Raw genomic sequence first — 57,671 nt, forward strand, 5'->3', positions numbered from 1 at the left:
AAAACAGATACAGGCTGTTTATAATTACGAAAAAGCAATTCTGAATGCTTACTTAGAAGTCTCTACTCAACTTTCAAATATTGAAAACCTTGGTCGCAGCTACGATTTCAAAACAAAACAGGTTGAGGTCCTTAATAATTCCGTCACCGTGTCCAACGATCTCTTTAAATCAGCGAGGGCAGACTACATGGAGGTTTTGATGACACAACGCGATGTGCTGGATTCGAAACTTGAATTGATAGAAACGAAGAAGCAGCAGCTCAATGCTGTTGTCAATATCTATAAAGATCTGGGAGGAGGCTGGAAATAAGTTGTTTGTTTGAATGGACCCCGCTAGGCGGGGTTCTTTTTTATAAGCCTATGCAAAATTCTTTCTTGTGGGAATAGAATTAATGCTTATTTTTAATCCTTATTTAATCAATCGTATTTGTTTTATGGAATCACAAGAGTACATTCTTATCAATGATGATGCTGAAAGGGGAGTGTTTTATAAAAAAACTTATCTTCATGTTGCGTTTTCGATCTTAGCATTTATCGTTTTGGAAACTTTGCTGATCAAATTGATCCCTTATGATTTTATCGTTTGGATGGTTAGCGGAAAATTTATTTGGTTGTTTTTATTGGGATGTTTTTGGTTAGGGTCCACACTTTCATCAAGATGGACACTTTCGCAAAGCCGTCAAACCCAATATCTAGGACTAGCTTTCTATATTGTACTGGAAGCAATCATCTTTCTGCCAATGATTTTTATGGCGGTGTTTATGACGGAAGGTATTAGTGTCATTTATCAAGCAAGTATAATGACTTTGGCATTGTTTACCGGGCTTACTGTTGTAGCATTTGTATCCAATAAAGATTTTTCATTCCTGAGGAATATTCTGGTAATTGGAGGCTTCTTATCCTTGGGGGTAATTGTCGCTGGTGCTATTTTTGGTTTTGAACTTGGATTATGGTTCTCGGTTGCAATGATTGCACTTGCTTCCGGAAGCATACTCTATCAAACTCAAAATCTGAAGTATAGTTACGGCAACGAACAATACGTTGGAGCGGCGCTACAGCTATTTTCATCAATAATGTTGCTGTTTTGGTATATTCTACGAATTTTAATGCGCAGAAGATAAATTTTGTTCATTTTAAAAATAAGAAACGGTGGTTAGAGTAAAGTTTATTTTAACCACCGTTTTTTACTTTTGTATAGTCTCTATTTTAGTCTATTTTTTAGATTCTTCAGCCCTTGATCGAAATCTTTGTTCATATTCATGAATAAATTCATAAAGTTCCATGGATAGGGCGATTTTCCTGAAATACCCCAAGTCACTGAGGTTTGATTAGGCGAGATCTCTTTTAGGATAAAATAACCTTTGGCTGGTTCACCTATGCTGAAATCGAGGGATGTTTCGATTGTTTCGCCATCGACTACAATCCTGCACGCGATTGACAAACAAATAGATCTGACTAAGCTGATACAATCAGGTAATAGTTGTCGGGGTCACGTAGGATAAATTGATCTTTCAAAGAATTCTCGTTGTAATGTATATCCTTCTCTATGACTGCATTTAGCAAAGTGGCGTTTTCGAAAATTTGCTGTAAATTGTCTACTCTAAAGAATAATATGAGTCCATTCCCTGCCTGTATTTGATCCCGCATAGTAGGATGATCATGTTCCCCCCATTTGTGTAAACAGAGAATAACAGTTCCGTTATCTGTGAGAATTTCAAATGTTTCTCCTCCATGTTGACCGGTACAGCCTAAAAGCTTTTGATAGAATTGTGAGCTTTTGGGAACGTTATCCACTGCGATGATTGGTTCTGTCCGTATCATGTTATCGTTGACTTGAATTTACTAAGGTTAATAAAAGAGGCTTAGTGATTTCTCTCTCACCAAATCTAATATCATGCGATAAGCGGCCACCGAGTTACCGTGTTGATCCAAGGCTGGACTATAGGCCCCTATACCCATTTTATTCGGTACACTTACAGCGATTCCGCCACCAACACCCGATTTACTTGGAAGTCCCACAGTTCTGGCATATTCGCCGCTAAATTCGTACATCCCTGCAATGAGCATTTGCGATTGAACTAGCTGAGATAGACTTGGATTATTGTATTGCTTATTTCCATCATAACGCACACAGTGATTGGCAAAAAAGAAACCTATTTTAGCCAGATCCTCTGCGGTTATCTCAATTGAGCACTGTTTAAAATAATTATTTAGTTTATCTTCACCTTCACCATCAATGAGTCCATTGTTGCGCATCAGGTAGAACATACCTCTGTTTCGATTTCCAGTCTCCCGTTCCGAATTATATACGGATTTACTATAATCAATCTTTTCATTATTTGTTATAAAACGAATCATATTGCGTATTTTAAGAAAAGGTTCCTCACCTGTTCCTTTAATAAGCGAAGTCGTTAAAATGGCGCCAGCGTTCATCATTGGATTGAGTGGTTTACCCGATGTTTCCAAATTCGCAAAATGATTGAAAGGTTTGTCCGTGCCATAGTATCCCATATTATTGAAAACAACTTGCTCGCCATTTTCCAGTACGGCAATCATCAGGGAAACAATTTTTGAAATACTCTGAATTGTAAATCTTTGCTGTACGTCGCCAATACTAACGATTGTTCCATCACTATTTACGACCGAAAGAGCAATGGACGATGCGTTGGCTTTACCCAATTCCGGAATATAATCGGCCACCTTACCTTCATTGAATGACTGTCTATTTTTATCCAATATTTTATCCAATAATGCTTTATCAACAATCGCAGTTTTAGTACCCTGCTGGTTTTGAATGCTATTTTGAGCAAAGGCTACAGGAATTGATCCGCAAGATATCAAGCCAATAATACAGGCTACCAACCTAATATTTTTTCTCATTTTTTAATTATTTATTCGTTCCAAAGATAGGGAACAGTGTATTAAAAATAAAAGAGGCGCTAAATAGATAACGTTTTAGCACCTCTTCCTAGTAGCTCATACCTTAGGCTGCATTTGGAGCTGGGTCCACATTCCAACCGGAAAGTATACCGCCATAGAAAAAGAAGGTGACGTAAAAATTCTTTTTGCTCACCTTATCAGTAACGAGGTATTTTTGAGTGACATCATATGCATCTATTTTTTTATATCTAGATAATGCTATCGGGCTGGCAGCCGGGTTTTCTGAACGGACCAAATCTTGTATCTTTTGGTTGATTAATTTCATAATTCCTTCTTTTTTGAAGGGATTATTTTCGATTTTCACATGTGCCAAACCTGTTAAAGTTCCATTATTTTGAGCTTTCTTCGCTTTCGCAGCAGCTGTATAGGCTCTGAATTTTTCCTTGATCTGAGGGTCTTTTAAGCTATGGATGGTAAAAATAGAAATTCCCTGCGCACCATTATTTAGCGCTTCATCCATATCGGTAAATATTTCCTCATTATTTTTAGCCATCAACCCACAGTATAGGGACGTATTTGCACCTTTGTCGCGCACATTTTCTAAAGTACAATCGCTAATAAAGCTTGGATCTTCTGTATAGAAATTGCTGTAAACCATTGGAAAAACAACATCTAAATTCCACTTACCCCAATCCTGACGTACCATACGCGAAGCCATTTTGGGGGTCGGAAATGGGGATGCTGCCATTGTTTTGCCATGAGAATGAACAATTTCTGCAATCATATTGGCGATATCTGTTATCTGATCGCAACGAAATTGGCGCCATTTGAGATCTTTCGATGGATCTTTTTGTGCACGAGGGTCATAGCCATATTGTTTTTTAAATTTTTCTATAGCAATGGGATGATAGCCGTAATCCCAAGCGGGATATTCGCGATCTTGGACAATATTATATTTAGGCCAAAGGGTTGTGGGGAGGACAACATCCACATAACGATTGTAGTCAATAGAGATACCTTCCAATCCCTCAACTTCACAATAGGATTCAATTTTCTTTTTGATATATTCTTTTACTCCTGGTACTACGGGCGATAAAAATTTATAATAACCAACGTATGCAGTAGTATCTGCGAGACTTTTTCCACTGCGATTGACACTGAACCAATCTGGATGCTCTTTAAGTATTTTATCTCTGTCGTGTTCCAAATTCATCGTCCAAAGCCAGGCTATAACCTGGATGCCGTATTTTTTTGCAATAGGAATCGCTACACGATACTCATCTGGGCTAGCAGCATTTAACATCACGCCATCGATCCCTAGATAGTTCATCTCACGGCAAATAGAATCAAAGTTTGTTTTGGCGTTGTAATCTAGCCAGGTCCAAAACATAGCGGTTTTTTCTTTGTCTGTGGCGTGAACGCTTGATACTGAAAAGCTTTGAATCAAAAGGAGCGCAAGGCCAATAAAGCATCTTCTGATTAGTGTTTCTTTCATAATATATTTATCGATTCTAAAATGTATTCCATATTTACATGATGAAGTTTTCTCATAAACTGCAAAACTCATGAAAAGATCAATCTATAGGTTTTAAATTTAGATTGTATTGAAATTCGCCTGTGAAATTACATAAAAACGTGGAATTTATACCTGATCTTTTTTTAATCCGTTTGATTTTCTTACAGTTATTAAATTTTATTAGAATAACAAAACATTTTTTAAAGCTATGTGTTGTACCTACAACATTAGATTTAGGACAATAAGATTATTAACAATGAGAAGTAAGCTGGGCTACTGGCTAAGAAAAAAAATGTTTTAGTATGAAGAAACGCTACATTCCAATTTCTATTGCATGTTTATTGAGCCATACCTTGGTCAAAGGGCAAGAACCAGGTACTGTACAAGAGCATAAAGTTGATTCTGTGCAACAAAAAAAAGATGACACGACATATCCCAAGCTTCAGGTGAAAGGTTTGTTTCAGGCCCGTTATCTTGTTAGTGCTACAAAAGATGTCGATGTCAACGGGCTACATCACAGTGATGGTTCAGGTACGGATAACAATTTTATGGTAAAATATATGCGGGTACAGATGCGCGCTCAGATTAGCAAGCGTACTGAAGTTGCCGTATTAGCTAACCTCGCAGATTTCAAAAGTGATCCCAAAACAAAAGTGCTCGAAAATGCCTACTTGAAATATACATTTAGTCCCAAATTGGCAATCACAGTGGGCCAATTTCGTCCTTGGTTTGGCATCGAGGAAACTTATCCTATTGACATCATCAAATCTTTAGACTGGTCAAATCAGTATCTAGAATTCGGCAAACTGGGCTGGGCCAGTTTTCAAATAGGTGTCGCTGCAACGGGGGAGACCAATCTCGGTGAGGTTCCTTTTAGTTATTCTTTGTCTGTCGTGAATGGAAATGGAAAGAATCAGGTGGTTGATATGGATAATGGTAAGCAATATGCCACCCGTTTGGTCTTTGGGCTTTCAAAGAAGTACGGAATTAATTTAGGACTTAATGGAGGCGTTGGCGATGTGATGAAAAAACAGGTACATGCATTGGGTGTTGATCTAACTGGGAATGTCAGTTTTGGTAAACGATGGAATCTTGATATGCAATTGGAAGCAAAACAGGCGATCAATCATAACCTGTATTATTCTTTGGAAGAAAGTGCGCGAACATCCAAGTTGAGTGACTATTTGGTCCGCGGTATCTATTTTCTACCCAACTTAAGATATGAAGTAAATTATTTCAATCTAAGCGCTTTCGAGCTATCATGTCGGTATGAGTATATTGACCCTAATTACAAACTCAATGCAAATGCGCGTCAAACATATACGCCAATGTTTGGCTTGGAATTTTTAAAAAATTATGGTGCAAGGATACAGTTGGGACTTCAGTTGGACCGATATAAAAAGCAGACCGAGAATACCAGCGAATTCAATAAAAATTTATTTATTGTTCAAGTACAAAGTCGATTCTAACCTATTAAACTACGTTTATCATGAAAGAAATCAGTATTAAAAATGTTGCCATTACTTTTCTAATAGCACTCATTTTATGGTTTATCCCAATACCGAAAGGCGTCAGTCCGGAAGCCTGGCATTTATTTGCAATTTTCGCTGCAACCATTCTTGGGATTATTTTAAAAGCAGCTCCTATGGGTACCATGTGTATGATGGCCATTGCCTTTACGGCCCTTACACAAGTATTGGCACCTGGAGATGCGGGTAAGTCCATTACTAAAGCTTTGACTGGATTTGGCGACAAAGTTATCTGGCTGATAGGAATCTCTTTTTTTATCGCCCGTGGCTTTATCAAAACTGGTTTGGGCAATAGGATTGCTTTTCTTTTCATTCGTGTTTTTGGAAAGAGTTCGCTGGGACTGGCTTATGGATTGGGTTTAGCAGATGTCTGTCTGGCTCCGGCTATCCCGAGCAATACTGCTCGTGGTGGAGGAATTATCTATCCAATTATGAAATCTATGGCGATTAGTTTTGATTCAGTTCCTGACAAGCCAGAGACACATCGAAAATTAGGATCTTATTTAACTTTAAACAGTTATTACATGAATCTGATCGCATCTTCCATGTTTTTGACAGGCACTGCGAGTAATCCAATGTGTCAAAAATTTGCTGCAAATCTCGGAATTGATATTACCTGGATGTCCTGGGCGATTGCTGGATTTATACCCGGTATTGTCGCATTTTTTGTCGTTCCGCTTGTTCTTTATAAGTTATATCCACCTGAATTGAAAAAAACAGGAGATGCACCTAAGATGGCGGCGCAGAAATTAAAAGAGATGGGACCAATTTCCAGAAATGAATGGTTGATGCTTTTGGCGTTCTTTATCTTATTGGCATTATGGATTTTTGGTGGTTCTTTTTCAATTGATGCTACAACCACAGCCTTCATCGGTTTGACACTACTTTTACTGACCTCTGTATTGACCTGGGAGGATGTTAAAGCCGAAAAAGGAGCATGGGATACGATTGTTTGGTTTGCTGTTTTAGTTATGATGGCCAGTTCCTTAAATGAGCTCGGCTTTATCGGCTGGTTTAGCGACCTGATCAAAGTACAGATTGGTGATTTAAGTTGGCAAATAGCCTTTCCGGTCATCATTCTTGTTTATTTCTTTAGTCACTACATTTTTGCGAGTGCTACCGCCCATGTAGCGGCGATGTATGCTGCTTTGCTGGGCGTTGGCATTTCATTAGGTATTCCACCGATGTTACTGGCAATGATGCTCGGATTTCTGGGTTCTATCTATGGTGTCTTAACGCATTACGGACATGGCCCCGCACCTGTATTCTTTGGAAGTGGTTATGTAGATTTAAAATCCTGGTGGCTGCGGGGAATTGAAATAGGCATTGTATTGTTGGTGATTTATATGGGGGTAGGTGGACTTTGGATGAAAGTTATAGGTTATTATTAAAATTAAGATCTTATTATGTTATCTACTTTAGCTAAAAAGATGCTCATGTGTCTGACGGGATTGTTTTTAGTATTCTTTTTACTGATTCACTTTTTGGGAAACTTGCAGCTCTTCTTGCCTCAGGAACAAGCGCATTTGCAGTTTAATGCTTACTCGCATTTTCTTTCAGGCAATATCTTGATTAAATTGATTTCTTACGTACTTTATCTAAGCATTATTTTACATGCTTTGGACGGATTAATGATCACATTACATAATAAAAGGGCTGGAGCAAATTATGTGTCCGATCGCCGTGGGCGGGCGAGCAAGTGGTATTCGCGCAATATGGGAATTCTCGGAACCCTTATACTGATCTTTTTGGTTATTCATTTTCAAAATTTTTGGTATGTGTACAAATTTGGTGCTCCACCACTTGATGATCGGGGCAATAAAGATTTGTACATGCTTGTCGTAGAGGTGTTTAAGCAATGGTGGTATGTGGTTATTTACGTATTCTCCATGGCTGCTCTCTGCTATCATCTTATTCATGGGATTCATAGTGCGATTCGAACCTTAGGCGTATTCCACCCCAAATTTGTTAAATGGTTTAAGATCATCGGTATCAGCTATTCTGTCATCATCAGCATTGGTTTTGCATTGATGCCTATTTATATATTTTTTACAGTAAAATAAGGAAGGGAATTCATGGCATTAAATTCAAAAATTCCGGGTGGACCATTGGATCAGAAATGGACGCTCTATAAAAAAACTGCCAAGCTTGTTAATCCTGCGAATCGTAAAAAGCTGGATGTTATCGTTGTGGGTACTGGACTTGCGGGCAGTTCGATAGCTGCTTCGCTTGGCGAAATGGGTTATCAAGTAAAATCTTTTTGCTTTCAGGATAGTCCAAGGAGGGCGCATTCCGTGGCTGCTCAAGGTGGCGTAAATGCGGCGAAGAATTACAAAAATGATGGGGACAGTGTCTATCGCATGTTTGTTGATACGCTCAAGGGGGGAGATTTTCGGGCCCGTGAGGCCAATGTTTATCGTATGGCCGAGTGTTCGCTCAATTTGATAGACCAGGCGGTAGCCCAGGGCGTTCCCTTTGGCCGTGAATACGGAGGTTATCTGAATAATCGATCTTTTGGAGGTGTTCAGGTGAGCCGTACATTCTATGCAAGAGGTCAAACTGGGCAACAACTTCTTTTGGGCGCTTATCAGGCGCTTATGCGTCAAGTGGGTAAAGGTACCGTACAGCTTTTCTCTAGGCACGAAATGCTCGATATTGTTGTTATTGATGGGAAGGCCCGCGGTATTATTGTTAGAAATCTTGACACCGGAGAAATACAACGACATGCTGCACACACCGTTATATTGGCCACTGGAGGCTACGGGAAGATTTATTATCTATCTACATTGGCAATGGGCTGTAACGGCTCTGCAATCTGGCGAGCGCATAAAAAAGGAGCGTTAATGGCCTCGCCGAGCTGGATTCAGATTCATCCCACATCGTTGCCACAGTCTGGCGATTATCAATCTAAATTGACATTAATGTCTGAGTCTTTGCGTAACGATGGAAGGATTTGGGTTCCACTACATAGGGGTGAGACACGGGACGCGAACGCTATCCCCGAAGAAGAAAGGGATTACTATTTGGAACGGCGCTATCCTGCATTTGGCAATCTCGCGCCAAGGGATATTTCATCGCGGGCAGCGAAGGAACGCATCGATGCCGGCTTTGGCATTGGTCCACTTAAAAATGCCGTTTATCTTGATTTTGCGAAAGCTATTCGAGAACAAGGAAAACAGAAAATACAAGAGAAGTATGGTAATCTATTTGATATGTATGAAAAGATAACCGGATATGATGCTTATAAAGAACCGATGATGATTTCACCTTCCGCACATTTTTCCATGGGCGGATTATGGGTGGATTATGAACTGATGACAAGTTTACCAGGGTTATTTGCCTTAGGTGAAGCTAATTTTGCAGACCATGGCGCCAATAGACTTGGCGCTAATTCTTTACTTCAAGCTTCTGTGGACGGCTATTTCATTGCACCCTATACGATTGCAAATTATTTGGCAAACGATATTCATACGGGTAAAATTTCTACAGATCATATTGAATTTGTACGTGCAGAGGAACAGGTAAGGAAGCAAATTGATAGATTTTTGAAAATCAAAGGTAGGAAAACTGTTGATTATTTTCATAAAACACTTGGTAAAATACTTTATGATTACTGTGGGCTGTCACGAAATGAAAAGGGCCTTCGCTATGCTATTGGGGAGATTCAAAAGCTTAAACAGGAATTTTATAATGAGGTCATTGTTAGCGGTGTGGCTAGTACATTAAATACTGAATTGGAGAAAGCTGGACGCGTAGCGGATTATTTTGAAATCGGCGAACTGATGTGTTATGATGCGTTGACAAGGAACGAATCCTGTGGGGCACATTTTAGGGAAGAATACCAAACAGCAGATGGTGAAGCATTACGCAATGACGCGGATTACCAATTTATTTCAGCATGGTCTTGGAAGGGAGAAAGTGAACAACCAGAGTTAATCAAAGAGCCCTTGACTTTTGAAGAAATACAGCCGACAGTAAAAAGCTACAAATAAAACGAACAATTATGGATTTACATCTTAAAATATGGCGACAGAAGGATCGCAATGCCACAGGAAAGTTAGTGACCTACACGTTAAATAACCTAAATCCGCATATGTCATTTTTGGAGATGATGGATACCTTAAATGAGCAGCTGATCACGCAAGGCGATGACCCTATAGAGTTCGATCATGACTGTCGCGAGGGCATCTGTGGTCAGTGTGGATTGATGATCAATGGAATTGCTCATGGACCACTTAAACATACCACCACCTGCCAGCTACATTTACGTTCATTTAACGATAACGATACGATAACTATAGAACCCTTCCGTTCGGCTGCATTTCAGGTAAAAAAAGATCTAAAAGTGGATCGATCAGCATTTGACCGAATTATTTCTTCGGGCGGATTTGTATCCATTAATACTGGGCAAGCTCCAGATGCGACCGTTATTCCTATTGCTCACGAATTAGCGGAATCTGCATTTGACTCTGCTGCCTGTATAGGTTGTGGTGCTTGTGTAGCGACCTGTAAAAATGGTAGTGCTGCTCTTTTTACTGCTGCGAAGATTACGCATATGGCTTTGCTTCCACAGGGTAAAGAAGAGCGTAGCTTGCGGGTTTTAAATATGGTAACTCAAATGGATATGGAGTCTTTCGGTCACTGCTCAAATATGGAAGCCTGTGAGGTAGAGTGTCCTCAAGGTATATCCGTATTGAATATTGCACGTATGAATTTTGAATATAACAAAGCTTTGATTTTTAAGAAGCGGCAATGATCTTCATGAATGGTATTCTATAAAACTGGCACGATTGTTTCTTCAATCGGACTTTAAGTATAGAATTGACTTCATAAAAAAAAGATGCATAGTTCATTGAATTGTATTATCGACATAGCGAAAAAGAATTTAAAATATTTTATGGACGAAAGAAGGGTTTTTATACTAATTTTGGAAAAAGAAAGTCATTAAAGTTATAGCGATTGATATGAAGTGTAGCAGGTTGTTTGCCTTAATTTTCACATGTAGCGTGATGTTAAGTATTACGTCATGTAAAGATTTTTCGAATAAGGTTTTAGGAAAGGGGAATCTGAAAGATACAATTACAGAGCAATTAAAGGTTGAGGAAAAGATACCGCATTTGTTGGACAGGTGGGATTCTCTTCAAAAAAATCAGATTCTTTTTACGGTTGACAGTCTGCATCCTATTTCCGTAAGACAGCAAAAGCGTGAACTTAAAGATTCCTTGCGTAAAGCTTTTGATAGACACCCGAAACATATTTATTTAACTTTTGATGACGGTCCATTAATTGGTAGTGCTTTTATTGACTCCATTGCGAAGGAGAAAAATATCAAAGTTAGCGTATTCCTTATTGGTAAGCACGCCAATATGAGTAAAGGTAGGAAACGTGATCTTGCGCGATATGAATCAAATCATCTTGTAGCGTGTTACAATCATAGTTATACACACGCAAATAATCAATATTCTAGATTTTATAATAACCCTCAAAAGGCTTTTGCTGATTTTGAAAAAAATGAAACAGATCTCAACTTGAAGCATAAAATCGTTCGACTTCCAGGAAGGAATATCTGGATCTATGATAATGTTCGAAAGATCGACCTCAAGAACGGGGCCAGTACGGCGGATTTGCTTCATAAAAATGGATATACGATTTATGGTTGGGATGTGGAGTGGAGACTCAATAGTGTCACTGGAGCACCCATTCAGAGTCAAGAATCGACCTTAAGTCATATTAGGAATTATATGAACAACAAGAGTTCAATGGTACCGAACAATGTCGTTTTCTTGATGCATGATGATATGTTCCAAACGAAAAAGGGACAGCAGGAATTGTCTTTGTTAATTGACGCACTCAAAAGCGAAGGCTACCAATTCGAATTTATGCAAGATTATCCCATTAAATATTAATTAAGCACGCTGGCATCAAAGGATTACAGCGTGTTTTAAATTGCCTACCTTTCTATTTGCTATCCTGGAGTTCTTTTCCTATCTATTAATAAGTGCTGCTTAATTACTGCGGTATCCTGCAATTTTGGCTATTTTTATTAAATTAATTATAGATGTAATTAGAAGGCATGAAAAGCTGCCTTTTTATTTTATCTGCACTAATATAATTTCGATATTGTAAAGATGTTTTTATTCATGCAATCGCTTGTGAAGTTCTATGGTATAGGGCGGTCAAAACAACCTTAAAAAAACTTTTAAAGTCATTTTACGATCTGTGCGAAAAGGTGGCCTACTTAAGAAGTTTCAAATAGCTTATTTACAAACGTTTGTGTAAAATATGTTAAATAGTGTAAAAATAACACTTGTATTTTATCATAATTTTTGTAAATTCAAAATGAATATTCAATTATAAACCGCTGTCGTAAGATGCTAAACCGATAAATCTTATCACAGCAAAAAAAATAACTATTATAAATAGAATTTAAACATTAAACAGTTTTTATGATCAACTGCCATTATTTCTCAAATCAATGGAAGAGAGCGTTTTGGACTGGTTCGTTGTGTTCTTTAGTCACATTGAGTCCCCAATTCGTCGACGCTGCAACGTTTGCAAGCTATGGAATTTTCTTTCAACAAGAGTTAAGTGTTACCGGTAAAGTGACCGATGAAGCTGGAATGCCTATTCCAGGAGTGACCATTTCGGTAAGTGAAAGTAACTTAGCGACTAAGACCGACAACGAAGGTAAATACAAATTGGATAAAGTGCCAAGTACTGGTACCCTCAATTTTCGAATGGTTGGTAAGCTATCTATGGATGAAGCTGTAAAGGGAAGACGTATTGTTGACGTCATTCTACTCAATTCACAATCTAGTTTGGAAGAGGTTATCGTGGTAGGTTACGGAAAGCAAAAAAAGGAGACTGTGACTGGGTCTGTCGCGACGGTTAAAGGGAGTGATCTTGCCAAATCACCAGCATTAAACATCTCAAATGCGTTAACAGGCCGGGTACCTGGTGTCACAGCGACCAATGGGAGTGCTGAGCCCGGTTATGATGGATCTAACATCAAGATCCGCGGGACAAATACGTTAGGGAATAGCAGTCCTTTGGTGGTAATTGACGGTGTTCCGGCGCGTGAAGGCGGAATCGAGCGGCTTAATCCCCGTGATATTGAAAATATATCGGTACTTAAAGATGCTTCCGCAGCAATTTATGGGGCCCGTGCAGCTAACGGCGTTATTCTTGTCACTACGAAAAGAGGAAAAACAGGCAAGCCACAATTTTCCTACACTTTTAATCAGGGATATTCCCAACCTACAGTAATCCCCAAATTGACCACTGCTACTCAATTTGCTGAAATTAGAAATGAACTTGAGATCTATAACCTATCGGTCGACGAATGGTCTGCAGCATATAGCGCAATAACAGATAAAGGGAGTTATATTAAAAAAGATGGTGGAGTATTAGATGCACCTTTTAAACCCGAGGATATCCAAAAATACCGCGACGGGTCTGATCCTTGGGGCCATCCAAATACAGATTGGTATAAGTCTACCCTAAAAGATTGGTCGCCGCAACAACGCCACAATCTTCAGATCAATGGAGGTACTGAGGATGTCAAATATTTGATGTCCCTGGGCTATCAAAATCAGGATGCATACTACAAGAACTCTGCCACAGGCTATAAACAATATGATTTGCGAATTAATCTCGATGCTAATATAAGTCAATATATAAAAACGCAATTCGGCGTATTAGGGAGACAGGAAAATCGCAATTTTCCAACAAAAACTGCTGGTACAATCTTCAGAATGCTCATGCGCGGAAATCCCACTCAACCTGCAATTTGGCCAAACGGTATGCCAGGGCCAGATATAGAAAACGGTGAAAACCCCGTCGTTATCACTACTAATGCCACAGGATATGATAGGGACAAACGCTATTACTTCCAAACGAATGGACAGGTTGAAATTACTAATCCATGGGTTGATGGTCTGAAGCTAACACTGAATGCATCTGTAGACAAATATGTGAAAAATCAAAAAACGTGGGTGATACCTTGGACATTATATTCGTGGCAAGGTGCATATGAAGCTGATGGGGAAACACCACAACTGGTCCCCGGGCGGCGTGGTCCTGCGGATCCGAATCTGAATCAAAGCAATGAAGATCAATTAAACATCTTGCTTGGCGGTATTTTGAGCTTTGACCGGAAATTTGGAAACCATCAAGTGAATGCCATTGCGGGTATCAATAGAGAAACAATTGATAACGATAAATTCAGTGCTTATCGCCGCTACTTTCTTTCCAATGCGATTGATTATCTTTTCGCCGGCGGGGAACAGGAAAAAAATAACGACGGTGCAGCATGGAAGCGCGCTCGTCTAAATTATTTTGGTCGGTTTGGTTATAACTATAAAAGTAAATATATCGCCGAACTCTTGTGGCGTTATGACGGTTCTTACATGTTTCCTGAAAAGGAGCGATTCGGATTCTTCCCTGGGGCAATGGCTGGATGGGTCGTGTCAGAAGAAAATTTCTGGAAGCAAAATGTACCTGTAATTAATTATTTCAAAATCCGTGCTTCGTACGGCCAGATGGGAAATGATAACATCTACTATGATGATAAATTACAAGAGTATCAATATTTTTCCACGTATTCTTTTGGAACGTATATCGTAAATGACAAGTTAGCCAAGTCTCTTTACGAGAGTCGTGTACCAAATGAAATGATTACTTGGGAAGTAGCCAATAATTACAATCTCGGATTTGATTTTCAGTTTCTTCAGGGCAAGTTGAACTTGGAATTTGACATCTTCAAAAACCGGCGTAATTCAATTTTATGGCGCAAAAATGCGTCCATACCGCAAAGTACAGGAATGACGCTCCCAGCCGAGAATATCGGTAAGGTCGATAATAAGGGATGGGAGTTTAATCTCGGTTATCATGGTAAAGTCGGGGAACTTGGTTATACTGTAGGCGTTAACGGTGGGTATGCGAAGAATAAAATCATCTTCTGGGATGAGGCACCAGGAGCGCCAGCATGGCAGCAGAGTACAGGAAAGCCAATAAAAACTGATATCTATTATATCTATGATGGCGTATTCAAAGATTTAAATGATATTGCAAACAATCAGTTAGATTATAGCGCCATAACAAAGACGCTACGTCCTGGTGACATGAAGTACAAAGATTACAACGGTGACGGAAAAATCACACCCGATGATAAAGTTAGACGCGATAAAAATAGTGATCCAACATTTCAAGGCGGTTTCAATTTTAGCCTTACCTATAAAGATTTTGACTTATCGGTATTATTTCAGGGGGCTACAGGCGGAGAGATCCGTGTCGGTACAGATGAGTCTGGATCTATTGGAAATTTTGTGGAGGAATTCTACGAAAACCGCTGGAGTATCAGTAACCCGAGCAGTGTATATCCACGTTTAACAGACCGCGGTAATCAATATTATTCCTATAATAACACGTATTGGATGCGAAGTACAGATTACCTCCGACTTAAGAATGTAGAATTAGGATATAATCTATCCTCTAGTATATGCAATAAAATTGGTATAGGCTCATTGCGTTTATTTGCGAATGGAATGAACCTCATTACTTGGAGTAAAATCAAAATGTATGATCCGGAAGCTGTGAATGCATTAGGACAATATTATCCGCAAGCAAGATTAATCAATCTGGGCGCGTTGTTATCGTTTTAATCAACCCGAATTTAAAAGAAAAAGAAGATGAAAAAGATTACCAATATATTACTCATGCTACTTGTATTATCTGTAACATTACACGCTTGTAATGACGATTTTGTAAGTACAAAGCCACTTAGTGAAGTGCCACAGGAGGTGGTGTGGTCAGACGCGGGCTTATCAGAAGCTTTTGTGACTGAAATTTATAATGGATTTGGAGTAGGTGGATTTTATGAACAGCAAATGGCTTCGATGACAGATGAAGCACTATTCACCCATCCAAACCGGGGAATAAATACAGTTACTGAATCGCGCTCGAATCCTGCCGATCAGGGCTATATTATGGAAACTTATGAATATGGGCGCATGTATACACGCATCCGGGCGACTAATATTGCGATTTCTAATTTAACAGAAGCCAAATTTGATAAAACAAAGGCAGATAAACTTTTAGGGGAGGCCTATTTCTTACGTGCTTATTATTATCAGCAGTTGTTACGTTACTATGGCGGAATACCGATCGATAATAAGATCTATACGCTGAACGATAAAGACTACATGGTTCCTAGAAATACCTATGGAGAATGTGTCGATGCCATAGTTAAAGATCTTGACAACGCGGCTCAGCTTTTGAAAGGGGCATCTCAAGTAAAAGGACGGGCGAGCGAAGCTGCTGTACTGGCATTAAAATCAAGAGTTTTGTTGTATGCCGCTAGTGACCTTCACGATGCAAATAAAGCAAAATCAAAATCTACATTATTAGCAGGATATAAAAACCCAGAATACCTAATGTATACCACAGGTAATCAAGCAGATCGTTGGACAAAAGCAAAGGCCGCTGCCAAGGCTGTCATTGATCATAGCGAATTTGCCTATAAACTTGATTTAAATCAGCCTGCTTCGGCTGCTGATGGAGCGATTAATTACATGGCTCTTTCCTTAGGAGGGGGGAGTAAAGCAGTTGACTTTACGGCAGCGAAAGACATTATTTTGGGGCGATTTTTTATCGATGAAAAAGATGAACGCGGTGGTTGGGTAGGTCGCGACAATGGACCGAATGGCTACCACAATTGGGCTGGAAATACGCCAATACAGTTGTTGGTAGATGATTACGAGACGATTGCGGGTGAAAAGTTCGATTGGTCAAATCCAACTATGTCAGCTAATCCTTATCAAAATCGTGATCCGCGTTTGAAGGCAACTCTATTGTATGATGGTGCAGACTGGAAACCTCGAACAGCTGATGTTGCCGCCCGGGATAAGGTAAACCAGATTCAGACGGGGCAATATGAGGTTGTTAATGCACAAGGTCAAAAAACCACACATTTTGGTCTCGACACAAGAAAGAGCCCTATTGAAGATTGGAATGGCTCCCGAACGGGCTATTATATCCGTAAATTTACTGATCCAGATCCTACAATGGAAGACCAAAATACAAGACAACGTATTCCATGGCCGATGTTTCGTTATACGGAAGCGGTATTAAACTACGTCGAGGCATGTCTGGAGTTAGGTGAGGAAGGCGAGGCTAAAATATGGATGAATAAAATTCGGTTTAGAGCTGGAATGCCTCCAATACCTAGTAGTGAAAGTGGAGCGGCGTTAAAAACACGCTATCGAAACGAACGTCGTGTAGAGTTAGCTTATGAGGAGCATCGCTTCTTTGACGCAAGACGTTGGATGATAGCTGCAGAAACAATCGGCCGGAAGGCAAATATCATCAATATAACTGGAACGCTTAAGGCAGGCAAAAGTGTGACACAATATAAATATGATCCAAGCAGTTACACCTATAAATATGTTGTATCGGATATTGATCCAGGAATCGAAAACCGAAATTGGGATGACAAGATGTATTTTACATCTTTACATCGGGACGAGATTAATAGAAATACGAAGTTAATTCAAAATCCCGGATATTAATTCAGAAAGGTCTTCATTATAAATGGAGGCCTTTTTAACGTTATTTTTTAGGATGATTGCAAAGCAGTAGAATTTGTTTTACAATTAGTTCAGACATTGAATTTTTTTTTGGACTGGTGAATTGCGCCACTTTTTTTCTTAATTTGCATCAATGTCAAATCAAGCGAGTAATTATCAGTTATTTTCTACTGATATTTTGGTACTTTGGAGAAGCCAAAATGTTTCTTATATCAAAGTGGAGGAACTGTCTGTTGTTAATGGAGTCACCTTTTTTGAACTTATACCAGATTCGGAACTGTTGGATGAGGGAGGGATTGACACGCTTTATCCTATAGATTCTGAAGATGTTGAAGATATGATTGTTTTCAACAGACATATTAAATTTGTCGTTCATGATATTTACCTGGATGAAGATTAACATTAATTTAGTAGCCTTATTATAAGGGACTCAGCTCTTCATATTTAATCTTTCTTCCTGAAGATCCAATAAACGAAGGTGCTTCTTAATAATTTCTTCGTCTAGTAGAAGCTCTTCACGATTTTTATTGATCAGCCACATACGTTGAGTTTCAAGAATGTCAATATATATTTTGCGATATTCTGCGTAATTGATGATAATTTCAGAGCTCCGCAATTGATTCTCATACTTATCTAACTGATCCTTTAAGGTCGGAAAATTTTCAATTTTGTCGGCGTAGTCATTTCGAATTTTATCGACAGCAACTTGAGCTAGCCTATTCTGAATTTCATAATCGATTTCCTTCTCGCTTCGGACAAAATCTCTATCTACTAATTTGATTGTTCTTAATATAAAAGGGAGTGTTAATCCTTGAACGACTAAGGTTAAGAGAATAACGACAAATGTGATAAAAAGAATAAGGTTTCTCTGTGGAAAAGGGGTACCATCGGTCATTGTTAAGGGAATGGAAAGAGCTGCTGCCAGAGAAACTACGCCACGCATTCCGGTCCAGCCAATAATCATTGGGGTGTGCCAACCTGGTGATTGGGTATCGGCGACTGTTATGAAATGTTTCATTACTAGAGTGGTGATTACCGCAGCATATCCAGCGAAAATTCTGACCATAATAAGGACTATTGTTACGGCTACACCGTAGCCAATCGCGGTAGAAATATCGGTATCTCCCAATCCCGAAACAATTTCAGGTAAATCTAATCCGATAAGCATAAAGACAATACCATTCAATAAAAAGCAGAAGCTTTCCCATACCGTTACGGTGCGAATTCGGGATGCGCTACTCAAAAAGTCGTGGCTGCGATAGGATAAAAATAATCCGCCACTTACCACTGCCAAAACGCCGGAAGCGTGAAGTTGTTCTGCGATCAAATACATGGAGAAAGGCGCTATGAAAGTTAGCAATAGATCTGTATTTGAATCGGTGGGCAAAAGTTTGTGCATTTTAAGGAAAATATATGCGATTGCAAGCCCTATTGCTGCACCGCCAACGCACATCCAGATAAAGCTTCCGGCAGCTTGGTACCATACAAATTGTCCTGTCGCTACGGCGATCATTGCAAATCTGAAGATTATTAATGAGGAAGCATCGTTTAATAAACTTTCACCTTCCAGAATGGAAGCCAATCTTTTAGGTACTTTTACAAACTTTAAAATTGCACCAGCGCTAACTGCGTCGGGCGGTGATACTATTCCTCCCAATAAAAATCCAAGTGCTAAGGAGAATCCCGGGATAAAATAGTTAGCAAATACGGCAACCGATAAGGCTGTAAAAAAGACTACAACGAAGGCAAAGCTAAATATAATCCTACGCCATCGCCATAGTTCTTTCCATGAAGTTGACCAAGCAGCCTCGTACAAAAGTGGAGGTAAAAAAATAATAAATATTAATTCAGGCTCTATTTTTATAGCAGGAACTCCTGGTATAAAACTAATTACAAGTCCGGCTAATACAAGTAAAACGGGGTAGGCAACCTGAATTTTTCTCGCCAGTAAGATCAGCATCGTGATCAATAGGAGTACAAATAGATAGAATTCAAAATTTTCTAACATATATAAAGTTTAGGTATATAAATATAAATCAAATTTCCAAAATTCTTTAATAAAAGAGGGCTGATCTGCTTATTGAAAATTGGAAGAAATATTTCTTGAAGACTGTCGCATCTTTTCCTATTTTTGTTAGAAACAGAAAAAAGATGGAGAACGAAGTGATCGGTTTGAAACGAGTCGCAACACTATGTATCTTGAGAAATAAAGATAAATTCCTATTATTAAGACGCTTAAAAGAACCTAACAAGGATATGTACGTTCCTGTTGGTGGAAAAATAGACCCCTTTGAAAATCCGGATGCAGCTGTTGAGCGAGAGGTTTTCGAAGAAACAGGTATCCATATAACTTCAAAACAGTTTTGTGGTATTTTGACAGAAACTTCTCCAGTTAATTACAACTGGATCAGTTATGTATATGTATCAGACATCGAATTTGTCGATGTACCGTATTGTGATGAAGGAGATTTAGAATGGATTTCAGCGGCGGATTTATCCGCTATTCCGACGCCAATAACCGATCTCTATATCTATGATTATGTGGGAAAGAAAAAGCATTTCGCCCTTAATGCTACCTATGACTCAGCTTTGAACTTGACGGGACTATGGGAGCAGTATAGTAATACTAAGCTTATTTAGAATGCTTTAATTGAGTAAGAAAAATGACTGTTAATAAAGACGCGATTAAAATCATTGCCTTTGATGCTGATGATACATTATGGGTAAATGAACCCTATTTTCAAAAAGCAGAACATGATTTCTGCGCACTGCTGGAGAACTATCTTCCGCAGCATGCAATTTCACAGGAACTATTTAAGACGGAAATGAACAACCTGTCGCTTTACGGATATGGCGTAAAAGGTTTTATTCTTTGTATGATAGAAACTGCCAGCCGTATTTCTGCTGGCCAACTGCCTTTGAGCACAGTAAACAAAATTATAGAAATTGGACAGTGTTTATTAAAAATGCCGATTGAATTATTGGATGGCATAGAGGATACTTTGGTACAACTTAGTGCACATTACAAATTGATTGTAGCGACGAAGGGCGATTTGTTGGATCAGGAGAGAAAGTTGAAGAATTCGCCTCTTCAAAAATATTTTCATCATGTTGAGATTATGAGTAACAAAAAAAGTGAGGATTATACGAAATTGTTAAGCAAAATTGACTGTCCGGTTGAGAATTTCATGATGATAGGAAATTCAATAAATTCCGATATTTTACCCGTTTTGGAAATTGGTGCACAGGCAATACATATTCCGTATCACGTAACGTGGTCCCATGAACAAGCAAGCAATGAAATAAAGCGGCGTAGTTTTCTACAGATAGACAGTTTAGATCAACTGCTACCAATCTTGCTTTAGTTAAAGATATAGATATCGCTAATCTCTGTTGTGAAATCACATTATTTTTAAATTGAAAGACACAATCAATATCGCCGCCATTCAATAGTTAAATTTCCTTTTCTAGATTGGTCGTTTTAATGTTTTCAAATAACCATCAAGATACTTCATTGTTATTTGAAAACATTATTAACCGGTCACATAGAAAAAATTAGAGACGTAATCATTTTCAATTTTTTCTTATTTTTTTTGAATCGGAATCCGTTAACAATAGATCCTCTAAAATTAAGAGATATCGTCGGTGTAGAAACGATCAAAGTAGGCAAGTCGGTTTTGAAGCGAGATTTAGAGGCCCTTTTAATTCTCATTAACGTAATCCTCCTATTTATGCCTTTTCCCTTTTTGGTGGTAGGGCACCTGTTGAACGAGGTTGTGTACAATCTCATTCCCTTTGGAAGATATGGGTGAATTAGCATACTGCAATGAAACAATATCTGTAGCGTCTACGTCTGGTAGGTTTTTAATCTGATTGTACCATTTAGGTGGAGAGGATAGATTGCTCTTTTCGTATTGATGTTCTTTCTCCGTATTGATATTTACAAATCGTTTTTTCCAGCGGCTGTAAATAAATGCAGCAACACCTGCTGCTGCAGTGATCATTAATCCAATTCGTGTATACATTGCTCTAATCTTTTATTAGTTGAACAGTTCCTCAATTCAAATTGTTCAAAAAACTTTAAATTGATGTTACCAGAGATGACACATCAAGATTGACATTATCCCGTCTTAAACCATAGAAATGAGTCAATGTAGGAGTTACACGGCTGAAATCGTACAGCAGATTTGCTGTATTTACTCAATTTTTGTATCATTGGGGAGATGATAACCAATGCAGCAGATTAAGTCTTTTTTATTCGCTTATCTCCAACTCTTTCTTTTCCTTTTCTTAGGGCAATCTTCAGTTTGGAGCCAGGTCAATACCTATGCGTTTAAAACCTTAACCTCTGATCAGGGCCTGGTCCATAATCATGTCAATTGTGCACTCAGGGATAAGTACAATTACCTCTGGTTTGGTACCGAATCTGGTCTGAGCCGATTTGATGGGACGCAATTCACAAATTTTCGCTATTCCGCCAATAAACGTACCGGCCTGAGTGGAAATGCAATTTCCGCAATCTTTGAGGGACCAGAAGGCAATGTATGGATTCGTACCAGCAACCGGATGAATGTGTATGATCAGCGCTCAGGTATTATCATCCAGCAGCTTGATTCCATACTGACCCGCTTAAAGTTGCCCGTCAAAGACGTACATACGATAAGACAGCTGGAAGGGCAGATCTTTGCACTATTGTATAGCGATCGTTCGCTGATCTTGTACGATAGTCTAAAGAAAACCTATCGTACTGTACCGTCGTTGACCAAAAACAACCGAATCGCTGATGTGATAGCTGGTCAAGGGCACACGATCTGGGTGATCTACGAAAATGGTCTGTTGGGCCACATCGATACCAAATCATTGCGAAGTACCAAAACCAGCCTATTGCCGATCAGCAATAAGCTGGTAAATTATAATCTATTTGCCGACCGGGAAGGTGCGATATGGGTTTTCTCAAAAGACATTCCAATTGGTGTATACTGGCTTGACCCGAAAGATGGCTCAATTCAACACCTCCAAAAAGAACTGTCCAATCCTTTTGTAGGCAATATCGTGCAAGATGATCAAGGGCACCTCTGGCTAGGAACTGACCATGGTGGGATCAATGTTTATGATAAAAAAACAAAAAGTGTGCAAATCATCGGTAACGATAAATATGATTTACGAAGCCTACCTTACAATAGCATAACGGCTTTATATCGGGATAAGTCAGGTATTATCTGGACGGGAACATACAAAGGCGGCATCAGTTATTATCATCCCAACTTGTTATTATTCTCCTTAGTCAAGAACTATCCTGGACTTCCCAAATCACTTCCCTTTGACGATGTCAATAAGTTTGTACAGGATCGAAAGGGTAATCTCTGGATTGGGACAAATGGTGGGGGATTGCTCTATTATGATCTCAGTCAGAAAACCTTTACGCAATACCTGCATGATCCTCAGGATCCCAACAGTTTGAGCAGCAACGTGATTGTTTCCTTATTGCTGGATGCGGAAGACAGGCTGTGGATAGGAACTTATCGAGGTGGTATGTGTCGATTTGACGGGAAAAGTTTTAAGGTTTTCCACCGTGACTCGGCTCCTGGAAAGTTGAATGACGATAGTGTATGGGAGATCTACGAGGATAGTCAACATCGATTTTGGATAGGAACCCTAAGTGCTGGCTTGTACCTGTTTGATAAACAGACAGAACAGTTTTCGAGAGCGTATACTCGGCAGGGACAAACCATTAACAGCAATTATATCTCTGTCTTGTTTGAAGATTCAAAAAAACGGCTCTGGATCGGCACAGCGACAGGTTTGGCATTGTTGGCTCCCGACGACAAGATTAGCTATATGAATACATCCAGTTCGCCCATGAAACTTATGAATGATCTGATTTATGATATTAAAGAGGACAAAACTGGTCGTATTTGGGTAGCAACACAAGAGGGCTTGCATGTAATCGACGGTACAAAAGTAAGCTATCTCACACAACAGGATGGACTCAGCGACGATGCGATCCTAGCGCTCTTGGTCGATAATCAAGGGGGAATCTGGGCTTCAACAAACAAAGGACTGTCGGCGATTGTCGGCAAAGGGCAGGCCGAGAAGTTCATCATCCGCAATTTTACACGGGAATCAGGCCTTCAGGGGAATGTATTCAATGAAAACGCCGCTTTAAAAATGCGGGACGGAAGACTTGTCTTTGGTGGCCCAAAGGGATTCAATTTTATCGACCCTAAGAAAATTAGCAGCGAAAGTGAACTGGTCTTACCGCTTTTGTCCAATCTTTATTTATTTAACAAGCGGATAGCCGTAGGTGAGGAATTTTCGGGCCGGGTCATTTACGATCAAGCCCTGAATAATCTTAAAGAACTGAGTCTTCCTTACAACCTCAATGCCATTTCGCTGGAGTTCTCTACCTTTGACTACCTGCAACAGCATAATGGACTCTACCAATATCAGCTTGCTGGTCTAAGTGATGAATGGTTTGATTTTGAACCGGCAACCTTGCGCGCCAATTTCACCAATCTAGACACCCGAAGCTACAATTTGTATATTCGGCACGCCATCGATTCGAATAGCTGGTCTGAGGGCGTGCTGCTCCTAACAATCGATATACAGCCACCTTTTTGGCGTTCGGCTTGGGCCTTTCTTTTCTATGCCAGCCTGGTACTGATCGTCCTATGGGCTTATTTTTATTTGACAAAACTACGTGTCAAGACGCGCAATCAACTCTACCTCGCCCAGGAACAGGCTGCACAGGCAAAGGAACTGGATGCGTTGAAAACACGTTTCTTTACCAATATAAGTCATGAATTCAGAACTCCGATCAGTTTGATTCTAACTCCGGCGCAGCAACTGCTGGATGAAGAGCAGCATCCAGAAAAAAAAGCCGACCTAAACTTAATCAAGAAGAATGCAGACCGTCTACTTAAATTGGTCAATCAGCTGCTGGACTTTAGAAAATTGGAGAAAAGTGAGCTTGAGCTGAACGAAGCGTATGGGGACCTCATGGGATTTATCCGCGAAATGCTTGATGCCTTTGCGGGGATAGCGCAAAGCAATCAGATCTCGCTGCAGGTCAATATCGCTCCAGACACCTATCTGTCCTGGTTTGACAAAAACAAATTGGAAAGCATTATTTTCAATCTGATGTCAAATGCGATCAAGTTTAGCCCGGTATCCGGCATTGTGGCATTCAATGCCGAAGTCACTGAACACGAAACAGGAAAGATGCTGCGTATTGAAGTTCAAAATCAGGGTACAGCGATTCCCGAAAACCTACAAGCCCGCGTATTTGAACGTTACATGCAACTGGATGTGCCCAATGGAAAACTGAATCAGGGTACGGGAATCGGGCTTTCTATTGTTAAAGACTATGTCGAATTCTTGGGCGGAACTATCGCGCTGAGCAGCAATGTGCACTGGACGATTTTTAAAGTTCAGCTACCCATACATAAGGCCGAAGCGAGTGTCGATCCTGTCGAAAGCAATAAGCAGGATAAACCCGCTATTTTATTGGTCGAAGATGATATCGACTTCCTCCATTACCTGGAGCGGAGCCTGAGTTCAGCCTACCTAATCCACGCTGTGCAAAGCATCAATGATGCAAAATTGATCCTAAGCAAGCAACAGGTCAATCTGATCATCACCGATCTCAGCCTCCCTGGAGAAAGCGGACTGGAATTTTGCCGGTTTATAAAGGCCCAGGCCAAGCTGGTCCATATCCCTGTGCTGATTGTAACGGCCGTAGTCAATCAGAAAATTGAACTGGAAGCCTTGGAGTCGGGTGCTACAGATTATATCAACAAGCCTTTTAATATTAACCTGCTACGTTCAAAATTAGCGCAGATACTCCATCAACAACAGACAATGGTAAAACGGTATAAAAAACAGATTAATGTTAATCTGGCGCAGCCCGATATCGTATCTGCTGATGAACAGTTTATCCGTATGCTGGTAAAGGAAATTGAACAGGATCTCAGCGACTCTTCGCTTTCTGTCGAACTGCTAGCCAAAAGAATGAACCTCACGCGCGTAGGGCTTTATAAAAAGGTGCTAGCCATCACAGGCTATTCACCGATGGAATACATCCGACATATTCGGCTCAAACGTGCCATGCATCTGGTTCAGAACTCGAAATTATCGATGGCTGAAATTGCTTATGAAGTAGGATTCGGAAATCCGAAACAATTCAGCAAATATTTTAAATCTGCATTTGGCAACTTGCCGTCTTTCTATCGAAAAAGCTTGTAAATAAAAGGTTTATAGGTAATATCGCCTGCGAGTATTCCCATACAAGTTAACAAAATAACCCCTAAAAGTTAACAAAACATACCCCTTATACAACCGGTTGCATTCTATATTTGATCTGTTCTTTCAATAGGAAAGGACGCGTAATAACCAAGGGAATATAATAACCAATAAATCTTATTTAAATGCGCAACTTAACGTACGCTTTAAGTGGTTTGATGCTCTTCGCAATCGTGCAGCAGGGATTTAGCCAAACCAATAAAGCTCATTATGAAAAAATGCCTTCCGGTATTAAGGTCAGCTTCAAAAATTCGGAGACCTCCATTGATCAGGATATTTATTTGGATGTCGTGACCGACAAGATTGTGCGTGTCACAGCTGTTCCGGCTGGTGCAGCCTTACCAGGACAAACAAGCTTAGTGATCGTCGATTCACTGCGCCGGCAAGTAAAATCGCTTGCGGTAAGCTCGACCGACTCGACGGTAAATGTACAAACGGCCAATATGCAGACAGTGGTTTCCTTGATAAATGGTAAAGTGGAATTTTTTGATCTTAAGGGGCAATCCATCTTTAAAGAAGCAAAGCGGAATTCAAGTTCTTTCTTAGCCAATAGTTATCAAGGTGATGCATTTTATCACATTAACCAAGACTTTATTGTCAATGCGGAAGAAGGGATCTATGGACTCGGCCAACATCAGAATGCGGTGATGAACTATAACCGCGGAAAACAGGTTTCGCTGCTGCAATATAATACCGAAATCGGAATCCCCTTTTTACTGTCCACCAATAACTATGGTATTTTATGGCACAATTACTCCATTACAAAAGCGGGCGACGTGCGGCCGTTATTGCCCCTAAATGCTTTTAAGCTGCAGTCAAAAGAAGGTGAACCGGGGTGGCTCACAGCAACCTATGTAAATCGGAACAAGGGCGAAGAGGTTTATCTATCCCGACCGGAATCAATCATTGACTATGGCTACCTAACAGATCAGCATAAGTTTCCAAAGGGCGTAAATCTGGCCGAAAGTAAGGTCATCTATGCCGGAAGCTTCTCTTCGCCCTACACAGGCAAACATGTGCTGCATTTTAAATATTCGGGTTATATGAAAGTCTGGATTGACGGGGAGCAGGTCGCCGACCGCTGGCGGCAATCCTGGAATGCAGGTACCTTTGAGATTGAAAGGGACCTGCAGAAAGATAAGATCCACCAGATCCGAATGGAATGGATACCTGATGGGGGCGAATCTTATTTTACCTTAAACTGGCAGAGCCCCATTCCAGAAGCGCGTAAAAACGTATTTTCCTTTAATTCAGAAGCTGGAGATGCCATTGATTATTACTTTGTACAGGGCGCATCAATGGATGAGGTCATTGCAGGTTATCGCCACTTGTCCGGCAAGGCACCGATTATGCCGCTTTGGAGCTTCGGATTTTGGCAGAGCAGGGAACGCTACAAGACGCAAGCGGAAATTGAAGCGGTCGCAGCTGAATTCCGTAAGCGCGAGATTCCGATCGACAATATTGTGCAGGATTGGTCTTACTGGACTGAAAATGACTGGGGGAGCCAGAAATTTGATGTAAAGCGTTTTCCAGATCCTCAGGCGATGGTGAAGAAGCTGCATGATCAGCACTTTAAGATCATGATTTCGGCCTGGCCCAAAATCAATGAAGAGTCATCGGTATACCAAGAATTTAAAGCAAACAAATGGATCTATCCGCGAAATATTTATGACGGCCGTAAAGATTGGATCGGAAAGGGCTATACCTCGACATTTTATGATCCTTTCAACAAAGCGGCACGCGACGGGTTCTGGAAATTGTTGGACAACAATCTTTTCAAAATTGGGATCGATGCCTGGTGGATGGATGCGAGTGAGCCAGATATTCACTCCAATATTGATCTGGACGAGCGTAAATCGGTCTTTCAGCCAGCTATAGGATCATCTGTTCGCTACTATAATGTGTTCCCTTTGCAAAATGCCAAGGGTATCTACGAGGGCCAGCGTGAAACAGATCCTAACAAACGGGTGTTTATTCTGACGCGATCCTTTTTTGCAGGGCAGCAGCGCTATGCGGCGGCTGCCTGGAGCGGCGATATTGCTTCGAGATGGCATGACATGAAAGATCAAATTGCCGGGGGCATCAATTTCTCGATGTCCGGTACACCTTATTGGACAATGGATGCAGGTGGCTTTTTGGTTGAAAACAGGTTTCACAAACCTGATGCGGCGGACTTGGAGGAGTGGCGCGAGCTGAATAGCCGCTGGTACCAATACGGGGCATTCTTGCCTTTATTCAGGGCGCATGGACAATATCCCTACCGCGAGCCGTATAATATCGCTCCTGTGGATCATCCGGCCTATAAAAGCATGATCTATGCGATCAATCTACGGTATAAATTACTGGCCTATAATTATAGTCTTGCCGCAAAGACTTTTTTTGATGACTATTCGATGATACGTGGACTTGCCATGGATTTCCCTCAGGACAAAGATGGATTCGACCGCAATGACCAATACCTTTGGGGACCATCTTTGCTCATCAGTCCTGTCACTGAAAAAGGTGCGAGCTCACGCAAGATACACTTTCCAAAAGGAACCAGCTGGTATGATCTATACAGTGGCAAGATGGTAGCAGGCGGGCAGGATCTGCTTATTGCAACACCATACGAACGTATTCCTGTTTATGTCAGAGCCGGAGCAATATTGCCCATTGGACCGGTCATGCAATATACTGCCGAGAAAAAGCCGGATGTACTGGATGTCTATGTCTATGCGGGAGCAAACGGTCATTTTTCACTCTATGAAGACGAAGGAAGCAACTATAATTATGAAAAAGGGAAATATAGTCGCATTGATTTCAGTTATGACAATTCGACAAAGACGCTGTCAGTGGCCAACCGTCAGGGTGATTTCGATGGCATGCTGACCAAAAGAAAGTTCAATTTCATTTTTGTCAGCGACAGCAACGCCGTTGGACTGGATGTTTCACCAGCAAAACCCACAGTGGTAACCTATGCCGGTAAAGCCTTGCAGGTCAAATTAAAATAATAAAAACCAATTTATAAATCAAGAGATATGATAAGCAAACAATTGTTGAGCAGGGGCATGGCCGTCGTTGTCATGACCAGCGTAACCTCTTTGGTCTGGGCACAATCCTTTACCGGATCGGTTGTTTCGGCTGATTCAGGACTGCCGATCGGGGGAGCGAGTATCAAAGTAAAGAATCAGAAGATTTCAACAAGCAGTGATGAATCGGGCAAGTTTGCACTGAAGGCCAGCACAGGGACAGTATTGATCGTTACCTACGTGGGGTACAAAACCGAAGAAATTACAGTGACTGGCCCCAATATGGTGATCCGCCTGCAGCCGCAAGCTTCCGATCTTGAAGAAGTGGTGGTTATCGGCTACGGTGTACAAAAGAAAAAACTGAATACAGGAGCCAACTTGAAGGTAGAGGGTGAAGAACTGCAGAAACGTAATCAATTAAACCCGCTGCAGTCGCTTCAGGGGCAAGCACCGGGTGTATCCATTACATCAACTTCCGGTCAGCCGGGAGCAGATATGAAGGTGGTCGTACGGGGGCTGGGAACAATTGGCAATTCAGGCCCCTTGTACGTCATCGATGGCGTTCCGGGAGGGGATATTTCGGTCTTAAATGCGGCCGATATCCAATCTATCGACGTATTGAAAGACGCGGCTTCGGCCGCCATCTATGGTTCGCAGGCTGCCAATGGGGTTATTCTGGTCACCACTAAAATGGGCGCTGCGGGAAAAAATGTGCTGTCGTTTGATGGCTATACAGGCATTCAGAACGTTTCGCGTAAAGCAAAATTGCTGGATGCAGATCAGTACAAGCTGATCATGAATGAGCAATCGCTGAATTCGGGGGCTGGGGTTATTGATTTTAACAGCATGGACGGTCTGGCCAATACCAATTGGATGGATTACATGTTTAAGGATAATGCAAAAATGGACAATTACAATGTTGCCCTGACTGGCGGCAATGAAAAATCCACCTACGCCTTATCGATGAACTATATTGGTCAGGAGGGGATTGTCGGTGGTAAAGATGTTTCCAACTATCAGCGTTATGGTTTCCGTACGAACTCGGAACATAAACTCTTCGATAACTTTGTGAAAATAGGTCAGCACCTTAACTTTAACTACATCAAAAATCGGGGCATCGGTGTAGGCAACCAGTACAATAATACCTTACGCGGTGCTTTTGCGACTTCGCCCTTGTCACCGGTGTACTCGGACAATGGCTTGTACGGAAGTCCTTTCAATGATACCTCCAATTCACCTTGGTACAATGGGGACAGCAATCCATATGGGGTGATGATGACCAATTCGAATAACGCCAATGATGGCCAAAAATTACTGGCGGATGTATTTGCGGAGATCGAGCCGATCAAAGGCTTGAAGGTCCGGTCATTGCTGGGATTCAACTATTATGCTTCAGAATACAGAAGTTTTACGCCCTTATTCCGCTTCTCCATCTACACCTACAACCAAGATCATACAACAACCTCACAGAACATGAGCAAAGGTCATACGCTGACTTGGACAAATACGGCTTCCTATGACTTTGATATCCATACGGATCATCGTTTTTCAGCTATGGTTGGTATGGAATCGCTACGTTACCAGGGAACTTACCTTTCGGGGTCCAACTGGAATCTGCTTTCGCAGTTCAATGATTTTGCACATGCTTACCTGGACAATACCACAGGCCAGGCACACCTAGACGAAAAAGGTAATGTTGTCGAAACGCGTACCGTGTCTGGAAAACCAGAGAACATCACGCGTAGGGTCTCGTACTTTGGACGGCTGGGCTACAACTATAAGGAAAAGTACCTGTTGAATGCTACATTGCGTGCAGATGGATCCTCTAAATTTTCGCGCAGCAATCGCTGGGGATATTTTCCTTCGGTATCGGCAGGCTGGGTAATTTCTTCGGAAGAGTTTTTTAAAGAACATTTAGCGGCTGTAAACTTCTTTAAACTTCGTGCTTCATGGGGGCAAGTGGGTAATCAGGATATCGCTGATTTTCAATATGCGGCACCCATCAGTACCTCAACAGGCATTACATCGTCCAACCCCGGAGCACATTATGTCTTTGGAACGAGTAACAATAATATCGCCGGGGCTTATCCGAGCCGTTTATCCAATCCGAATCTGACCTGGGAAACTTCCGAACAGACTAATATTGGATTTGATGCCAAATTTGCGAACAGCCGCCTGGATGTTGTGGCCGATTTTTATGTCAAAAAGACGAAGAACTGGCTGGTTACAGCGCCCGTTTTGGCGACAACCGGTACGTTGCCTCCTTTTATCAATGGCGGTGATGTGAAGAATACGGGGGTAGAATTGGGACTAAATTGGGCGGACAGGATCAATGAAGTCAAATACCGTCTTGGGGTAAATGGTGCCTACAACAAAAATAAGGTCGGACAGATTCCGACTGAAGATGGAATTATCCACGGACAGACAGCCATGTTATACGATAATTCGGAAGAATTTTATCGTGCCGCAAACGGCCTGCCCATTGGTTACTTCTGGGGGTATAAAACAGACGGTCTGTTCCAGAGCCAAGCCGAGATCGATGCCTGGAAAACAGCCGGGAAAGGTATTCTTCAAGCGGATGTAAAACCCGGCGATGTGAAATATGTAGATCAGAATAACGATGGTATTATCAATGCCTCGGATAAAACAAATCTGGGTGTAGGCATGCCTAGTTTCACCTATGGATTTAATATTGGACTAGATTATAAAGGATTTGATTTTTCGGTCAATGCCTACGGCTCCCTGGGCAACAAAATTGTACAGTCTTACCGCAATCATGCCAATAAACAGGCAAACTATACCACACGAATATTAGAGCGATGGACGGGAGAGGGTACTTCCAGTACAATTCCCCGTGTTACGGAAACTAATGTCAACTGGCAGTTTTCAGACCTTTATATTCAGGATGGAGACTTCCTTCGGATTAGCAATGTGACCTTAGGCTATGACTTATCGAAGCTGATCAAATGGAAGTATGCCAATCAGATCCGCTTCTACGTACAAGGTCAAAATCTGTTTACGTTCACCAAATATGATGGGATGGATCCTGAGATCGGTTATGGAACCGATGGTTGGGTATCGGGTATCGACCTCGGTTACTATCCAAGACCAAGGACTGTATTATTTGGCCTAAATGTTAAATTCTAAACACAAGAAATCATGAAAAAAACGAGCTATATCTATCATTCCATGTTATTTGGATCCTTAATCTTAGGATCATGTTCATCCAGTTTTTTGGATGTCGAACCGATGACAAGCGTTTTGGAAAGCAATTTTTATAAAACCGTAGCCGATGCTGACATGGCTCTGGTCGGCTGTTATGATGGTTATCAACGGACGACCTCCAATGGGAGCCAGTCTTTCTATCTGACAGCAGAGGTGGCCGCCGACAATTGTTTTGGCGGAACAGGTACAACAGACGGTCGCGCATTTCAGGCAATAGACCGTTTTGATATTGCGCAGTCCCAATCGGACAATAATATCTTTGATGGTACCTGGTCTGATTACTACGCGGGAATTTTTCGCTGCAACACACTATTGGGAAAATTGGACGGTACTGATTTTTCAGGCAACACAACAGCGCGGGCACGTATCGAAGGGGAAACGAAATTCCTGCGGGCCACCATGTACTTTGATCTCGTCCGTCTATTCGAAAACATCCCTTTGCTAACGAGCCCGACCAATGAGAATATTCCACAGTCGGACCCCAAAGCGATTTATCAACTGATTGTTTCAGACCTTAAATTTGCTGCTGCCAATATCCCAGCAACCGCTTACCCGAAGTCAGCTGCGGCAACCAATGATGGTCGGGCAACTCCATTTGCTGCCAAAGCGCTACTGGCCCGTGTTTATCTATTTTATGCAGGCTATTATGGCAGTGAAGATATCGGTGTCTCCAAGACAGAAGCCCTGGCGGGACTGGAAGAAGTTATCAGCAGCGGCCAGTTTGCGCTGGTGGCAGATTTCAAAAATCTATGGCCGGCAGCGAGTTATATCCCCAATGCAAGCAATAATACGCTAGATATTTCCAAATATGCCGGTAAGGGAAATGCTGAGGTTGTATTTGCACAGAAATTCAACAATACATCGAACTATAACGGTTATGTTGATGGCAACCGCTGGGTCGTCTTTCTGGGCTTGCGCGGTAAAAATTGGTCGCCTTATGGCCAAGGATGGGGGGCATGTACGGTAAGCAAAAAGTTCTTCAATGAGTTTGACAACAAGGATACGCGCAAAACTGCCTCAATTATTGATATCGATGGCGAGAATATCACGGGATTTGACCTGAAAGACCAGCGTGAGTATACAGGTTACACCATCAAAAAATACGCCCCCACGGCATTGCCGGACGGCACCACCAATACTGGAGGGGATAAGGATATGCAACTGTCCCAAGACCAGGATTACTTTGTCATCCGCTACGCTGATGTCTTGCTTATGGCGGCAGAACTCGGTTCCGCAAACGCACAGAAATACTTTGACGAGGTAAGGAAAAGAGCGTATAAGACCAATTTTGTGCCGCTAGCAGTTTCAAAAAACAATATTCTGAAGGAAAGAAAATTTGAATTTGCGTTTGAAGGTATCCGCTATTGGGATGTATTGCGGCAGGGGCTGAATAACGCCGCCGCTACACTGGAAACAACCGAAGATGTGCTCAGTGGATCTGTGCCGGAGAAGGTCACTGTGACTAAAGAGCGTTTTTTGACAACGAAAGGATTTATGCAAATACCCAACAAGCAGATTACCTTATCCAATGGTGTACTGAAACAAAATGCTGGATGGAACTAAACACAGGTATACCAGGACTTACTATTGGTTGAATTATAACTAGACAAACATGAAAAAGATATTCACATATGCCATCTGCTTTTTTGCGGCGATGGTATTCTTTGGAGCTTGTTCTCCCGAGAATTATACACTGGGAGACATCGATGTCACTTCGGCGCAGTTGGAGAAGGGAAAGGCCTTTACCGTTGAACATGACGCCAGTAATCCCAATATTGTGTATTTAACCAGCTTGATGGATTCAAAATACACCCCATTGTGGGATCATCCCCAAGGACGGAGTCAGGAGAAAAAGGTAACCCTGAAAATGCCTTTTCCCGGTGAGTACACGGTAAAATTTGGTGTCGAGACGCGTGGTGGTATCGTCTACGGTGAGCCAGTGACATTTAAAATCGACCAGATGTATGCCGAGTTTATCAGTGACGAGACCTGGACCTTATTGACGGGCGGGGCAGGGGAAGAGAAAACATGGTACCTCGATCTGGATGCTGAGGGCATATCCCGTTACTTTAAAGGTCCAATGTATTTTTACGGCACCGGTGACTGGTGGGGAAGCATCAATAAAACAGCCGCGCCTTTAAACAGCGATAGCTGGAGCTGGGAACCCGATTGGAAAAGCAATAGCTGGCTTATGCCTGCCGGAGATTATGGAAGTATGACTTTTGATCTGAAAGGCGGTGCAAACATCAACGTGAATCATGCTATGCTGGGGAAAGTTCAGAAGGGGACTTTTAATATCGATACCGAAAAGAAAACCATCCGTATGACAGGGGCTTCCCCTTTACATGGAAAGCCGCAAGATGGGATCGTTGTCGACTGGGGTGATGTACGAATTATGTCACTGACCGAGAATACGATGCAACTGGCGGTATTGCGGGATGCGGTGCTTTCGAACGACGGAGCAGCTATGCTGACCTTTAATTTTATCAGCAAGGCCTACAAGCAGAGTTTGACCGGAGATGCCAAAGATAACAATGAGACCCCATAAATGTATGCTGAAGCAATTAGTTGATACTGGGTATAGCCGAATAATGATCCTGCTCTTCCTGTTATTGGCGACCGCGGGCTCCTTAAGTGGACAGTCCAGAAAGGTTATTGATTTTAATGGGGGCTGGTGGTTTAAACGGGACAGCAGCCAGCAATATAGCAATGGACGAAAAGGAGAGGGCTGGCGTAAGCTCGATCTATACATGACTGGAGTATCGAAATGCCATTGAGAGAAAACATCCCCGCAGGTAGCGGGGCTGCTTACCTCGATGGTGGCGTAGGATGGTATCAAAAAACGTTTAAGCTGGCTCAGGCTGAGCGAGGGCAACGGATATTTATTGCATTCGAAGGTGTATACGAAAACAGTGAAGTCTGGATCAATGAGCATTTCTTGGGAAAAAGACCCAATGGTTATATCGGATTCGAATATGAGCTTTCCCCTTATTTATACTGGGATGGTAAATAGCAACAACGACCATGTAAAAAATGTGAATGTAATCAAAAACTATTAACGCACTGTCCGCATCAATCATACTTTCAGTGCGTTAAATTACATCATGTGATTTAGTTATATCGCAATTTTCCCTCCAGTTATTGCTAATGTGGCACCTGCTATGTAACTGCTATCTTCGGAAGCCAAAAAAACATATGCTGGGGCAATCTCTGCTGGTTGTGCTGGTCGTTTAATTGGGGTTTCCTTGCCAAAATTTTCTGGTTCAGGCATAGTCGAAGGTATTAACGGCGTCCATACGGGTCCGGGAGCTACAGCATTTACGCGAATACCTTTATCCTGTTGTAGAAGCATTTGCGCGAGATTCGCTGTAAAATTTTGTATAGCCCCCTTAGTTGCCGCATAGTCTAAAAGAACCGCACTTGGATGATACGAGTTAACAGACGCTGTATTTATGATTGAGCTTCCAGGTTGCATATGAGGGACTGCTGCTTTTGATAGATAGAACATACTTCTTATATTCGTTTCGAAAGTACGATTCCATTCCTCTGCCTTCAACGCTTCGAGTGTCTTATGCGCCATCTGGTAAGCAGCGTTGTTGACTAAGATATCTATGCCTCCAAGTTCAGATAACGCGCAGTCTATTAGCTGGTTACAATAGTTTTCGTCACGAAGATCTCCTTTGGATAAAATAACTTTACGACCTGCCTCTTTTACGAGGCGAGCAGTTTCTTTTGCATCTTCATCTTCGATATCATAGCCATAGCTGATTATCAAATCTGCACCTTCGCGCGCATAAGCGATCGCAATGGCTCGGCCAATACCTGAATCTGCGCCTGTAATAACAGCTTTCGCACCGTTAAGCTTACCACTGCCAACATAAGTTTTTTCACCATGATCAGCTTGTGGTTTCATAGCAGTTTCCGTTCCAGGAACCTGCTGTTTTTGTTTTGGGAAAGGTGGTGTAGGATATTTTGTGTGTGGATCTTTAAACTGTGACATATTTTTTATTTTTTTGTTGTATAGTTGTTGTTTTGTGAACAATTCTTATAATGAAATCGTTCATAAAAACTATATTATAATGCACCTACGTCGCTAGTAAGATCTTTTAGGGGGTGCAAGAATGTAATGCGAAAAAGAATGGAGGATTTATCTTATTTATTGCCTTTGCATCACTCTATCAATATTCACCTTAATGTTATCTAGATCAAAAGGTTTTGCTATAAAGCCATCCGCTCCATTATCATTGGCTATGGTTGCGCCATCAACGCTAGCGGAAAGCACTATAACAGGCAAATGCTTTATTTTATCGTTTTCACGAATTATTTTTAACGCTTGATCGCCAGACAACAAAGGCATCCAAAGGTCGAGTAGAAGCAAATCTGGTGTATGCATTTCTATCTGCTCAATCAATAGGGTGCTATTGGCGACAGGTAAGACAACGTAACCTTCCAATTCTAAAAATAGCTCGAGAACTTCAAGTATTCCCTCGTCATCGTCACAAATCATTATTCGTTTAGCTTCCATGTACTTTTTGTTTTGCATAATAGATAATGTAGAAATAAAATTAGCGCCCTCATCGGCCTCACTTTCCATCCATAAAGGCAATTTTAATTCTTAGGAGAGACGCAAATCATATGCCTTTAATACCGTCGAACGTATAAATCACCGGTAATTCAAGTACTTTAACTCTAAGAGTCTTGTTAGGAAACTTTTTTAAATGGATTTAACTCAATGAAATCTAAAACATAGATAAATATTTAATTTAGGGCAGTGGTTTCATTTCAATTAACTCCTTTTGTGTGCATTGGAATACAATATATTGCTGTTGATGCGGTAATAAATAGATCAGTCCTCTCTTTTCCTCCGAAACACACGTTCGATGTCCAAGGTTCATTTATCTCAATATGTCCGATCAATACACCTTTCGGACTATAGATAGAAACACCTTTTCCAGTGAGGTAAATATTTCCCTCGTTGTCTAGGGTAAGTCCATCAGAGCCCTGCTCTATGACCGCTGTCTGCCCACTTAATTTACCCTCAGCATCAATCCTATACCGATACGTTTTATTTCGTTCAATGTCTGCTACATACAAATATCTTCCATCAGCCGAACCAACTATTCCGTTGGGCTTAGTTAGGTCATCAGCCACCACAATTGGCTTCGTTCCTTTTCCGAAAGGAAGGTAGTATACTTTTTGCCCCGCTATCTCTGGTTTCTTTCTATCCCAATAATCACGTTGATAATAGGGATCTGTAAAATAAATACCTCCTTTTTTATCCACCCACAGGTCATTTGGGCCATTCAATTTTCTTCCATCGACATCTGATAGCAGGACCGTAATGTTGCCATCCATGCTTATTGACCAAATTTCGTTTTTCTCATCCGAACATGACAGTAGTTGATTCAGATGATTAAAATACAGTCCATTTGCACGGCCTGAAGAATCTTTAAACAACGAAAGATGACCGTTTGTGCTGTATTTCCAGATTTTGTTATTTGGTTGGTCAGTAAAATAAATATTCCCATCTCGATCCACGGCGGGACCTTCTGTAAATTTAAAATCCCGAGATATTAATTTCAAGCTGTCTTGAATAAATAGCTGGGCTTTTATGTCTATCCCTCCTAACATAAAGAGGATGAATAAGAACGTGTGATAGGACCTGCAATAACTAACTGAATGTTCCATAATGAAGTTTATTATTTCAAATTATTATTATCAATTATAGTTCCACCATTAAAGTAAGCGCCATGTTGATATACTTGTTAAAGAAATTATATCTTAATGTGGTCGAATGATCAGGTATAATGTTAAATAATCAGATACAATATAGCCTTTATTTTTTTATGGGAAAAGTTTCTCTTTAGCAGCGATATAAAAATCGTGTGTGAGTAAAATAACGACTTTTATTTATATGGTTAAATATAACTATTGACTTAAGTATAACATCTGTGGTAACTTTGGGAATTGTATAGATGTTCAATCTACTAATTCAATTATTAAGATTCAAAAATTACTAGTGCCAAATATGACTATTCCATTTAGTATTGTTTTGTTAAGTTTTTTTATAATGATTTATCATACGCCTTTTACAAACGTAGGAGAGCGGCAGGTTACTTATACTGATTATTCCCGAGGGCGAACTTTGAGATCCCAAATTTGGTATCCAACAGCGGATACAAATATTAAAGATACGCAACTACCATTTGTTTTACCACCTACAGTAAAAGATGCAAAATTTATACAAAAGAAATATCCATTGGTTGTACTTTCTCATGGTACAGGAGGAAATCGATATAGCTTATCATGGTTGGCAATTGAATTAGCAAAAAATGGATATTTTGTGATAGCTCCGGATCATTGGGGAAATACCATCGATAATAAAATTCCTGAGAACTTCGTGCGTTATTGGGATAGGCCGCTGGATATGAGCTTTCTAGTTTCATCATTGCTTAAAGATCCTGTTTATCATAGTTACATAGACAGTAATAAGATAGCGGGAATCGGATTTTCGTTGGGAGGCTACACCACTTTAGCACTTGCTGGCGTTAAAATTGATTGTGATAAACTCAAGATAAAAGCATCTATAGTGAAAAATCGCCAACAATTTGTTGTTCCCGAGCTGGGTGATCTTCAAGAACTCATACAAAAAATTCCATGCAACCAAGTGCCAGGAAATTTAAGAGATAGTCGATTTAAAGTCAACATAGCTTTATCACCAGCTTTGGGACTGGGGCTTTCGGAAGAAAAACAAAGCAAAAAATCTTCGGTTTTAATCATTGGAGCTGCAGATGATTCCATTGCTCCGCTGGCATCGAATGCGCTTAAATATAGTCAGGTTATGAAAGGCTCAAAATATAGCGTACTGCCAGTCAAAACGGGGCATTATGTTTTTTTAAACGAAGGAAAATCCTATTTAGTTAACGAAGAACCGACTTTTTATTGCGATCACGAGACTATTAACAGAAGATCGGTGCATCGTCAAGTGGCTGCAGAAATAAAACGTTTCCTTTGCGAACATCTGCAGTAATTGACCGCCGATTTTTCAATATGTGGCTCCAATAGCTACCAGCTTCATCACCTCTCAACGGGATGGCCTACTACGCTCTCAAATAGTTGAAAAGTGACATGGTTGTAAGTCAATTAGTCAAAAAATAAATTTATTAGTTTCTGTATTAATAAGTTAATTGATACAGGATTGTTACAAATAGAGATTTTTCTTAATTTTGGTATTTTAGTATTTATAATTCATTCAATTTATGCTTTTCATTTATACGCGTTACGAGTACGTTCTAGGGAGTAAAAATATTTTAGCTACATTAAAAAATGAGACAATACCGCAAAATTTTAATCTTAATATCATCACACCAGCAACCAAATTTTTAGGATTCCCAATTGGTGGAGGTTTGGTAAAGATGTCGCGCTTAGTGGATCAAAACGGACAGGTCATCCACGCTCGAAATTATTCACCCGAAATAAAAGAGGAAGTTAAGAAATTTAAAAAGACACTTAAAATCCCCTATATTAAACTATGGAAAGGGTATTTGATGATAGCCTCAATAGCGATTGCCGGCTCTATCATTTACGGTATAAAACTAAATTTGGATGGTAAAAAATACAGTAATGAAAAGGGTAAGCTCGTGAAGTCGGCTCGACAATTACAAGTGGGACAGCTGTATGGAGCAAGTTTTTTTACTGATGCTGAAGGAAATAATATCGAAGGTTTGCCAGGCGGTTGGGTTAAAATTCTAAAGATAGAAGGAGATACAATTTTTGTTCAACGGTCAAAAAAAATGACAGATCGTGCGATGTTTGAAATGGAAGATTTGGAATCAATCAAACCAACAACCGATGAAGATTGGAATAACCATATCGAGAGAATGGATTATCCACTATTCAAAGAAGCTGCCCTTAATAAAGATTTATCAAGAATAGATCTTTCATATATTGGTGCGGACCATGATAAATATTCTGGCGTCATTATGTCTTTCAAGGGCGTTGAGTAGTTACTTTTATTAAACTAATCATATAGAAAATGGGAGAGAAGTTTACCAACTTTGACGGAGGGGAAAATGAAAATAAGCAGGAAACACAGCGTACTGTATCATTTCAAAAAAGCGGTCCATTTTTTATTATTTTGCCTTTTTTAATCCCCTTATTTTTTATCGGAAAAACTTTCGGTTGGTGGCAAAAGGAATTTGTCGCGAGAGGATATATTATTGGAATTGAATCAAATGGTAAAATCTATGAGCTGGGCAATGGTGGTGTATTTGCGTTCAGTAAACGTTTCGTTAGCGATAAGAAAGTGTTTTTAAAGGCTGGATCAGGTACAGTATGTTTTATTTCTGCACTAGCGGAGCAACACTACCAACTCAATCCAGAAAAACCGAACAATCCATTTTTTCAGGGGAGCGTCACCTTTATTAATTACGATAAATCGAAAATTTTCTGTCGGGAGGAGAGAAAATACGTTGACGCTAGTTCATACTATACGGTAAATAGTGCTTTTGATCGGGATGGCCAACTTTTGTTGGCCTACAGTACCGACGACAAAGCTCCAAAATCCTTAAGGAAGCCCCAATTTATAAAAACTATCATTAATCAAGGCATGTCTCGCCGCTCGGGGGGAAGTGTAAGTGATGTGAAAGATCCTTATATTGATGTCTCAGCGATCTTTGAACAATATTTTCATAAAAAGTTGAATTATTCGGTTGACGAGGAAAAGAAAATTATACGTCTAATTTTATAGTTGTCGATAAAGATCTTATCCGTGGAATATGTAAAAAAACTAAACTTAATTTTTTTTATAGTCTCTGTAGTTATGAAAGAGCGTCCACCGTTCTTGGATGTCAAGTTAATATACACGTTCTTAAACGGTTTTAAAATTGTTACGTCATGATTAGTCCACCTTTATATATTTCTTGAGTACATCAAAAAGTTCAGCCTGTCGTATAGGTTTGGCATGAAGGTCATTCATTCCGTATTCAATGCATCTTTCTCTTTCTTCCGGTACACTGCCAGCAGTTAGGCCTATGATAGGTACATCTTGATAACCCGGCAACATTCTAATATATCGTGTCGCATCAATACCACTCATTGTTGGCATCTGTACATCAATAATAATAACAACGAACTGCTTCTTGTTACATTCTTCCAATGCCTGCATACCATTGACAGCTTCTGTTAGTTGCACAGTAGGAGCAAAGTCCCTGATTAACTTATTATTTAGGGCCATATTCACAGGATTGTCATCAACCAATAATACTTCCGATGGTAGAACAAATAACGGTGGTTGTCCTCCTACTTGGTTCACTATGTTTTCTGCTGCAGTATTTTTATTAATGTTTTTAAGTATTTGGTATAATTCATTGGACTTTATAGGCTTCATCAATAGATACATATTTTCAGTATTTTTACGCGATGTATATTTTTCCAGTTCCTCGGAAGAAGCAGCGAGTAGTATAAATGGGGTAGTCTCTTTGTGCCGATTTAATAATCCTTTTATTTTATCGATTGTTTCCAATCCCGACATTATAGGCATATGATGATCCATTAGGATCACGTCAAACCGTTCACCTTTTAACATGATATCTAACGCTTCCATTCCATTAGAAGCCAAGGAGGACTTGATATCTTTATAGGCAAGCATGTGTTCTAGAATGATTCTGTTGGATTCATTATCATCGACAATTAGAGCCGTTTTGATAGATATCTCATCCTCAACTTTCCATTCGGGAATTTCATAGGGGACCTTGATATCGAAGAAAAATACTGAACCGCTTCCCATTTGGCTGATTAGGGATAAATGACTTCCCATATATCCCAAAATATTGTTCGAGATGGTTAGCCCGAGCCCCGTGCCTCCATATCTTTTGCTAATAGAACTGTTTTCTTGGGTAAAAGCATCAAAAATATATTTCTGTTTCTCAGCAGGATTCCAATCCCTGTATCTCTTACTGAAAAGCGTAAAGTGATCATGTTATCGTCTATGTCTAACTTCTCAACCTTTAATTCAATCTCTCCCTGTTCTGTAAATTTAACGGAATTACCCAAAAGGTTGATTAAGATTTGCTTTAACCTTGCTTCATCAAAGGATAACATTTTTGGTAATTCTGGTTCAACATTCAGCAAGAGTTCGATGTTTTTTTTGTGCGATTGATAAAGAATAACATTTATAACTTGGCTTAGCATATCATAAATATTGCTTTTTTCGATTGAGAGCTCCATTTTTCCGGATTCTATTTTGGAAAAATCCAATATATCATTGATAATTCCAAGCAGGTTTTCACCGGACTCATTGATATAATTCAGATATTGCTTCTGTGTTTCATTCAGTGGTGTTCTCAAGAGGAGGTCGGAAAAACCAATAACCCCATTCAAAGGCGTACGAATTTCATGACTCATGTTGGCTAAAAATTCGGATTTTGCCTTGCTGGCAAGATCTGCGGCTTCTTTCGCATTTTTTAGCTCATCATTAATTTTTACTGCATTAGTAATATTTTGTATGGAAATAATGATACCGCCTACATCGTCGTTTGTAAGATACCAAGGCCCCACTTTAAGGTCATAATGCTGAATTTCTTCCTTTCCTTTCACCTTTAATTTAAAGTCTCCATGATTGTAAGTTTGTCCCAACAATGCATTCCTGTAGATTTCTGTTCTTTCTCCTGGAATATCCGGAGATGTGCTGAAGAGATTTTTGCCGATAAGATTCACATCATGAACATCAAATTCCTCTTTCCATTTGCTACTTACAGCAACATAGTTAAAGACTTTGTCGAACATCGCTAAAGGAATAGGGACATCAGTGGCGAAAGATTGCATCATAGCCTCTTTGCGCGTAATTTCCAGCAACATTTTTTTAACGGTATCAATGTCCTGAATAATTCCATAAACTCTGTTGCAGATTTCATCTTTAAATTCAGGAATACCTTTTACTCTCACCCAGATTGTAATGCCGTCATTACGCAAAAGCTGAAGCTCTTCATCAAAAGAAATTCCTTGTTGTACAGCCCTGTCAAAGAGCGATTTTATTCGTTTTTCATTTTCTCCTTCATAAAATCCAAGAGCATTTTCAAAGGTTGGTTGGAAATTGCTTTTGATTTTGTGAATTTCCCTCGTGCTCTGAGACCAGAAGAGCTTACCAGTTTTCATATTAGCCTCCCAGCCGCCAACTTGTGCTACCGCACTTGTTTCCTCCAGCATTTCCTTGGTACGAAAAAGATCCTTTTCGAGCTTATCTCTGCGTAAAATGTCGGATTTTAATAGTAAGCTGATATCCCCGATTGCCTGTCTCAGCATCTAAGAGTATGTTTAGAAGATCTTTTATCAGACTTATAGATTCCTTACTTTTTAAGAAGCTTTCTCTATTCTCCATCTGGTTTCGAATGCTGATATAGGATGCTACTGAACTTGCAATCAGCAGTAGCAATGAGAGCACTATACCTATCTGAAGATTTCTAATAATTTTTTTCGGCATTGTATGGTTGTTTACAGTCAAGATACTAAAAAAGTGGAACATTATAGATTTAAGTACACACGTACTTTAAACTATCAAATTTGCACAGCTATTAATAATAATCTCTAATAAAAAAACTCTCTAATAAAAAAACTGTAAACTAAGTTGCGGTTGTTATATTCATATCATTAAAAGCCATCGAGGCCGTATATTCCAAATATTTTGTCCTATCAAATCTATCCATATTGTGTAATGGGCCTATAAATGTACTTTGAATGGAAGACACGCCACAATATTTCAATATGCCTTTTTCCAATTGAACGAGCCCACAAGAATGATAAATTTCTTCATAAGTATCCAGAGATAAATCGCCTGATGTGGTAATAATTCTTGCTGTCTTTGAACGTAGCAGCCCCGTAATAATCCCATTTTTAGCACTTTTAAAGGCTAGTCCAGGTAGAAATAAACGGTCGATAAAGCCTTTCATAATTGCAGGCATACCCACCCACCACAGCGGATGTATCCAAACCTGGTGTTGGCTCCATTGTATATCTTCCAATGCTTTTACCAAATCTGGTTCAAGATCCATCCTTTGTCGATAGCCAAACTGGAGATTGGGGTTAAAATTTAATGCTCCTATGGCTACATAGCGTATATCAGCCCCATTTGCTAATGAAGATTTAATGTATGACTGTGCTAACGCTTCGTTGAAGCTTTCGTTATCGGGATGTCCGTTGATGACTACTATTTTTTTCATTTCTTTTGATTTAAATGCTGTTGGATAACTTGACTGGCTGCTTGTAAAATGGCTTAACGTTTTATAAAGTGACTACTATTTTTCCAACTGTACGGCCTGTTTCGATGTGTAGATGTGCCTTTGCCATCTCGTCGAAATTGTACACATGAGAAATATGAGGTTTCAAGATACCTCTTTCTAATAGTGACGCAATTCGCTGCATATCAATACCGCTAGAATAAACGGACATGAAGTAGCAGGCATGTAACTGCTTTTGTTGCGCTTTAAGCTCGTCGTCTTTTGTGTGACCAGACGGTAATGCCACTATAGTTCCAAACGGCTTGAGTACACTTACGGACTTTTGGAAGTTATCGCCCCCAATGGCTTCTAGTACAAAATCTATGTCATATAGTACATCTTCAAAATGTGTCGTTTCATAATTTATGTGTTTATCTGCACCCAAGCTGAGGACAAAATCTCGATTGGAATTAGATGATGTTGCAACCACATAAGCACCAATATGTTTTGCAATCTGTATAGCAAAATGTCCTACGCCACCCGAAGCTCCGTGAATAAGAACCTTATCTTTCGGTCTCAATTTTCCATAACTGTCAAACGCCTGCCATGCTGTTAAGGCCGATAGGGTACTGGCCGCGGCTTCGATATGGCTAATGCTATGCGGCTTCAAAGCAAGATGCTCCGCCGGAGCAGAGACGTATTCGGCGTACGCTTTGCCGTGACCAACAAAATTGACCATCCCGAAAACTTCATCACCAATTTTAAATTGGTGAACCTGATCCCCGGTTTCTATCACTTCTCCAGAAACATCCCACCCCAAAATCAATGGATCATGATGCGCTAAATCTTCTGCTAAAGGTGCTTGCTTGCTACGGACTTTAGCATCAACAGGATTAACACTGATGGCCCTCACCTTTATCAAAACTTCATATGCTTTAACAGTTGGTCTTTCAATATTCTTGTAAACAAGACCAGTGGTATTTCCGAACTTTTCCAATACTATTGCTTTCATTTTCTTACTATTTATTAGGCAAATATAGACCGATAAGCATTCCTAAAACAGGTACATTTAAAGTATTTATTGGTATTTTTGCAGTATGCCCAAGGAAAATATTTATCAATCAGTACAAGTTTTTTATGAAAAGGTGGACAACTGTCCATTGCGTGACAGAGAATTTAATTTTTTTGAATTGGTTTATGTTATTTCGGGATGTGGAGTTCACGTTGTCAATGGAAACAAGATCACTTACCGTACGGGTGATATGTTTCTTCTTGCTCCGCATGATCGACACGAGTTTGATTTAGAAATCACTTGTGAGTTTATGGTTATACGTTTTGGGGAAAGCTATATAAAAGAATATCAATGGAAAAGCATGGACCATATGGAATGTATATTGTATTATGCTTCGCATTTATCTGGGTCAGTCCTTATTAATAGAGAAGATCAGCAAATGGTTTCATCTCTTATGCAAAATTTACGACAGGCCATATCCTATGAATTTATGTACAATGAGGACCTTATCCGTCATTTGGTCAACGCTATAATTGTCATAGCAGGAAGAAATATTGCTATAATGAAGCCTAGTGGCATCACTGTAAGATCAGACGGTCGAATATTGCAGATACTGGATTACATACAGGAGTATATTCGAGAACCTGAATTACTGAAAGTTACAGTAATTGCGGATAAGTTCGGTATATCACCCACCTACCTCGGTACTTATTTTCGAAAGCAATGCAACGAAACCATCCAAAGCTATATATCCTCCTATCGTATTCGCTTGATAGCGCATCGATTGCGCTTTAGTAACAAAAGAGTTCATGAACTAGCCGACGAATTTGGTTTTGCAGATGAAAGCCATATCAATAAGTTTTTCAAACGGCACAAAGGGGTTAGTTTAAAAGTTTTTCGCGACACTGCGCATTTAAACGTTTCTGAAGACGCTTAACAGGCTTAAATTCTCCTTATCATTAGATATTCTATATTTTCCAGTAAATACGGTAATGGGATACCCGAGTAAATTGAGCTTGAAATTACGCCTGAGCTATTCACAAAATTTAATTACCATTTTCAAGTCAGGGCATTATCACTTTATAACATTACTAAGCTATAATTTAACTTAATTATTTTCTATTAAAAACCATTTGATTAATGTGGTTGTTTTGTTCATGTATTTTAAATTTCTCTAGCACGTTACGGTCTTATGCATAACCAAAGATACCCTAAAAATGGGAACAATCTCCACTTCAAAATTGATCAAAATTATAAGCTAATAGCGGATATGATTAAAGACGAGGTCTTTCGAGTGCTTCTTAAAGCTAAATTGATCTGTTATGCAGAAATGGCCATATTAACTTTATTTGATAATAATCGAAATTTTGTTGCTACTTACTTCCACGATGTGGAAGGAAACGCAAGTGTAGACAAAGTGCTTTTGGAATATGTGTTTGATAGTAATATCAAGTCGACACATTCAGCGCTCAAGGATGAACAATGTTTTTTGCGCAATTCAGTAATTTTCCGAAAATATAACATAGCCTACTATTCTGAAACAGCATTAGTAAATGCAGATGGAAATACAGTTGGTTTCTTAAGCGTTATGGATAGCAATGTGAAAGATATTAACGATAATCAACGCGCTCTTTTATCTTTATTATGCCTCGAGGTGCTTGAAATGATCTACCATAGTAATGAGCGTATTAATCTAAGCAGTGAATTGGAATATGTAAAATCTACGATCGACATGACAAGTAAAGTGGCAAGGGTAGGTGGTTGGGAGTATGATCTAGTAGAGCATTCAATCAATTGGTCTGAAATGACTAAAACTATCCACGGTGTTTGCATGGACTATAAGCCCACTGTTGAGTCGGCGGTAGAATTTTACAAGGATCCAAAACATCAAATGAGAATTGTTCAAGCTATGAATGATGCGATATCCAATGGAGTGCCTTGGGATCTTGAACTGGAAATTGAAACAGCTCAGGGCAGGGGATTATGGGTTAGAGTGCTTGGAAATGCGGCTTTCGAAAATGGAAAATGTATTCGCCTTTATGGGACTTTCCAGGATGTTGATAAGCGGAAACAATCTGAGGTAGATTCCATCAAGTCCAAAAAATTGCTTGAAGATGTATTAAACGCAACGACTGCAGTTGGCATTATAGCAACTGATTCAGAAGGATTGATAACGCTTTTTAATCGCGGAGCTGAAGATCTATTAGGGTATACCAGTAAAGAAGTCGTCGGAAAAGTTAGGCCGACATTATTTCATAGTAGCGATGAAATAAAAGATCGAGCGCATGAATTGGAAACTGAACTGGGTTATCCTGTTAGCGAAATTAGCGTATTTGTCGAAAATGCAGAACGTTTTGGATCAGAGCAGCAAGAATGGATATATGTAAAAAAGGATATGACACAAATTTATGTATCTGTTGTTGTTACTGCAATCCAAGATATTTCGGACGAGATCATAGGTTATTTATATATAGCCACAGATATTACTAAGATTGTTCTGCAGCGAGAAGAATTAAAAAAAGCAAAAAAACTTGCTGATCAGGGGAGTGAAGCAAAGTCCGAATTTTTAGCTAATATGAGTCATGAAATTCGGACACCTTTAAACGCAATTTTAGGTTTTACGGATTTAATGAGCCGTACAAAACTCGATGACGTGCAAAGAGAGTATCTTTCTATCGTCGATCAATCTGCTAATATTCTTTTGGAAGTTGTAAATGATATACTTGACTTTTCTAAAATTGAAGCTGGAAAATTAGAACTTTCCGTTGAGAAAAGTGATTTATATGAAATGCTCGCTCAATTAAGGAGTTTGATTGATCCTCAACTAAAAAACAAAAAGTTAAGTTTTAAGCTAAGCCTATCTGAATCGTTACCGCATTACATTTGGGTTGATGCTCTTCGATTGAAACAAGTGCTTATGAATCTGCTGAGTAATGCATTAAAATTTACTGAGCGGGGGAAGATTGAGCTTGGTGCCGATGTACTGTTTTCCGACAGCAGTACCACAACTCTACGCTTCAGTGTAACTGATACCGGAATTGGCATTAAGCCAGATAAGCAGGCAAAAATATTTGAAGCATTTTCGCAGGAAGATGCTTCAATAAGCAAAACTTTTGGAGGGACTGGCCTTGGACTTAGTATTTCTAATCAGTTGCTAAAACTGATGAATAGTCAACTACAATTAGAAAGTGTATATGGCGAAGGAAGTAACTTTTATTTTGAAATAGCATTAAAATCCCTAGACGGTGAAGTCTATGAGTGGAAACTTTTGGAATCATTACATATGTTACTTGTCGCTCGGGATGATGCCGATAGAGCGAATACAGCATTGATATTAAATATGAAGAAAGTAAACGTATCGTTAGCTGATAACGGATTCGAAGTTCTTCAATTATTAGCCAAAGGGCATCGATATGATATGATTATTATTGACCAAGACTTACCAGTGATGAACGGTATTGATACAATAAGAAAAATTAGAGAAAAATTAATCTATAGTGAGACTGAACAGCCGATTGTTCTAATGGTGTCTACATTAGAGAGCAATACGCCCGTAGATAATAACGGTGATGTTACTTCGTTTATCAATAAACCTATTAAGATCGATCAGCTGTACTCAGTGTTGGTTGACGTGTTAAAGCAGCATGTTAAATCATCAAAACTCGATGATAAAGAAACTGATTTTCTTGAGTCAAAACATAAAATCTTAATTGTTGAAGACAATAACTTTAATATGTTACTTACCCATACGATTGTACGCAATGTTCTTCCAAATGCTGAAATTATTGAAGCTGCGGACGGTTTGAAAGGATATGAATTATTTAAGGAACATGCTCCTGATTTGGTATTTATGGACATACAGATGCCTAAGATGAATGGTTATGAATTAACTAAATTAATCAGAAAAAATGAAGCAAAGGAAATGCATACGCCCATCATAGCACTGACTGCAAGTAATATTAAAGGTGAAAAAGAAAGATGCATATCGTATGGCATGGACGATTTTGCGGTGAAACCTTTTGTAAAGAATACATTATTGGATCTTCTACGGAGATGGTTGCCAAGATATTAGAAAAGACCCATCAAATCAGTCAACAATTGTAATCGAGGTAAAGAATTTTCTAGAATACTGAAGTTCGTATTCGAAAAGCGGGCTGTTAAAAAAAATTATTCCGCCCAGTAATTAGAGCTAATTCTGGGCGGAAAGGATTGAAAAGGGAATGGATGATATGACGGATCTTTTATTCTAAATTTGTCAATGGAACAAGCCTAAAGTTTGCTAGGTACATCTGGAAGTTCTTTACAGCTTGCGGTGTATGGCCATCTTCGTTGACATCGTAATTCGTATATCCCACCAGCGATTCAAAGCCATTTGTTTGCAAAGATGTTGAATAGTCTTTTAGCGAGCTCATAGCTAATGTTGGAAAATCGCTAAACTTGAGCGTAATAGTTTTCCACCCATTTTCAAATTTAAACGGGTTTAGTTCTAGACCTCCTGTAATTACTTTTTTCCATTCCCAAGGAGTGATATTATAGAGGTAGGCATAGTTTACACCACTTCTATTTTTATTCATTTTAAATGGAATGGCGCCTGATACCCACGGTGACGGCATATAGAGGTCAAATTGTATGGCGAGATTTTCAATCGAGGTATTTCCTTTTATATCGCCATTTTTTTCAATCAATGTATTGAAAGCTTTGTAGGCGTAAAACTTAAAGAAGTTACCGCTTATACCATTGTTTGCCGCTACGGGTATATCGACTTTTGTCGCTGGTATAGCGATTACGTATTCTGGGTTTTGGGGAAGGCCTGTGAGTGCTGTTATTTCCACTGGATTTGAGTAGATTCTGATCCCATTACTTCCTCCGGCAATCATAGCTTCCTCTGTGAAAGTTCGTAGAAACATGCCATTTTGAAAAAACATGTAAGGGGCAGAAGAATAGCGCTCATTATCGATGTCAATCGTAAGACGACCATATTTTTGTCTATCTATGTTAGCCGGAACAATCACTTGTAAGATGGAGTCATTGGCAGATTTTATAATGCCTTTTGTCGAATCAGGGAAAGTGATCGCATTCGATTCTTTCAGGTTTTTGCCGTATACTTCAATGAGATCTCCAGCATAGGGCATTGTATAGGACACTCCAGTGATAGATGGTATTTTATCGGGGTCCCGAAAAATAAATCCATCAAAGCTTGCTTGACCTGCTGAGGTCACCAGCTTGATAGTATTCAAAAGAGTTGGGTCTTTTACGTCACTCCCTGTCGGTACGGTCTCTGGTACGTTAATAATAATGTCTGTGTCAGTCACGTAAATAGGTATAAATGGGACCTGCATTCCGTTAAAATATACGCGTTGCAGCCCGTTAAAGCCGTTGCCGTGAATACGAATCCAGTTGTTGAAAAAAATAGAAGATATCTGGGAGCTCTCTGTATTTCGGCTGTGTGACCAGACACCCGCAATCTGAATGTTGCTGCTAGATACATCCTTTTTGCAAGAAAAAAAGCTATAACATATCAATGCTAAAATGAATATATATATAATTCTTAAATTTTTCATGTCAAATTATTTAAAGTCATAATTTATTGGAGCTGAGGTCAGTTCAGGATCAGTTGTTACATCAGCAGAAGGATAGGGCAAACACCAAATATTGGATGTTGCACCCACTGCGTGGACGTAAGATCCTGCGGGCAGATTGTGTACCACTGACTGAGGCTTATACCCACTTTGCGCGCGGGGCGAGTTTGTCCAGCCTTTACCAGAAGGGTAGAGTAGAGGATCATACGTGTAAGCCCAAGCAGCATAATTAGTAAATGGAGTATCAGCATCACTATCTTTCAGCTTGTTATTAAGGAGGTTAAGGATCCAGTCCATGTCGTAAAAAGATCTCCTTTTAAGGTCAGTCCAGTAGATTGTTTCATAAAAAAACTCGAGTCGCCTTTCCATAAATAATTTATCCCGGGTAACCGTCGTTGCAGCCACGTAGTTTTGTGTATTTTTGCTGAATGCCCTTTCCCGAACTTTATTGAAATAAGCTAACGCAAGTGGATCAGCGGTCTGTAGCTGTTTTCCTAGGGCGGCTTCAGCATACATGAGATAAATTTCCGACATCCGTAGCATGGGCGATACTAATCCTGTATTGCCCTGAACGGCGGCACCATCGGTGTCTTTACTGCTTCCGACGACAAATTTTTTTAGATTGACCTTCGTTTTTCCACTAGGCACAGTCCAGCTTCCCGCGCTTAAGTGTGTTCCTATGTAATTGTAATTTTGTCCAGGTATTGCTACACTTCCACGCATTCTGGCTAACGCACCATCATCAACGAAAGACTTTAGCATGTCGTAAGAGGCGAATATCGCCCCACCCCCGTTCAAGTTTCCTGTTAACTCTCTGTTGTAAGCTAGATCGTTTAAGGGGCTTGTGTATCCCCATTCTGTAATACCCGGTATAAATTGAATTCCAAACAATGTTTCTGAATTATTATTGTTCTGCGTTCGCCATAATTGTTCAAAATCGGATAACATAGAGTAGTAGCCGCCTTCAATTACTTGTTGACAAAGTTTTTTTACTTGCTCGAAGTAATTATCGGCCAATCCGCTGTTACTGCCACCATTATTCCTGCTTATATATTCAGCTGAGAAATGATTGCCCATGGCGTAATTTGCAGCCATGAGGTACAACCGCGCCAGCATACCGCGTGCGCTATCTTTGGTGACCCGACCTTTTGTATCGGTATCTTTAAGATGTTCGGCCGCAAATAGTAGATCATTAATGGCATATTGTACCACATCTTCAAAGCGATGTGGCGGCGTCAGCGGATTTAACGTATGGCTTCTAGGGTCGTCTATAATAGGTACGTCGTGCCATAGATTGGCAAGATACCAATACGCGGTTGCACGCATAAATCGGGCTTCAGCTTCACATGCTTTTGCTTCCGCTTCGTTTATACCATTTGCGATCGCTGTCTTTACATAATCATTGATAATATAATCCGCTTGCGTAATGACAAGATATAATGATGCCCAAGAGTTTGCGATGTTATTGTAATTGGCAACTTCGGAGAACAAAGCGGTGGTAATCAGTTCGCCGGTGACGCCATCAACATATAGATTTCCCGCTCTGGCTTCGGTGATTTCCCGTAGTGAGGTGTTGGTGGTGTACCATGGACGACAGTACAAAAATGCTGTGGCACCACGGAGGTCAGCGATATTTTTAAACGATTCATTAGCTTGTTTCTGTGTTTCTGATGTTACATCGAGGTATTTTTCGCAGCTGGAAAAGCCTAATAAAGCGGCACAGGCCAAAGAGATATAATAAAATGCTTTTTTCATGATCAAATTGATTAAAAAGTAATATCTAAACCCAATGTGTACGTCCGTGGTGAAGGGACAAATCCACCGTCTACGCCGTAGCGAAGCATACTTTGACCCGAGCTTGAGCCTACCTCGGGAGTGTAGCCTTTATATTTCGTGAAGATGAACACATTCTGTAGATTGGAATATACCCGAATAGTATTGATATTATATTTTGATAAGAATTTTGTAGGAAAACGATAACCCAATGCAATATTCTGTACCCTTAAGAAAGTTCCATCTTCTACAAAGCGATCGCTAAAGATACTATTTTGAGCGTCTCTGACCGATAATCTTCCCAACTCAGGGTCTGAGCCAGGTAGCACATAAGCGTTCCAAACGTTCGTATTTTCTGCATTGCCATCGTAGTAACCAATTTGAGCATAATTGGCTACCTCTTTTCGAACATTGCTGTACGTTCTGGGATTGTCCAGAGATGTTCGAAGAATATTAAAGATCTTATGGCCGAAGGATCCGTTTAGAAATAGCGTAAAATCAAAGTTTTTGTAATTAAATGTATTGTTCAGACCAAAAGTGAATTTGGGCAATGGGCTTCCGATCAATGCCATGTCGGCATCATTGATGATCCCGTCCTGATTTAGATCTGCATAAAGGATGTCGCCAACATAGGTGGAGGTTGCTAAACCTTCATTATTCACAATATCTCCAATTCTATTCTTAAAGGTTGCTGTGACTACCGTACTGGTTCCGTTACCGTTGTCTTTTAAATAGTCTGCAGCAGAATTAATTCGGCCAATCTGCTTATATCCATAAAATTGCGAAATAGGCTGACCCTGCATCGTTTGTGTGATGATATTTGTTCCGTTAGAATAATCAATTTGCTGAATCGTTGCTGTACTGGTATTCATCCGCGTCACCTTATTTCTATTGAGGGTAAATACGAGTCCACTTCGCCAATTAAAATCAGGTTTTTTGACGTTATGTGTATTGAGAGAAAACTCAATTCCTTTATTTTGAATTGCACCAATATTATAATAAGGAGGGGCTGCCGAGCCAGGGGTATTCCCACGTGTCCCGGTAAATGAGGGCAACGACAGCCGCAAAAGAAGGTCGTCTGTGATTTTATTGTAAGCATCAAAAACTAGTTCGACACGGCGTTTTAAAAAGCTTAGATCTAAACCTATATTCCATGATTTTGTTGTTTCCCATGTTATATACTCGTTCGGAATATTTGAAGTCGAATATCCGACGCCCCAGTTGTTTGTGAGGGCATTGGCCAAAATGGCTTGGTAAGCAAATGCGTCAACATTGGCATTCCCAACAGCTCCATAGCTTACTCTAAATTTGAAGTCATCAATTGTATTTTTCAAAGGAGCGAAGAACCGCTCCTGGGAGACCCGCCACGCCAGCGCTGCCGAAGGGAAATTTCCCCATCTATGGCCTCTGGAAAAGTTATGCGATCCATCACGGCGAAATGTCGCGGTAAAAAGATATCTGTCATCATAATTATACGTACCTCTTGCAAGGAAAGAAACCCTTTTGGTTTCGTTTGAGTTCCCGGCATTCGAATCATATTCCGCGTCGCCAGCGTCTAAACCTGGCAGTTCACTTGAACCGTATTGCCGCTCACCCATTAAAAATTCATAACGTGTGGCAATGACTTCATTTCCGAGCATGAATGTTGTCTTATGCTTTGTGCCGAAATCTTTGTTAAAATTTAGAAGATTTTTCAGCGACCAGAACGTATTAAAGGATTTTTCATGTCGCGTTTCAGCGTTGGATTTAATCGAAGCCCCGAATGTATAAGCCGGCAAAAACTGCTGATAATTATTTGTATTACCTTCTCCGGTGAGTTCGGATCTAAAATTCATCCATGTCGTCGGTTTAAATTCCAGGTAGAAATTACCTCTTCCTCCGAATTGGGTCCGATTACGTTGGTTGAGCTGCGCAATCGCCAATGGGTTTGCAAAGCCTAGATTATTGGCATCATACTCCGACGAGGGTCCTCCAAATGTACCATCGGCGTTGCGGACAGGTATTGATGGTGTTTGAAGCAAGGAGCTTCCTACAACGCTCCATGCTGAAACAGCAGTAGCCTGCTTAGTATAATTTGCATTCAGTACAGCGCCCATCTTTAGCCAGGGGCGCAATTCGGTCTCTTGGTTTAGTCGGAAAGTGAACCTTTTAAAGCCTGCCCCGTATATGATGCCATCTTGATCAAGATAACCTGCAGATACTGCATAATTGGAGATCTTGGTGCCGCCTCTTACAGCAACATCATACGTTTGTAGTTTGCCCACCCGATAGAGCTCATCTTGCCAATTTGTTCCTTCACCTAAATACTCAGGGTGTGCAAAGTCAGTCCGATATCCATAGCCAAGTACATTGGAAAACGCGTTGTGGTGTACGGCATACTCGCTGAGATTCATCATTTTTATCTTTTTTGGGAGCTCTTCAAGACCATATTTTGCATTGAAACTGATAATCGGGCGCGCATTTTTACCCTTTTTCATAGTAATTATAATGACACCATTTGCACCCTGAGCACCATAAATTGCGGAAGCAGATGCATCTTTAAGCACCTCGATACTTTCAATGTCATTCGGATTTATCCCTGCCAGAGCATTCACGTCGTTATTACCAGTTTGTCCACTCATAATGACTCCATCCACAACGTAAATAGGCTCATTGGTACTGTTGATTGAGTTAATTCCCCGAATTTGAACAGAGCTTCCGCCCCCCGGAAGACCAGAATTGGACGACATTTGTAACCCCGCTATTCGCCCCTGAAATACTTGATCTATCGTAGTGGGTACAGATTGCTGTATACTCTCTGCCGTAATTGACGAAACAGCACCTGTAAGGTCACTTTTTTTCATCGTACCATACCCGACGTTTACAATAACTTCGTCAATTTTCTTGGTGTCTTCTTGTAGGATAACGTCAATCGTTTTACGATTTGAAGTAGCTACTGTAATGGATTGATAACCTACGCTCGAAAAGTTGAGGTTTGCATTTTTTGGAGCCTTTATGGTATAAAAGCCATCATTGTTTGTTTTGGTTACGGTACTGGAATTCTCTATTCCCACCGTAACGCCAATCAACGGCTCACCGGACAAATTTTTTACTGAGCCTGTTATCTGTATACTTTGACTGAAAGCTTCTAGACAGCTGAACAAATACAGAATTATTAATAAATGGATTTTCATAATTTAAAGAGGTTAGTTTATTGTTCCAATTTTTCTCTTTTGAAAAAGACTATTGATTTCTTTCTAGTTTCTAAACCAATTGTTACGCCTAAAGAATAGGAAAGAAATTTTTGGCTTGGCACGTCGCAGTAGATGTTCAGTGGTTGTTAAAAATTGGACTGATGGATGAAATTGACGCACAGCAATACTCATTCCTTGATTTGGATTTTTCATAATATAAATAGTATTTATAATTGGTTTAGGGCATTTCGTTCGACATAGGTCGGAATGCTTGCCCTTTGTTGGATTTAAATGTCGTGATAACATTTTAAAATTAAAATACAGTCGTGTTTCATAATCATTGTAATTTGTAACATCCTTTTTTAACTTACTGTGATACAGATGTAAAAATTACGATGAGCATATGCGCTAGAAGATTTATTTTTCTTGCTTGTTGCTTATTTCAACTGTCGTTTTTATATTTGGCGGATTAACTAAACATGAAAGCGAAACAATTCATATGGATCTTGCTGCCATTGATGCTCCTACAGAGTTTCTCAAATGTATGGCTATGGTCTGTATTTGAACTGAATAGGGATTATATCGCACGCAATGAATGTGTAAATCGCTTCAATGAAAAAGCACTTTCCTGCCGCGGACAATGTGTATTGATGAAGAAAATGCGCGAACATGAGGAAAAAGAACAAAAAAATCTTGAATCTCGTATTATTGACGTAGTCTTTGTCGACAGCTCCCACAATTTTTCTTTTGATATATCTTCCTTAAGTAGCGAAGAAAATATTGGTTTGTCATACCCAGAATACAAACAAGATTATTCGTACAATCCCATTTTTACAATTTTCCATCCACCATTGGTTTAAATTATTTTATAGCATGTAACAATTGATAAACTATTCAATGAGATAGCTCTTTCAATTGCGATTGTCAAAAATAAATAAATCAAGATAACATGAACACATATTCCCGTATTGGGATATCTGTGGGCTTATTTTCATTTTTAACATGCCAATTTATTGCATGTACGCCATCATCTGTTTCAGATCGATTACCCATTTTAGGGGAAAGAGAGATTACTGAAACTGATAAGGACGGAATTAAGCTTATGGATACCCTATATCATACAATTCCCGATTTTACACTGGTAGATCAGGATAGCAACATCGTGTCTAAAAATACATTGAAAGGAAAAATCTATCTGGCCGATTTCTTTTTCACGCGTTGTCCCACGATCTGTCCCGTCACTTCCCGTAATTTGCTTCAAGTAGCAAAACACTTTGTCAATGAACCCCGGGTTGTCATTGTATCACACACGGTAGACCCCAAATACGACAGACCCTATGTGTTGAAGCGGTATGAAGCAGAACTGGGCGCACCTTCCAATTGGCTTTTCCTTCATGGGCCGAAAGCCGTGGTGTACAAGCTCGCTGGTGCTGACGGTTATTTCTCGTTCGCACAGCAAGATCCGAATGCTCCAGGAGGATTCGATCATAGTGGTGCTTTTACACTTGTTGATACTGCTTTTCGGATCAGGGCAGTATATGATGGTACAAAAACAGATTCAATTCCGAAAATTATAGCAGATATCCAGCTTTTGCTGAATAAAGGATAATAAAAAACAATTAAATGAAATTATCAAAACTAGTTTTCAAACTAACCGTAGCATTTTCAATTGCCTTATCGGCGATCGCTTGTTCGTCTGAAAATAACGCCAAAAAACATACTGGTGCCAAGGATTCCGTGACACCATCCATTCCCAGCGAATCCGAACTTATTCCGATCTCTGATACCACATACAATGAGCTAACATTTAAAGTCTTTGCTGATGCTAAACTTGACAATAAGTACCACACTGTTTATTTACAGGTAAAGGACAAAGAT

Annotated in this window: 43 protein-coding genes and 1 pseudogene (2 of these 44 cut by a window edge); 28 read left to right on the top strand and 16 right to left on the bottom strand. The window is 40.0% G+C overall.

All coding sequences use genetic code 11. The features are described 5' to 3' along the window. Nucleotides 1-310 carry the final stretch of a TolC family protein gene (locus QE382_RS13270; RefSeq protein ID WP_307186313.1) on the top strand. The gene continues 1,130 nt to the left of window position 1, outside the view, so the window shows 310 of its 1,440 coding nt (coding positions 1,131-1,440); its start codon lies off the left edge, out of view; its stop codon occupies nt 308-310. Between the two features lie 67 nt (nt 311-377). Next, nucleotides 378-1,121 (top strand): Bax inhibitor-1/YccA family protein, encoded by a 744-nt coding sequence (locus tag QE382_RS13275; RefSeq protein WP_307186314.1) that lies wholly within the window; start codon nt 378-380, stop codon nt 1,119-1,121. Nucleotides 1,122-1,201: 80 nt separating this feature from the next. Here the strand turns inward: QE382_RS13275 and QE382_RS13280 are convergent, their stop codons facing one another. The 4 genes from QE382_RS13280 to QE382_RS13295 form a co-directional block, all read right to left on the bottom strand. Beyond that, nucleotides 1,202-1,441 (bottom strand): SRPBCC family protein, encoded by a 240-nt coding sequence (locus QE382_RS13280; RefSeq protein WP_294350308.1) that lies wholly within the window; start codon nt 1,439-1,441, stop codon nt 1,202-1,204. A 14-nt stretch (nt 1,442-1,455) separates the two neighbouring features. Next, complete coding sequence (locus QE382_RS13285; protein ID WP_307186315.1) at nt 1,456-1,821, bottom strand: VOC family protein; 366 nt, start codon at nt 1,819-1,821, stop codon at nt 1,456-1,458. A gap of 27 nt (nt 1,822-1,848) precedes the next feature. After that, the gene (gene glsA, locus QE382_RS13290) at nt 1,849-2,880 is read right to left on the bottom strand and encodes a glutaminase A (protein WP_307186316.1); all 1,032 of its coding nucleotides are present in this window, start codon (nt 2,878-2,880) and stop codon (nt 1,849-1,851) included. A 103-nt stretch (nt 2,881-2,983) separates the two neighbouring features. Beyond that, complete coding sequence (locus QE382_RS13295) at nt 2,984-4,375, bottom strand: glycoside hydrolase family protein (RefSeq protein WP_307186317.1); 1,392 nt, start codon at nt 4,373-4,375, stop codon at nt 2,984-2,986. A gap of 323 nt (nt 4,376-4,698) precedes the next feature. Here QE382_RS13295 and QE382_RS13300 point away from each other — a divergent pair, with 323 nt between their 5' ends. The 9 genes from QE382_RS13300 to QE382_RS13340 all read left to right on the top strand — a co-directional run bounded on the left by QE382_RS13300 (nt 4,699) and on the right by QE382_RS13340 (nt 17,910). After that, a complete protein-coding gene (locus tag QE382_RS13300) occupies nt 4,699-5,865 on the top strand; it encodes a porin (RefSeq protein ID WP_307186318.1) in 1,167 nt (388 codons plus the stop codon). Nucleotides 5,866-5,885: 20 nt separating this feature from the next. Continuing rightward, on the top strand, nt 5,886-7,316 hold the full coding sequence (locus QE382_RS13305) for an anion permease (protein ID WP_307186319.1): 1,431 nt from the start codon (nt 5,886-5,888) through the stop codon (nt 7,314-7,316). Between the two features lie 15 nt (nt 7,317-7,331). Next, nucleotides 7,332-7,988 carry a succinate dehydrogenase cytochrome b subunit gene (locus QE382_RS13310; protein ID WP_293957530.1) on the top strand — a complete coding sequence of 219 codons (657 nt, stop codon included), beginning with the start codon at nt 7,332-7,334 and terminating at the stop codon, nt 7,986-7,988. 12 nt (nt 7,989-8,000) lie between these two features. Continuing rightward, complete coding sequence (locus tag QE382_RS13315; RefSeq protein ID WP_307186320.1) at nt 8,001-9,917, top strand: fumarate reductase/succinate dehydrogenase flavoprotein subunit; 1,917 nt, start codon at nt 8,001-8,003, stop codon at nt 9,915-9,917. Nucleotides 9,918-9,928: 11 nt separating this feature from the next. Beyond that, nucleotides 9,929-10,681: a succinate dehydrogenase/fumarate reductase iron-sulfur subunit gene (locus QE382_RS13320; protein ID WP_307186321.1), complete on the top strand. Its 753-nt coding sequence runs from the start codon at nt 9,929-9,931 to the stop codon at nt 10,679-10,681. Nucleotides 10,682-10,934: 253 nt separating this feature from the next. Further along, complete coding sequence (locus tag QE382_RS13325; RefSeq protein ID WP_307186322.1) at nt 10,935-11,831, top strand: polysaccharide deacetylase family protein; 897 nt, start codon at nt 10,935-10,937, stop codon at nt 11,829-11,831. A gap of 540 nt (nt 11,832-12,371) precedes the next feature. Continuing rightward, nucleotides 12,372-15,587: a SusC/RagA family TonB-linked outer membrane protein gene (locus QE382_RS13330; RefSeq protein ID WP_307186323.1), complete on the top strand. Its 3,216-nt coding sequence runs from the start codon at nt 12,372-12,374 to the stop codon at nt 15,585-15,587. A gap of 27 nt (nt 15,588-15,614) precedes the next feature. After that, nucleotides 15,615-17,492 carry a RagB/SusD family nutrient uptake outer membrane protein gene (locus tag QE382_RS13335; RefSeq protein WP_307186324.1) on the top strand — a complete coding sequence of 626 codons (1,878 nt, stop codon included), beginning with the start codon at nt 15,615-15,617 and terminating at the stop codon, nt 17,490-17,492. Nucleotides 17,493-17,643: 151 nt separating this feature from the next. After that, the gene (locus QE382_RS13340; RefSeq protein WP_293957524.1) at nt 17,644-17,910 is read left to right on the top strand and encodes a hypothetical protein; all 267 of its coding nucleotides are present in this window, start codon (nt 17,644-17,646) and stop codon (nt 17,908-17,910) included. A 30-nt stretch (nt 17,911-17,940) separates the two neighbouring features. Here QE382_RS13340 and QE382_RS13345 read toward each other — a convergent pair whose 3' ends face one another. Then, entirely contained in the window at nt 17,941-19,518 is a 1,578-nt protein-coding gene (locus QE382_RS13345; protein WP_307186325.1) for a Na+/H+ antiporter, read from the bottom strand. A 143-nt stretch (nt 19,519-19,661) separates the two neighbouring features. Here QE382_RS13345 and QE382_RS13350 point away from each other — a divergent pair, with 143 nt between their 5' ends. Beyond that, nucleotides 19,662-20,150 (top strand): NUDIX hydrolase, encoded by a 489-nt coding sequence (locus tag QE382_RS13350; protein WP_307186326.1) that lies wholly within the window; start codon nt 19,662-19,664, stop codon nt 20,148-20,150. A 23-nt stretch (nt 20,151-20,173) separates the two neighbouring features. Continuing rightward, the gene (locus QE382_RS13355) at nt 20,174-20,875 is read left to right on the top strand and encodes an HAD family hydrolase (protein WP_307186327.1); all 702 of its coding nucleotides are present in this window, start codon (nt 20,174-20,176) and stop codon (nt 20,873-20,875) included. Nucleotides 20,876-21,235: 360 nt separating this feature from the next. Here QE382_RS13355 and QE382_RS13360 read toward each other — a convergent pair whose 3' ends face one another. Beyond that, complete coding sequence (locus tag QE382_RS13360; RefSeq protein WP_293957520.1) at nt 21,236-21,535, bottom strand: hypothetical protein; 300 nt, start codon at nt 21,533-21,535, stop codon at nt 21,236-21,238. A gap of 208 nt (nt 21,536-21,743) precedes the next feature. Between QE382_RS13360 and QE382_RS13365 the strand changes: the two genes are divergently transcribed. The 7 genes from QE382_RS13365 (at nt 21,744) to QE382_RS13395 (ending at nt 35,057) form a co-directional block, all read left to right on the top strand. Beyond that, nucleotides 21,744-25,754, top strand: a complete 4,011-nt coding sequence (locus QE382_RS13365) for a hybrid sensor histidine kinase/response regulator transcription factor (RefSeq protein WP_307186328.1) — start codon at nt 21,744-21,746, stop codon at nt 25,752-25,754. A 182-nt stretch (nt 25,755-25,936) separates the two neighbouring features. Then, nucleotides 25,937-28,801 (top strand): glycoside hydrolase family 31 protein, encoded by a 2,865-nt coding sequence (locus QE382_RS13370; protein ID WP_307186329.1) that lies wholly within the window; start codon nt 25,937-25,939, stop codon nt 28,799-28,801. A gap of 27 nt (nt 28,802-28,828) precedes the next feature. Continuing rightward, on the top strand, nt 28,829-31,966 hold the full coding sequence (locus QE382_RS13375; protein ID WP_307186330.1) for a SusC/RagA family TonB-linked outer membrane protein: 3,138 nt from the start codon (nt 28,829-28,831) through the stop codon (nt 31,964-31,966). A gap of 12 nt (nt 31,967-31,978) precedes the next feature. Then, entirely contained in the window at nt 31,979-33,607 is a 1,629-nt protein-coding gene (locus QE382_RS13380; protein WP_307186331.1) for a RagB/SusD family nutrient uptake outer membrane protein, read from the top strand. 49 nt (nt 33,608-33,656) lie between these two features. After that, nucleotides 33,657-34,592: a hypothetical protein gene (locus QE382_RS13385; protein WP_307186332.1), complete on the top strand. Its 936-nt coding sequence runs from the start codon at nt 33,657-33,659 to the stop codon at nt 34,590-34,592. A 4-nt stretch (nt 34,593-34,596) separates the two neighbouring features. Beyond that, nucleotides 34,597-34,821 (top strand): hypothetical protein, encoded by a 225-nt coding sequence (locus tag QE382_RS13390; protein ID WP_307186333.1) that lies wholly within the window; start codon nt 34,597-34,599, stop codon nt 34,819-34,821. After that, nucleotides 34,812-35,057, top strand: a complete 246-nt coding sequence (locus QE382_RS13395; RefSeq protein ID WP_307186334.1) for a sugar-binding domain-containing protein — start codon at nt 34,812-34,814, stop codon at nt 35,055-35,057. Before QE382_RS13390 ends, QE382_RS13395 begins: the two co-directional genes overlap by 10 nt. Nucleotides 35,058-35,159: 102 nt before the next feature. Here the strand turns inward: QE382_RS13395 and QE382_RS13400 are convergent, their stop codons facing one another. The 3 genes from QE382_RS13400 to QE382_RS13410 all read right to left on the bottom strand — a co-directional run bounded on the left by QE382_RS13400 (nt 35,160) and on the right by QE382_RS13410 (nt 37,627). Further along, nucleotides 35,160-36,044 carry an SDR family oxidoreductase gene (locus tag QE382_RS13400; protein ID WP_307186335.1) on the bottom strand — a complete coding sequence of 295 codons (885 nt, stop codon included), beginning with the start codon at nt 36,042-36,044 and terminating at the stop codon, nt 35,160-35,162. Nucleotides 36,045-36,200: 156 nt separating this feature from the next. Further along, nucleotides 36,201-36,638 carry a response regulator gene (locus QE382_RS13405; RefSeq protein ID WP_307186336.1) on the bottom strand — a complete coding sequence of 146 codons (438 nt, stop codon included), beginning with the start codon at nt 36,636-36,638 and terminating at the stop codon, nt 36,201-36,203. Between the two features lie 188 nt (nt 36,639-36,826). After that, nucleotides 36,827-37,627 (bottom strand): SMP-30/gluconolactonase/LRE family protein, encoded by an 801-nt coding sequence (locus tag QE382_RS13410; protein ID WP_307186337.1) that lies wholly within the window; start codon nt 37,625-37,627, stop codon nt 36,827-36,829. A 487-nt stretch (nt 37,628-38,114) separates the two neighbouring features. Here QE382_RS13410 and QE382_RS13415 point away from each other — a divergent pair, with 487 nt between their 5' ends. From QE382_RS13415 to QE382_RS13425, 3 genes are all read left to right on the top strand, one after another. After that, nucleotides 38,115-39,074 carry an alpha/beta hydrolase family protein gene (locus QE382_RS13415; protein ID WP_307186338.1) on the top strand — a complete coding sequence of 320 codons (960 nt, stop codon included), beginning with the start codon at nt 38,115-38,117 and terminating at the stop codon, nt 39,072-39,074. A gap of 229 nt (nt 39,075-39,303) precedes the next feature. After that, a complete protein-coding gene (locus QE382_RS13420; protein ID WP_307186339.1) occupies nt 39,304-40,050 on the top strand; it encodes a hypothetical protein in 747 nt (248 codons plus the stop codon). A gap of 29 nt (nt 40,051-40,079) precedes the next feature. After that, on the top strand, nt 40,080-40,793 hold the full coding sequence (locus QE382_RS13425) for a hypothetical protein (RefSeq protein ID WP_307186340.1): 714 nt from the start codon (nt 40,080-40,082) through the stop codon (nt 40,791-40,793). A 150-nt stretch (nt 40,794-40,943) separates the two neighbouring features. Here the strand turns inward: QE382_RS13425 and QE382_RS13430 are convergent, their stop codons facing one another. The 4 genes and pseudogenes from QE382_RS13430 to QE382_RS13445 form a co-directional block, all read right to left on the bottom strand. After that, on the bottom strand, nt 40,944-41,861 hold the full coding sequence (locus tag QE382_RS13430) for a response regulator (RefSeq protein WP_370877895.1): 918 nt from the start codon (nt 41,859-41,861) through the stop codon (nt 40,944-40,946). After that, nucleotides 41,853-43,345 (bottom strand): annotated as a pseudogene (locus tag QE382_RS13435) (histidine kinase dimerization/phospho-acceptor domain-containing protein); the annotation flags it as partial. The gene QE382_RS13430 and the pseudogene QE382_RS13435, both read right to left, overlap by 9 nt. Nucleotides 43,346-43,662: 317 nt before the next feature. Then, entirely contained in the window at nt 43,663-44,259 is a 597-nt protein-coding gene (locus QE382_RS13440) for an NAD(P)H-dependent oxidoreductase (RefSeq protein WP_307186342.1), read from the bottom strand. A gap of 61 nt (nt 44,260-44,320) precedes the next feature. Next, entirely contained in the window at nt 44,321-45,268 is a 948-nt protein-coding gene (locus QE382_RS13445) for an NADP-dependent oxidoreductase (RefSeq protein WP_307186343.1), read from the bottom strand. Nucleotides 45,269-45,353: 85 nt separating this feature from the next. On the opposite strand from QE382_RS13445, the gene QE382_RS13450 reads away from it, so the two are divergent. Both QE382_RS13450 and QE382_RS13455 read left to right on the top strand, forming a co-directional pair. Then, a complete protein-coding gene (locus QE382_RS13450) occupies nt 45,354-46,205 on the top strand; it encodes an AraC family transcriptional regulator (protein WP_307186344.1) in 852 nt (283 codons plus the stop codon). A gap of 333 nt (nt 46,206-46,538) precedes the next feature. After that, the gene (locus QE382_RS13455; protein ID WP_307186345.1) at nt 46,539-49,340 is read left to right on the top strand and encodes a PAS domain-containing hybrid sensor histidine kinase/response regulator; all 2,802 of its coding nucleotides are present in this window, start codon (nt 46,539-46,541) and stop codon (nt 49,338-49,340) included. 169 nt (nt 49,341-49,509) lie between these two features. Here the strand turns inward: QE382_RS13455 and QE382_RS13460 are convergent, their stop codons facing one another. From QE382_RS13460 to QE382_RS13470, 3 genes are read right to left on the bottom strand one after another with little or no spacing between them, the layout of a single operon-like run. After that, entirely contained in the window at nt 49,510-50,829 is a 1,320-nt protein-coding gene (locus tag QE382_RS13460; RefSeq protein WP_307186346.1) for a glycan-binding surface protein, read from the bottom strand. Between the two features lie 6 nt (nt 50,830-50,835). Further along, nucleotides 50,836-52,602: a RagB/SusD family nutrient uptake outer membrane protein gene (locus QE382_RS13465; protein ID WP_307186347.1), complete on the bottom strand. Its 1,767-nt coding sequence runs from the start codon at nt 52,600-52,602 to the stop codon at nt 50,836-50,838. A gap of 11 nt (nt 52,603-52,613) precedes the next feature. Then, entirely contained in the window at nt 52,614-55,793 is a 3,180-nt protein-coding gene (locus QE382_RS13470) for a SusC/RagA family TonB-linked outer membrane protein (RefSeq protein ID WP_307186348.1), read from the bottom strand. 479 nt (nt 55,794-56,272) lie between these two features. On the opposite strand from QE382_RS13470, the gene QE382_RS13475 reads away from it, so the two are divergent. From QE382_RS13475 to QE382_RS13485, 3 genes are all read left to right on the top strand, one after another. Beyond that, entirely contained in the window at nt 56,273-56,653 is a 381-nt protein-coding gene (locus tag QE382_RS13475; protein WP_307186349.1) for a hypothetical protein, read from the top strand. An 89-nt stretch (nt 56,654-56,742) separates the two neighbouring features. Then, nucleotides 56,743-57,402: an SCO family protein gene (locus QE382_RS13480; RefSeq protein WP_307186350.1), complete on the top strand. Its 660-nt coding sequence runs from the start codon at nt 56,743-56,745 to the stop codon at nt 57,400-57,402. Nucleotides 57,403-57,416: 14 nt separating this feature from the next. Next, nucleotides 57,417-57,671 carry the start of a FixH family protein gene (locus QE382_RS13485; RefSeq protein WP_307186351.1) on the top strand. It continues 594 nt past the right edge of the window, so 255 of the gene's 849 nt are visible here — the first part of the coding sequence; the start codon lies at nt 57,417-57,419; its stop codon lies off the right edge, out of view.

The sequence above is a fragment of the Sphingobacterium zeae genome (genome assembly GCF_030818895.1).
In the GTDB taxonomy this organism is placed as follows: domain Bacteria; phylum Bacteroidota; class Bacteroidia; order Sphingobacteriales; family Sphingobacteriaceae; genus Sphingobacterium; species Sphingobacterium zeae.

Coding starts and splice junctions, on each gene's coding strand:
- QE382_RS13335 (WP_307186324.1), top strand. CDS start 15,615: ATGAAAAAGATTACCAATATATTACTCATGCTACTTGTATTATCTGTA.
- QE382_RS13305 (WP_307186319.1), top strand. CDS start 5,886: ATGAAAGAAATCAGTATTAAAAATGTTGCCATTACTTTTCTAATAGCA.
- QE382_RS13390 (WP_307186333.1), top strand. CDS start 34,597: ATGCTGAAGCAATTAGTTGATACTGGGTATAGCCGAATAATGATCCTG.
- QE382_RS13345 (WP_307186325.1), bottom strand. CDS start 19,518: ATGTTAGAAAATTTTGAATTCTATCTATTTGTACTCCTATTGATCACG.
- QE382_RS13470 (WP_307186348.1), bottom strand. CDS start 55,793: ATGAAAATCCATTTATTAATAATTCTGTATTTGTTCAGCTGTCTAGAA.
- QE382_RS13380 (WP_307186331.1), top strand. CDS start 31,979: ATGAAAAAAACGAGCTATATCTATCATTCCATGTTATTTGGATCCTTA.
- QE382_RS13300 (WP_307186318.1), top strand. CDS start 4,699: ATGAAGAAACGCTACATTCCAATTTCTATTGCATGTTTATTGAGCCAT.
- QE382_RS13370 (WP_307186329.1), top strand. CDS start 25,937: ATGCGCAACTTAACGTACGCTTTAAGTGGTTTGATGCTCTTCGCAATC.
- QE382_RS13405 (WP_307186336.1), bottom strand. CDS start 36,638: ATGGAAAGTGAGGCCGATGAGGGCGCTAATTTTATTTCTACATTATCT.
- QE382_RS13355 (WP_307186327.1), top strand. CDS start 20,174: ATGACTGTTAATAAAGACGCGATTAAAATCATTGCCTTTGATGCTGAT.
- QE382_RS13360 (WP_293957520.1), bottom strand. CDS start 21,535: ATGTATACACGAATTGGATTAATGATCACTGCAGCAGCAGGTGTTGCT.
- QE382_RS13330 (WP_307186323.1), top strand. CDS start 12,372: ATGATCAACTGCCATTATTTCTCAAATCAATGGAAGAGAGCGTTTTGG.
- QE382_RS13385 (WP_307186332.1), top strand. CDS start 33,657: ATGAAAAAGATATTCACATATGCCATCTGCTTTTTTGCGGCGATGGTA.
- QE382_RS13320 (WP_307186321.1), top strand. CDS start 9,929: ATGGATTTACATCTTAAAATATGGCGACAGAAGGATCGCAATGCCACA.
- QE382_RS13295 (WP_307186317.1), bottom strand. CDS start 4,375: ATGAAAGAAACACTAATCAGAAGATGCTTTATTGGCCTTGCGCTCCTT.
- QE382_RS13455 (WP_307186345.1), top strand. CDS start 46,539: ATGATTAAAGACGAGGTCTTTCGAGTGCTTCTTAAAGCTAAATTGATC.
- QE382_RS13420 (WP_307186339.1), top strand. CDS start 39,304: ATGCTTTTCATTTATACGCGTTACGAGTACGTTCTAGGGAGTAAAAAT.
- QE382_RS13465 (WP_307186347.1), bottom strand. CDS start 52,602: ATGAAAAAAGCATTTTATTATATCTCTTTGGCCTGTGCCGCTTTATTA.
- QE382_RS13400 (WP_307186335.1), bottom strand. CDS start 36,044: ATGTCACAGTTTAAAGATCCACACACAAAATATCCTACACCACCTTTC.
- QE382_RS13475 (WP_307186349.1), top strand. CDS start 56,273: ATGAAAGCGAAACAATTCATATGGATCTTGCTGCCATTGATGCTCCTA.
- QE382_RS13450 (WP_307186344.1), top strand. CDS start 45,354: ATGCCCAAGGAAAATATTTATCAATCAGTACAAGTTTTTTATGAAAAG.
- QE382_RS13375 (WP_307186330.1), top strand. CDS start 28,829: ATGATAAGCAAACAATTGTTGAGCAGGGGCATGGCCGTCGTTGTCATG.
- QE382_RS13340 (WP_293957524.1), top strand. CDS start 17,644: ATGTCAAATCAAGCGAGTAATTATCAGTTATTTTCTACTGATATTTTG.
- QE382_RS13460 (WP_307186346.1), bottom strand. CDS start 50,829: ATGAAAAATTTAAGAATTATATATATATTCATTTTAGCATTGATATGT.
- QE382_RS13445 (WP_307186343.1), bottom strand. CDS start 45,268: ATGAAAGCAATAGTATTGGAAAAGTTCGGAAATACCACTGGTCTTGTT.
- QE382_RS13350 (WP_307186326.1), top strand. CDS start 19,662: ATGGAGAACGAAGTGATCGGTTTGAAACGAGTCGCAACACTATGTATC.
- QE382_RS13285 (WP_307186315.1), bottom strand. CDS start 1,821: ATGATACGGACAGAACCAATCATCGCAGTGGATAACGTTCCCAAAAGC.
- QE382_RS13430 (WP_370877895.1), bottom strand. CDS start 41,861: ATGGGAAGTCATTTATCCCTAATCAGCCAAATGGGAAGCGGTTCAGTA.
- QE382_RS13325 (WP_307186322.1), top strand. CDS start 10,935: ATGTTAAGTATTACGTCATGTAAAGATTTTTCGAATAAGGTTTTAGGA.
- QE382_RS13365 (WP_307186328.1), top strand. CDS start 21,744: ATGCAGCAGATTAAGTCTTTTTTATTCGCTTATCTCCAACTCTTTCTT.
- QE382_RS13395 (WP_307186334.1), top strand. CDS start 34,812: ATGCCATTGAGAGAAAACATCCCCGCAGGTAGCGGGGCTGCTTACCTC.
- QE382_RS13480 (WP_307186350.1), top strand. CDS start 56,743: ATGAACACATATTCCCGTATTGGGATATCTGTGGGCTTATTTTCATTT.
- QE382_RS13425 (WP_307186340.1), top strand. CDS start 40,080: ATGGGAGAGAAGTTTACCAACTTTGACGGAGGGGAAAATGAAAATAAG.
- QE382_RS13440 (WP_307186342.1), bottom strand. CDS start 44,259: ATGAAAAAAATAGTAGTCATCAACGGACATCCCGATAACGAAAGCTTC.
- QE382_RS13310 (WP_293957530.1), top strand. CDS start 7,332: ATGTTATCTACTTTAGCTAAAAAGATGCTCATGTGTCTGACGGGATTG.
- glsA (WP_307186316.1), bottom strand. CDS start 2,880: ATGAGAAAAAATATTAGGTTGGTAGCCTGTATTATTGGCTTGATATCT.
- QE382_RS13415 (WP_307186338.1), top strand. CDS start 38,115: ATGATTTATCATACGCCTTTTACAAACGTAGGAGAGCGGCAGGTTACT.
- QE382_RS13315 (WP_307186320.1), top strand. CDS start 8,001: ATGGCATTAAATTCAAAAATTCCGGGTGGACCATTGGATCAGAAATGG.